Annotated in this window: 53 protein-coding genes and 1 pseudogene (1 of these 54 cut by a window edge); 38 read left to right on the forward strand and 16 right to left on the reverse strand. The window is 67.5% G+C overall.

All coding sequences use genetic code 11. The annotated features are described in order from the left end of the window. Window positions 1–123 precede the first annotated feature (123 nt). The 4 genes from VHAB30_RS15510 to VHAB30_RS15525 form a co-directional block, all read right to left on the reverse strand. Entirely contained in the window at window positions 124–1,308 is a 1,185-nt protein-coding gene (locus tag VHAB30_RS15510) for an ABC transporter substrate-binding protein (RefSeq protein WP_062470617.1), read from the reverse strand. Between the two features lie 155 nt (window positions 1,309–1,463). Continuing rightward, window positions 1,464–2,453 (reverse strand): PDR/VanB family oxidoreductase, encoded by a 990-nt coding sequence (locus VHAB30_RS15515; RefSeq protein WP_062470620.1) that lies wholly within the window; start codon window positions 2,451–2,453, stop codon window positions 1,464–1,466. A 43-nt stretch (window positions 2,454–2,496) separates the two neighbouring features. Then, entirely contained in the window at window positions 2,497–3,270 is a 774-nt protein-coding gene (locus VHAB30_RS15520) for a GntR family transcriptional regulator (protein ID WP_062470623.1), read from the reverse strand. After that, window positions 3,270–4,379 (reverse strand): aromatic ring-hydroxylating dioxygenase subunit alpha, encoded by a 1,110-nt coding sequence (locus tag VHAB30_RS15525; RefSeq protein WP_159277589.1) that lies wholly within the window; start codon window positions 4,377–4,379, stop codon window positions 3,270–3,272. The genes VHAB30_RS15520 and VHAB30_RS15525 overlap by 1 nt, the downstream gene beginning before the upstream one ends. A 145-nt stretch (window positions 4,380–4,524) precedes the next feature. Here VHAB30_RS15525 and VHAB30_RS15530 point away from each other — a divergent pair, with 145 nt between their 5' ends. From VHAB30_RS15530 to VHAB30_RS15545, 4 genes are all read left to right on the forward strand, one after another. Then, complete coding sequence (locus tag VHAB30_RS15530; RefSeq protein ID WP_062470629.1) at window positions 4,525–5,646, forward strand: 5-methyltetrahydropteroyltriglutamate--homocysteine S-methyltransferase; 1,122 nt, start codon at window positions 4,525–4,527, stop codon at window positions 5,644–5,646. A 27-nt stretch (window positions 5,647–5,673) separates the two neighbouring features. Continuing rightward, the gene (locus VHAB30_RS15535; RefSeq protein ID WP_159277590.1) at window positions 5,674–6,342 is read left to right on the forward strand and encodes a glutathione S-transferase family protein; all 669 of its coding nucleotides are present in this window, start codon (window positions 5,674–5,676) and stop codon (window positions 6,340–6,342) included. A gap of 25 nt (window positions 6,343–6,367) precedes the next feature. After that, a complete protein-coding gene (locus tag VHAB30_RS15540) occupies window positions 6,368–7,747 on the forward strand; it encodes a phospholipase D-like domain-containing protein (RefSeq protein WP_095744593.1) in 1,380 nt (459 codons plus the stop codon). Between the two features lie 538 nt (window positions 7,748–8,285). Further along, complete coding sequence (locus VHAB30_RS15545) at window positions 8,286–10,049, forward strand: Ig-like domain-containing protein (protein ID WP_159277591.1); 1,764 nt, start codon at window positions 8,286–8,288, stop codon at window positions 10,047–10,049. 10 nt (window positions 10,050–10,059) lie between these two features. Here VHAB30_RS15545 and VHAB30_RS15550 read toward each other — a convergent pair whose 3' ends face one another. After that, window positions 10,060–11,118: an ROK family protein gene (locus VHAB30_RS15550; protein WP_159277592.1), complete on the reverse strand. Its 1,059-nt coding sequence runs from the start codon at window positions 11,116–11,118 to the stop codon at window positions 10,060–10,062. A 110-nt stretch (window positions 11,119–11,228) separates the two neighbouring features. Between VHAB30_RS15550 and VHAB30_RS15555 the strand changes: the two genes are divergently transcribed. After that, complete coding sequence (locus VHAB30_RS15555; protein ID WP_159277593.1) at window positions 11,229–12,770, forward strand: glycine betaine ABC transporter substrate-binding protein; 1,542 nt, start codon at window positions 11,229–11,231, stop codon at window positions 12,768–12,770. 319 nt (window positions 12,771–13,089) lie between these two features. Here the strand turns inward: VHAB30_RS15555 and VHAB30_RS15560 are convergent, their stop codons facing one another. The 8 genes from VHAB30_RS15560 to VHAB30_RS15595 all read right to left on the reverse strand — a co-directional run bounded on the left by VHAB30_RS15560 (window position 13,090) and on the right by VHAB30_RS15595 (window position 21,560). Continuing rightward, window positions 13,090–14,526, reverse strand: a complete 1,437-nt coding sequence (locus tag VHAB30_RS15560) for an aldehyde dehydrogenase family protein (protein ID WP_159277594.1) — start codon at window positions 14,524–14,526, stop codon at window positions 13,090–13,092. 53 nt (window positions 14,527–14,579) lie between these two features. Further along, window positions 14,580–15,677 carry an SMP-30/gluconolactonase/LRE family protein gene (locus VHAB30_RS15565; RefSeq protein ID WP_159277595.1) on the reverse strand — a complete coding sequence of 366 codons (1,098 nt, stop codon included), beginning with the start codon at window positions 15,675–15,677 and terminating at the stop codon, window positions 14,580–14,582. Between the two features lie 49 nt (window positions 15,678–15,726). Next, complete coding sequence (gene gudD, locus VHAB30_RS15570; protein WP_159277596.1) at window positions 15,727–17,088, reverse strand: glucarate dehydratase; 1,362 nt, start codon at window positions 17,086–17,088, stop codon at window positions 15,727–15,729. A 16-nt stretch (window positions 17,089–17,104) separates the two neighbouring features. Next, window positions 17,105–18,085 carry a Bug family tripartite tricarboxylate transporter substrate binding protein gene (locus VHAB30_RS15575; RefSeq protein ID WP_390903997.1) on the reverse strand — a complete coding sequence of 327 codons (981 nt, stop codon included), beginning with the start codon at window positions 18,083–18,085 and terminating at the stop codon, window positions 17,105–17,107. Between the two features lie 23 nt (window positions 18,086–18,108). Then, window positions 18,109–18,567: a nuclear transport factor 2 family protein gene (locus tag VHAB30_RS15580; protein ID WP_159277598.1), complete on the reverse strand. Its 459-nt coding sequence runs from the start codon at window positions 18,565–18,567 to the stop codon at window positions 18,109–18,111. Window positions 18,568–18,619: 52 nt separating this feature from the next. Continuing rightward, entirely contained in the window at window positions 18,620–19,531 is a 912-nt protein-coding gene (kdgD, locus tag VHAB30_RS15585; protein ID WP_159277599.1) for a 5-dehydro-4-deoxyglucarate dehydratase, read from the reverse strand. A 55-nt stretch (window positions 19,532–19,586) separates the two neighbouring features. After that, window positions 19,587–20,576, reverse strand: a complete 990-nt coding sequence (locus VHAB30_RS15590; RefSeq protein WP_159277600.1) for a Bug family tripartite tricarboxylate transporter substrate binding protein — start codon at window positions 20,574–20,576, stop codon at window positions 19,587–19,589. 123 nt (window positions 20,577–20,699) lie between these two features. Beyond that, complete coding sequence (locus VHAB30_RS15595; RefSeq protein ID WP_159277601.1) at window positions 20,700–21,560, reverse strand: FadR/GntR family transcriptional regulator; 861 nt, start codon at window positions 21,558–21,560, stop codon at window positions 20,700–20,702. A gap of 110 nt (window positions 21,561–21,670) precedes the next feature. Between VHAB30_RS15595 and VHAB30_RS15600 the strand changes: the two genes are divergently transcribed. From VHAB30_RS15600 to VHAB30_RS15685, 18 genes and pseudogenes are all read left to right on the forward strand, one after another. Further along, window positions 21,671–22,495 carry an NAD-dependent epimerase/dehydratase family protein gene (locus tag VHAB30_RS15600; protein WP_159277602.1) on the forward strand — a complete coding sequence of 275 codons (825 nt, stop codon included), beginning with the start codon at window positions 21,671–21,673 and terminating at the stop codon, window positions 22,493–22,495. Window positions 22,496–22,509: 14 nt separating this feature from the next. Beyond that, the gene (locus VHAB30_RS15605) at window positions 22,510–23,400 is read left to right on the forward strand and encodes an SMP-30/gluconolactonase/LRE family protein (protein WP_159277603.1); all 891 of its coding nucleotides are present in this window, start codon (window positions 22,510–22,512) and stop codon (window positions 23,398–23,400) included. 50 nt (window positions 23,401–23,450) lie between these two features. After that, the gene (locus VHAB30_RS15610) at window positions 23,451–24,428 is read left to right on the forward strand and encodes a TRAP transporter substrate-binding protein (RefSeq protein WP_070059672.1); all 978 of its coding nucleotides are present in this window, start codon (window positions 23,451–23,453) and stop codon (window positions 24,426–24,428) included. Window positions 24,429–24,524: 96 nt separating this feature from the next. Next, window positions 24,525–25,013: a TRAP transporter small permease gene (locus tag VHAB30_RS15615; RefSeq protein ID WP_062470671.1), complete on the forward strand. Its 489-nt coding sequence runs from the start codon at window positions 24,525–24,527 to the stop codon at window positions 25,011–25,013. Window positions 25,014–25,021: 8 nt separating this feature from the next. Then, on the forward strand, window positions 25,022–26,317 hold the full coding sequence (locus tag VHAB30_RS15620) for a TRAP transporter large permease (RefSeq protein ID WP_070059673.1): 1,296 nt from the start codon (window positions 25,022–25,024) through the stop codon (window positions 26,315–26,317). Window positions 26,318–26,339: 22 nt separating this feature from the next. Next, window positions 26,340–27,911: a galactarate dehydratase gene (garD, locus tag VHAB30_RS15625; protein ID WP_159277604.1), complete on the forward strand. Its 1,572-nt coding sequence runs from the start codon at window positions 26,340–26,342 to the stop codon at window positions 27,909–27,911. Between the two features lie 26 nt (window positions 27,912–27,937). Beyond that, window positions 27,938–28,699 carry an SDR family NAD(P)-dependent oxidoreductase gene (locus VHAB30_RS15630; RefSeq protein WP_159277605.1) on the forward strand — a complete coding sequence of 254 codons (762 nt, stop codon included), beginning with the start codon at window positions 27,938–27,940 and terminating at the stop codon, window positions 28,697–28,699. A 54-nt stretch (window positions 28,700–28,753) separates the two neighbouring features. Continuing rightward, a complete protein-coding gene (locus VHAB30_RS15635; protein WP_159277606.1) occupies window positions 28,754–29,734 on the forward strand; it encodes a tripartite tricarboxylate transporter substrate binding protein in 981 nt (326 codons plus the stop codon). 26 nt (window positions 29,735–29,760) lie between these two features. Then, a complete protein-coding gene (locus tag VHAB30_RS15640) occupies window positions 29,761–30,753 on the forward strand; it encodes a Bug family tripartite tricarboxylate transporter substrate binding protein (protein WP_159277607.1) in 993 nt (330 codons plus the stop codon). A 337-nt stretch (window positions 30,754–31,090) separates the two neighbouring features. Continuing rightward, window positions 31,091–31,936: an archaetidylserine decarboxylase gene (gene asd, locus VHAB30_RS15645; protein WP_159277608.1), complete on the forward strand. Its 846-nt coding sequence runs from the start codon at window positions 31,091–31,093 to the stop codon at window positions 31,934–31,936. 189 nt (window positions 31,937–32,125) lie between these two features. Next, a pseudogene (locus tag VHAB30_RS15650) lies at window positions 32,126–32,428 on the forward strand (winged helix-turn-helix transcriptional regulator); the annotation flags it as partial. A gap of 213 nt (window positions 32,429–32,641) precedes the next feature. After that, a complete protein-coding gene (locus VHAB30_RS15655; protein ID WP_159277610.1) occupies window positions 32,642–32,992 on the forward strand; it encodes an FKBP-type peptidyl-prolyl cis-trans isomerase in 351 nt (116 codons plus the stop codon). 224 nt (window positions 32,993–33,216) lie between these two features. Further along, the gene (grpE, locus tag VHAB30_RS15660) at window positions 33,217–33,789 is read left to right on the forward strand and encodes a nucleotide exchange factor GrpE (protein ID WP_082817966.1); all 573 of its coding nucleotides are present in this window, start codon (window positions 33,217–33,219) and stop codon (window positions 33,787–33,789) included. A gap of 114 nt (window positions 33,790–33,903) precedes the next feature. Then, window positions 33,904–35,841 (forward strand): molecular chaperone DnaK, encoded by a 1,938-nt coding sequence (gene dnaK / locus VHAB30_RS15665; protein WP_159272623.1) that lies wholly within the window; start codon window positions 33,904–33,906, stop codon window positions 35,839–35,841. Between the two features lie 103 nt (window positions 35,842–35,944). Then, a complete protein-coding gene (gene dnaJ / locus VHAB30_RS15670; RefSeq protein WP_062470698.1) occupies window positions 35,945–37,081 on the forward strand; it encodes a molecular chaperone DnaJ in 1,137 nt (378 codons plus the stop codon). Window positions 37,082–37,737: 656 nt separating this feature from the next. Then, window positions 37,738–39,660, forward strand: coding sequence for a PrkA family serine protein kinase (locus tag VHAB30_RS15675; RefSeq protein WP_062470701.1), 1,923 nt, complete (start codon window positions 37,738–37,740; stop codon window positions 39,658–39,660). Between the two features lie 81 nt (window positions 39,661–39,741). After that, on the forward strand, window positions 39,742–41,034 hold the full coding sequence (locus VHAB30_RS15680; protein WP_095744575.1) for a YeaH/YhbH family protein: 1,293 nt from the start codon (window positions 39,742–39,744) through the stop codon (window positions 41,032–41,034). Continuing rightward, entirely contained in the window at window positions 41,031–42,605 is a 1,575-nt protein-coding gene (locus VHAB30_RS15685) for a SpoVR family protein (RefSeq protein ID WP_235926671.1), read from the forward strand. Before VHAB30_RS15680 ends, VHAB30_RS15685 begins: the two co-directional genes overlap by 4 nt. A 162-nt stretch (window positions 42,606–42,767) precedes the next feature. Here VHAB30_RS15685 and aroQ read toward each other — a convergent pair whose 3' ends face one another. After that, entirely contained in the window at window positions 42,768–43,208 is a 441-nt protein-coding gene (aroQ, locus tag VHAB30_RS15690; RefSeq protein ID WP_062470706.1) for a type II 3-dehydroquinate dehydratase, read from the reverse strand. 47 nt (window positions 43,209–43,255) lie between these two features. Continuing rightward, window positions 43,256–44,251: a LysR family transcriptional regulator gene (locus VHAB30_RS15695; protein ID WP_159277611.1), complete on the reverse strand. Its 996-nt coding sequence runs from the start codon at window positions 44,249–44,251 to the stop codon at window positions 43,256–43,258. Between the two features lie 171 nt (window positions 44,252–44,422). On the opposite strand from VHAB30_RS15695, the gene VHAB30_RS15700 reads away from it, so the two are divergent. The 10 genes from VHAB30_RS15700 to VHAB30_RS15745 all read left to right on the forward strand — a co-directional run bounded on the left by VHAB30_RS15700 (window position 44,423) and on the right by VHAB30_RS15745 (window position 51,670). Then, the gene (locus tag VHAB30_RS15700; protein ID WP_159277612.1) at window positions 44,423–45,097 is read left to right on the forward strand and encodes a Rieske (2Fe-2S) protein; all 675 of its coding nucleotides are present in this window, start codon (window positions 44,423–44,425) and stop codon (window positions 45,095–45,097) included. A 19-nt stretch (window positions 45,098–45,116) separates the two neighbouring features. Further along, entirely contained in the window at window positions 45,117–45,962 is an 846-nt protein-coding gene (locus VHAB30_RS15705; RefSeq protein WP_159277613.1) for an aromatic ring-hydroxylating oxygenase subunit alpha, read from the forward strand. Then, on the forward strand, window positions 45,959–46,609 hold the full coding sequence (locus VHAB30_RS15710; RefSeq protein ID WP_159277614.1) for a glutathione S-transferase family protein: 651 nt from the start codon (window positions 45,959–45,961) through the stop codon (window positions 46,607–46,609). Before VHAB30_RS15705 ends, VHAB30_RS15710 begins: the two co-directional genes overlap by 4 nt. Window positions 46,610–46,661: 52 nt before the next feature. Beyond that, on the forward strand, window positions 46,662–47,768 hold the full coding sequence (locus tag VHAB30_RS15715) for an S-(hydroxymethyl)glutathione dehydrogenase/class III alcohol dehydrogenase (protein WP_070059685.1): 1,107 nt from the start codon (window positions 46,662–46,664) through the stop codon (window positions 47,766–47,768). Between the two features lie 131 nt (window positions 47,769–47,899). After that, complete coding sequence (locus tag VHAB30_RS15720) at window positions 47,900–48,829, forward strand: alpha/beta fold hydrolase (RefSeq protein WP_159277615.1); 930 nt, start codon at window positions 47,900–47,902, stop codon at window positions 48,827–48,829. After that, window positions 48,826–49,704, forward strand: coding sequence for an S-formylglutathione hydrolase (gene fghA / locus VHAB30_RS15725; protein ID WP_159277616.1), 879 nt, complete (start codon window positions 48,826–48,828; stop codon window positions 49,702–49,704). The genes VHAB30_RS15720 and fghA overlap by 4 nt, the downstream gene beginning before the upstream one ends. Before the next feature lie 46 nt (window positions 49,705–49,750). Next, window positions 49,751–50,245 carry a GNAT family N-acetyltransferase gene (locus tag VHAB30_RS15730; protein ID WP_235926674.1) on the forward strand — a complete coding sequence of 165 codons (495 nt, stop codon included), beginning with the start codon at window positions 49,751–49,753 and terminating at the stop codon, window positions 50,243–50,245. A gap of 26 nt (window positions 50,246–50,271) precedes the next feature. Next, on the forward strand, window positions 50,272–50,667 hold the full coding sequence (locus VHAB30_RS15735) for a VOC family protein (protein ID WP_235926677.1): 396 nt from the start codon (window positions 50,272–50,274) through the stop codon (window positions 50,665–50,667). Further along, window positions 50,664–51,050: a TfoX/Sxy family protein gene (locus VHAB30_RS15740; RefSeq protein WP_159277618.1), complete on the forward strand. Its 387-nt coding sequence runs from the start codon at window positions 50,664–50,666 to the stop codon at window positions 51,048–51,050. The genes VHAB30_RS15735 and VHAB30_RS15740 overlap by 4 nt, the downstream gene beginning before the upstream one ends. Then, window positions 51,047–51,670, forward strand: coding sequence for a 3'-5' exonuclease (locus tag VHAB30_RS15745; protein WP_159277619.1), 624 nt, complete (start codon window positions 51,047–51,049; stop codon window positions 51,668–51,670). The genes VHAB30_RS15740 and VHAB30_RS15745 overlap by 4 nt, the downstream gene beginning before the upstream one ends. Window positions 51,671–51,680: 10 nt before the next feature. On the opposite strand, the gene VHAB30_RS15750 is transcribed toward VHAB30_RS15745, so the two are convergent. Beyond that, window positions 51,681–52,409 (reverse strand): alpha/beta fold hydrolase, encoded by a 729-nt coding sequence (locus VHAB30_RS15750; protein ID WP_159277620.1) that lies wholly within the window; start codon window positions 52,407–52,409, stop codon window positions 51,681–51,683. A 168-nt stretch (window positions 52,410–52,577) separates the two neighbouring features. Between VHAB30_RS15750 and VHAB30_RS15755 the strand changes: the two genes are divergently transcribed. The 5 genes from VHAB30_RS15755 to VHAB30_RS15775 all read left to right on the forward strand — a co-directional run. Continuing rightward, entirely contained in the window at window positions 52,578–52,895 is a 318-nt protein-coding gene (locus VHAB30_RS15755) for an ArsR/SmtB family transcription factor (protein WP_159277621.1), read from the forward strand. Window positions 52,896–53,198: 303 nt separating this feature from the next. Then, window positions 53,199–54,485, forward strand: a complete 1,287-nt coding sequence (locus VHAB30_RS15760; RefSeq protein ID WP_159277622.1) for an arsenic transporter — start codon at window positions 53,199–53,201, stop codon at window positions 54,483–54,485. Between the two features lie 30 nt (window positions 54,486–54,515). Continuing rightward, window positions 54,516–54,947 (forward strand): arsenate reductase (glutaredoxin), encoded by a 432-nt coding sequence (arsC, locus tag VHAB30_RS15765; RefSeq protein WP_159277623.1) that lies wholly within the window; start codon window positions 54,516–54,518, stop codon window positions 54,945–54,947. Continuing rightward, window positions 54,931–55,650 (forward strand): arsenical resistance protein ArsH, encoded by a 720-nt coding sequence (arsH, locus tag VHAB30_RS15770; protein WP_159277624.1) that lies wholly within the window; start codon window positions 54,931–54,933, stop codon window positions 55,648–55,650. Before arsC ends, arsH begins: the two co-directional genes overlap by 17 nt. Before the next feature lie 147 nt (window positions 55,651–55,797). Beyond that, a protein-coding gene (locus VHAB30_RS15775) for an AraC family transcriptional regulator (protein ID WP_159277625.1) crosses the window boundary here: on the forward strand, window positions 55,798–56,508 show its 5' portion. Its footprint extends 315 nt past the window's final position; the window shows 711 of its 1,026 coding nt (coding positions 1–711); the start codon lies at window positions 55,798–55,800; its stop codon lies beyond the right edge, outside the window.

Here is a 56,508-nt window from a genome sequence, read left to right on the forward strand (position 1 = left end):
TGCCTTGCGCAGCGAAATCAAGGAGGAGCCCGAAGGGCGGGGGACATTCGCGGAGCAAGGCACCCCGTCGGCGGGAGCGACGCCCTGAACAGCAGCGCCCCCACGCGACGAGTCGCCGAAAAATTACTTGGCCTTGCCCGGGTCCTTCACGCCCTTCAGAACGTCGAACTCGACGTTGTAGAGCTGCCCGTCCTTCTTTTCAACCTTGCGCAGGTACACGTCCTGCACGATGTCGCGCGTCTGCGCGTCGATCAGCACCTGGCCGCGCGGGCTCTCGAAGACCTGGCCCTTCATGGCCGCCAGCAGCGCTTCGCCGCCGCCCTGGCCCTTGGTGGTCTTGAGGGCTTCGTAGATCACGCGCATGCCGTCATAGCCGCCCACGGCCATGAAGTTGGGGCGCATCTTGGGGTTGGCTTTCTGGAATGCTTCGACGAACTTCTTGTTCAGCGCCGAGGGGTGCGCGGCCGAGTAGTGGTGCGAGGTGACCACGCCCAGCGCGCCGTCGCCCATGTCGTTCAGTTGATCGTCATCGGTCACGTCGCCGGTGGCGATCATCTTGATGCCGGCCTTGTCCATGCCGCGCTCCAGGAACTGCTTCATCACCGCCGCGCCCGCGCCCGAGGGCACGAAGACGAACAGCGCGTCGGGCTTGGCGTCGCGCACCTTCTGCAGGAACGGCGCGAAGTCGGGGTTGCGCAGCGGCACGCGCAGCTTCTCGAGCACCTTGCCGCCGTTGAGCTGGAAGCGGTCGCTGAAGAACTTCTCGGCGTCGTTGCCCGGGCCGTAGTCGGTGACCAGCGTGACCACCGACTTCACGCCGTTCTTGGGCGCCCAGTCGCCCATCACCACCGACACCTGCGGCAGCGTGAAGCTGCTGCGCACGATGTAGGGCGAGGCCTCGGTGATGCTTGAGGTGGCGGCGGCCATCACGACCTGCGGGGTCTTCGACTGCGTGGCCAGCGGCGCGGCGGCCAGCGCGGCGGGGGTGATGCCGAAGCCGGCGATCACGTTGACCTTGTCGTTGACGATGAGCTCCTGCGCCAGGCGCTTGGTCACGTCGGGCAGGCCGGTGTCGTCCTTCACGATCAGCTCGACCTTCTTGCCGGCCACGGTGTCGCCGTTCTGTGCCATGTACAGGCGCGCGGCGGCCTCGATCTGGCGGCCGGTGGAGGCCGACTGCCCCGTCATCGGCAGGATCAGGCCGATCTTGAACTTGTTGTCCTGGGCGCTGGCCACAGGCAGCGACAGCGCGGTGGCGAGCGCAATCGCCGAAAGGCCGGCGGTCTGGATGAGATGGCGTCTTTGCATGGAATTTTTCCTTTGAGGGACGGAACGCGAAACCGGGCGTATTTTGAACAATTCGCAACAATTGGCGGAGCAGGCAACCACCTACCCACCCACCGCACGGGTCTTTGTTGCGCGATCAGTCGAATGGTTGCGCGATGATCGCGCAACCGATGTTTTCAACGGTCCGGGCGGTACGCGGAATCGAGCGTGAGCGTACCCACCGCGCGTGACACGCAGGCGCAGATGCGCGTGGTCGCCTGCTTCTCGTGCGGGCTCAGGAACACGTCGCGGTGATCGACTTCGCCGTCCACGGCCAGCACGTCCATGGCGCACAGGCCGCACTCGCCGCGCTTGCAATCCGACAGGGTCTGCACGCCGGCCGCATCGAGCGCGTCGAGCAACGTGCAGTCGGCCGGCACGGTGATCGACAGGTCGTGGCGCGGAATGCGCACGGTGAAGGCCTGCGTGGCAAGGCGGCCGCTGCTGCCGAAGGTTTCGAAGCGCAGGTCGGCGAGCGGCCGGCCGGCCGCGGCCCAGGCGCGCTTGACGGCCTCGAGCATCGGCACCGGGCCGCAGGTGTAGAGCTGGCCGCCGGGCGGCAGCGCGGCGATGGCGGCGTCGAAGTCGATGGGCGCGGCGCCTTCGTGCGCCTGCACGCCGGCCTCGCCCAACGCGTCGCGCAGGGTGTCGAGGTAGCCGAACTCGCCTGCGTGGCGCGCGCCGTACAGCATGGCCACCGGCACGCCGCGGCGTCGGGCCAGCGCGCCCAGGCGCTGCGCCATCAGCACCAGCGGCGTGATGCCGATGCCGCCCGCCACCAGCAGGTAGCCGGGCGCCGCGAGGTCGAGCGGAAAGTGGTTCTGCGGCGCGCTCACCTGCAGCCGGTCGCCCTCGGCCAGGCGCCACATCGCGCGCGAGCCGCCCCGGCCGTCGTCCAGCCGCTTGACGGCGATGCGCCAGCAACTGCCGTCGCCCTCGCCCACCAGCGAGTACGAGCGCGTCTGCACGCGGCCCTGCTCGGTCATCACCTGCACCTGCAGGTGGGCACCGGGCTCATGCGCGGCAACGAAGTCGGTGTCGGGGCGCAGCGTGAACTCGCGCACGGTGGGCGTGACGTCGCGCAGCGCCACCACCTGCGCCTGCATCCATTGAAGATCGCTTTTCATCGGGGAACACCAGCGGGGAAGGAGAAGAAAAAGAAATCGTCGATCAGCCGCGACGGCGGATCAGTTGCACGCCCGGCAGCGGACGCTGTTCGGCGCTCGGCGTGCCGTGCAGCGCCTCGCGCAGGTTGCGCCGCGCGATGCGGCTGTGCTCGCGCATCAGCGCCTCGGCGCGCGAGCCCTCGCCGGACTCGATGGCGTCGAGCACCTGCAGGTGCTGGTCCTGCGCGATCACCAGCATGTCGCGCGCGGCCGGCGAATTGGCCTGCACGATGACGAAGCCCGAGGGCGAGGCGAACGGCAGGTTGACCACGCGCTCCAGCTGCTGCGCGATGACGGGGCTGCCCGCCATCTCGCACAGCAGCGCATGGAATTTCTCGTTGTGCGTCACGTAGCGCGAGAAGGCCGCGTCGTCGAGCGCAGGCTCGCGCAGCAGCTCGTCGATGCGGGTCAGGCAGGCGCGCGCCTCGCGCAGCACCACGGGCGCCGCGCCGCGCTCGGCCGCCAGCCGAGCCACCAGCCCTTCGAGCGTGCCGCGCAGCTCGATGGCGTCGGCCACGTCGCGTTCGGAAAAGGTGCGCACCGCATAGCCGCCGTTGGGCAGGGCTTCGAGCAGACCTTCTTGCTCAAGGCGCATCAACGCGCTGCGCACCGGGGTGCGCGACACGCCAAGCTGTTCGGAAATGGCGACCTCGGCAATGCGCGCGCCGCCGGGCAACTCGCCCGCGAGGATCATTTCGCGCAGCCGCAGCTGCGCCTTCACGGCCTGCGAGCTGCCGCTGTCGCCGGGCTCGGCGGGGGAGACGGTGGCGACCTTCATCACGCGGCCTGGCTCTCTGGGGCGGGACGGATCGGGATCGCGGCGCGCGCGGGCCGCTCCTTCTCGATCATGCGGTCGATGAGGCGGCGCGCCCACATCGAGCCGGCGTCGATGTTGAGGTTGTAGAACTGGTGGTCGGGGTGCTCGTCGATGGCTTTCTGCTGCGCCTCGAGCACGATCTCGTCCTCGCGGAAGATGCCCGAGACGCCCTCGCGCAGCTCGTGCGTGAGGCGCTGTTCGCCCAGGCAGTAGTTGCGCGCGAAGGCCCAGAAGTACAGGCAGGTCTTGTCGGTCTCGGGCGTGATGGTGTTGAGCACATAACCGTTGACGCCCTTGCTGCGGTCGCCTGCGTTGTCGTTCGACGGCACCGCGCCGCTGCCCGCCTCGGCCACGCCGACGTCGATGTTCACCGTGCACGGGCCTTCGAAACGGATGATCTGCCAGCGGTCGACCTTGCCCGTGTAGCCGCGCGCGTGGCGGATCTGGTTGCCCCAGAACGGCGGCGCGTCGATGTTCTCCATCCAGCGCGTGACGGTGGCCGAGCGGTCGCCGTGCGTGGCCACGAAGGGCGCCTCGGCCACCTCGCGGTTGCCGATGGACGAGCCGTGCACGAAGGTCTCGTGCGTGAGGTCCATGAGGTTGTCGACCACGAGGCGGTAGTCGCAGTTGACGCGGATCATCTTGCCGTCGCCGGCCCAGGCCGGGTCGTCGTTCCAGTGCATGTCGGGCACCAGCGCGGGGTCGGCCTTGGCCGGGTCGCCGGGCCAGATCCACACGAAGCGGTGCTTCTCGACCACCGGAAAGCTGCGCACGCAGGCCGAGGGGTTGAGCGTCTCCTGGCTCGGCATGTGGGTGCAGCGGCCCTGGCTGTTGTAGACCAGGCCGTGGTAGCCGCAGACCAGCTCGTCGCCCTCGAGGCGGCCCAGCGACAGCGGCATCAGCCGGTGCCAGCAGGCGTCTTCGAGCGCGGCCACCTGGCCGTCGGTGCGGCGGAACAGCACCACTTTCTGGTTGCAGATGGTGCGTGGCAGCAGCGCGTGACGCACTTCGACGTCGTAGGCGGCGGCATACCAGGCGTTGAGCGGAAAGGCGGTCGTGGGCGTCTTCATGAATACACAATGTATACAAAACAGAGAGAAATTCCAGAGTTGAACCCCTTATTCGAGGGTAAATACTGACGTCTACGTATACAAACAGGCTTTTCACGAAGGCGCTAGGATTCCGCTCGTTCACAGTCACGACGGAGTTCATTCCATGTCCCAGCATGCCGCCCTGCCCGCCCGCTACGACCACGTGGGCAGCTTCCTGCGCCCGCAATACCTGCTCGAAGCCCGCGAACAGAAAGCCAAGGGCCAGATCACGCCCGAGCAACTGCGCGAGGTCGAAGACAAGGCCATCACCGAGATCGTCCGCTTCCAGGAAGACATCGGCCTCAAGAGCATCACCGACGGCGAGTTCCGCCGCACCTACTTCCACATCGACTTCCTCGACCAGCTCGGCGGCGTGAAGACCGACATCCCGGTCACCATCCGCCGCCCCGATGGCACCGAGGAACTGGCGCCGCCCGCGATGCGCGTGATCGATAAGGTGCGCCACGTGAAGGACATCCAGCTCGCCGACTTCCAGTACCTGAAAAGCCAGGTCTCGGCCGGCCGCACGCCGAAGGTGACGATCCCGTCGCCGACGATGCTGCACTTCCGCGGCGGACGCGCGGGCATCAGCAAGGACGCGTACCCCGAGCTCGACCCCGTGTTCTACGACGACGTGGCCAAGGCCTATGGCGACGAGCTGCGCTCGCTGGCCGCGGCCGGCTGCACCTACGTGCAGATGGACGACACCAACCTCGCCTACCTGTGCGACGAGCACATGCGCGAAGCCGCCCGCAAGCGCGGGGACGATCCGAACGAGCTGCCGCACCGCTATGCGGCCTTCATCAACAAGGTGGTGGCGCAGAAGCCGCCGGGCATGCTGCTGGCCATGCACCTGTGCCGCGGCAACTTCAAGAGCACGCACGCCGCGGCCGGCAACTACGAGCCGGTGGCCGAGGCGCTGCTCAAGGAGATGGACCTGGACGCCTACTTCATGGAGTACGACGACGCCCGCTCGGGCGACTTCAAGCCACTGCGCTACCTGCCCAAGGGCAAGACCGTGGTGCTCGGCCTGGTGACCACCAAGTTCGGCGAGATGGAAGACAAGGACGAGCTCAAGCGCCGCATCGAAGATGCCAGCAAGTACGCCTCGCTCGACCAGCTCGCGCTGTCACCGCAGTGCGGCTTCTCCAGCACGGTGCACGGCAACAACATCGCGGTGGAAGCACAGCGCAACAAGCTGCGGCTCGTGGTCGAGACGGCGCAGGAAGTCTGGGGCTCGACCTGACGCGCGCTTTCTGTTGAAGTCGGGGGCATGACGACGACGCAGATTTACTCCGGCCCCCTCAGCATGTTCGGCGCGAAGGTGCAGATCGCCGCGTACGAAAAAGGCATCACTTTCGAGCTCATCATGGTGCCGTTCACCACCGACGACGCCTACGAGCCCAAGCACCCCGAGGTGCTGCGCGTGAACCCGGTGAAGCAGCAGGTGCCGGTGCTGGTCGACGACGAGGTGGCGCTGTTCGACTCGACGCAGATCTTCGAGTACCTCGAAGACCGCTACCCGCAGCCCGCGCTGTGGCCCGAAGGCATCGCCGACCGGGCCCGCGCGCGGCAGCTGGAGCAGAAGTCGGACGAGGTGTTCTTCCCGAACGTCATCAAGCTCTTCGGCTTGCAGGACGCCATGCAGAGCGCCCCCGCAGTCGCGGCCTGCGCCGCCTGCGCGCGCTTCTACGAAGAGATGGAAGGCCTGCTCGCCACGCGCGAACACCTGGCCGGCCCTTATTCCTTCGCCGACATCGCCTTCTACATGGCGCATGTGTTCGCCGACCGCAAGGGCGCCGGCATGACCGGGGCCACGCCGCGCCTCGTGGCCTGGCGCGAGCGCGTGGGCGCGCGGCCCGCGGTGCGCGCGGTGGTCGATCCGATGATGCGGTTCCTGGCTTCGCAAGGGCGCGGCGTGCCGGCCTTCCTGCAGCGCTGAGCGGGCACCGAGGCATCACCCGCCCATGCCGGACACCCTCTTCGACTGGCTGCCCTCCCCTTCGCAGCATTTTCTTGTCGTCACTTTCGCGTTGCTGGTCTATGTGCTGACCACGCGCACGCGCCGCGAGCAGCGCGCCCCCACCACCGCCATCGCGTGGGTCATGGGGCTGGTGCTCATGCCGTACGTGATCCTGCCGATGTACCTGCTGTTCGGCCAGCGCAAGCTGCGCCCGGCCGGCGCGCCCCGGCCGCCGCGTTCGCTGCCGCCGGGCCACTGGGCGGCCGACCTGATCGAGAGCTTCGGCCTGGCGCCGCCCGGGCGCTGCGCGATCCGCATGCACGCCGACGGCGAGGCCGCGCGCGAGGCGCTGTTCGAGGTGATCGACGGCGCGCGCCAGCGCCTGGACGTGTGCACCTTCATCATCGGCGACGACGCGCTCGGCCACGCCGTGCTGGCGCGGCTCGCGCAACGCGCGCGCGAGGGCGTCAAGGTGCGCGTGCTGCTCGACGGCTTCGGCGCACTCTCGCTGCCGCGCCATCACTTCGACCGGCTGCGCGCGGCCGGCGGCGAGGTGGCGGTGTTCCGCCCCTTCTTCAGCCTGCGCCGCATCGGGCCGCGCAACCTGCGCAACCACCGCAAGCTCACCATCGCCGACGACCGCTGGTTGTGGTCGGGCGGGCGCAACCTCGCGGGCGAGTACTTCTCCGGCAACGACAAGCACCCCGAAGCCTGGCACGACCTGTCCTTCGACCTGCAGGGCAGCGTGGCCGCCGCCGCGGCGCGCCAGTTCGACCACGACTGGAGCTCGGTGCGCGGGCGCAAGGCACGCGCCATCACCGCCGCCGACGTGCCCGCGGGCCCCGGCTGCGCGATGGCCCAGTTCCTGCCGAGCGGCCCCGACCAGACCGAGGACACGGCGCACGCGCTGCTCATCGATGCCTGCTTTCGCGCCGAGCACCGCATCCTTGCGATCACGCCCTACTTCGTGCCCGGCGACGGCCTGCGCGATGCGCTGCGCCTCGCCGCGCGGCGCGGCGTGCAGGTGACCATCGCGATGCCCGCGCAGTCGAACCACCGGCTGGCCGACTTCGTGCGCGCACGCGCCATGCGCGACCTCGCGCGCGCCGGCGTGAGCTTTCGCATGCTGCCCTTCATGGCCCACGCCAAGGCCGTGGTGGTCGACGACGAACTGGCGATGTGCGGCTCGATCAACCTCGACCTGCGCAGCCTGCTGCTGAACCACGAGGCGGCGGTGGTGTTCTACGGCCACGACGACATCGAATGGCTGGCCGAATGGATCGAGACCACCGCCTCGGCCGGCGAGCCCTACCGCGCGCGGCGCCCGGGGCTGCTGCGCGACGTGGCCGAAGGGCTGCTGCTGACCGTCGCCTTCCAGCTGTAGACGGGCGGTGCATCGCCCAAGATGCACGAATGCAACACAATTGCAACTAATTGAAAATTCACACTAGAATCGCCACCGGTTCCGGTGGATGACCGTTCTTCCGGAGCCCCCTGCATCGCGGGGCAGCCCGCTCCGGCCTGGCCTCATGGGGCCCACCGAAGCGCCATTCGTACCGCCGTTGTCGTGAGAAAGTGCCCAAATAACAGGCACCACTACAGCGAGGCCAGTTCCCTTCCTACGAGCCCAGAAATTAAGATAAAGGTTCACTGATTGTTGCCACATCGTGGGGAGGAATGAGCGGGCCGCCCGCCCTCCGCACTGAATGAGCAACCAGTAGTCCCCCGCACTTCAGAAGCACCGGCGCCCGTCAGGGCGTATCGCCTTCGGCGACCTCGATGCGATGCAGGAGCGTGACCGGCAAAGGCGGTCGCCGCGGGGTTTGAGCGCTGGGCGCCGGGCGACACCTTCGCGCGGCCCCAAGCGATCCCCTTTGTTGTCGATCACTGCCGGATTCCCCTGAGCACGGGGAGAAAAATCGATGCCTTTCATTGATTCGCTGCTGGCGCTCGCGCGCCGGCTGGGCGCAGCCTTGCCTGTCGTTTGGGCCCTGCTGCTGCCGTTGTCCGCCGCCCCGACCTGGGCGGCCCTGAACGAAGTCGGCCGCGCCACGCCGAGCGTGCACCGCCTGCGCTTCTTCATCGACCCGCAACTGGCGGCCGACATCGGCGCGCCCGAGGCTGGCCGCCGGCTCGCGCAGTACGTGGCCGACCTCAACACCGTGTTCCAGCGCGAGACCGTGCGCAGCTTCACCTTCGACCCCGCGAAAGACCTGCAGATCGTTGCACCCGGCGCGGCGCCGCCCTGCGGCTTCAGCGGCGTGGCGGGCGGCGAGATCGTGCTGTGCGTCGGCCCCTCGAAGCGCGGCTACAGCCACGGCGGCCTGACCACCAGCACCACCTTCCCGCCGACCGGTGTGACCTGGAACCTGAACTGGACCGCCATCCACGACCCGCTGCGCCTGTCGCGCGCCATCACGCCGGCCGCACCCGAGTCCACCGAGAAGGACTACCTCGGTCGCCAGCTCAAGACCCTGCTGCACGAGCTGGAGCATGTGTTCGGCGCCGGCTCGGGCGAGTACTACAACGCCATCGCCATCGCCGACACCACCGAGACTGCGCCCGCCAGCGACCTCGCCCTCGTGAAGCACACCGACCGCTACTGGTGGACGCGCCAGCACTGGCGCCTCGACCCACTGCTGGGCACCGTGTTCGAGCAGCGCTACGACCCGGCCGCCAACCGCGTCGCCACGCTCGGCCTGATCCGCTTCACCGAAGGCACCAAGGCGCAGATCAACACCGACTGGCGCGACTGGCCCAAGCTCGGCAGCTCGAAGTTCATGGCCGCGACCACCGCCACCCAGGTGCGCGTGACCGAGCGCGAGAGCGGCGCCGCGCTGGCCGGCGCGCCCGTCTCGGTGTGGCGCGACCCGGGCGCCGGCAAGCCGCTGGAGCCGATCGCGCAGGGCACGACGAATGCCGAAGGCCGCTTCGTCTTCGACTGGCGCTGCGGCTTCAGCTGCTTCGCCGTCGGCAAGACCACGCTGCTCGTGAAGGCCCAGGCCCCGGGCCGCGCGCCGGGCGCCACCTGGTTCACCATCTTCGACGCCTTCGAGCAGAAGGCGGTGCAGGGGCAAGCCGCCTTCACCATCGACCTGCCGCTGGGCGCGCCCGACAGCCAGAAGCCGGCCGTGTCCCTGGCCGCGCCCGCGATGGCGACCGTGGGCCAGCCCGTGGCGCTCGCGCCCGTGGCGGTCGACAACGTCGGCGTCTTCGGCGTGAAGGTGATCGGCACCGACAGCCTGCCGATCTGCACCTTCACCGCCCCGCCCTACACCTGCCACTGGACGCCGACCGCGCCGGGCGTGCAGGTCGTCCGCGTGATCGCCATCGACGCGGCGGGCAATGCCGAGGTCGCGTCGGCGCAGGTGATCGTGCGTGCGCCCGCCGACACCACGGCACCGACCGTCACGCTGAACGTGCCGCCCATGGCCTCGTCGGCCGCCGGTCTGCCGGTGCGGCTGTCGGCCAGCGCGACCGACGATGTCGGCGTGGCCGAGCTGGCCTTCATCGTCGACGGCAAGACCGTCTGCGCGCTGCGCGCCGCGCCCTACGCCTGCAGCTGGACGCCCGCGCGCGCCGGCCTGGCGAACATCGAGTTGCGCGCCACCGATGCGGCGGGCAACCTCGCCACCACCTCAGCCACTGCGCGCGTCGGCGCGGAGTTGCGGCCCGAAGACCTGTAAGAGGTAGCGCTCAACGCCGGTTGGTGAAGCTGGCATTGCCCAGCCCGGTGCCGATGGTCAGCACGCCCCAGTGGCGCACGTCGCGCATGAAGGGCAGCTCGCTCAGGCCCTGCACCACCGCGTCGTTGTGCATGAGCACCAGCGTCGCGCCCGAGCCGATGATCGGCAGGCGCCGCCACAGTGCGGCCGGCAGGTGGAAGGCGCGGCTCTCCCAATCGCCCGGCAGGTTCTGCGCCCCACGCGCAATCGAGCCGTCGGAGCGGATCAACCCCGGGCAGCCGATGCCGATGAAGGGCGCGAGCCGGATCTTGCGGCGCTCGGCGTAGATCACCATGTCCTCGAGCATGTCGGCGATGCGCTCGACCATGTGGCTGCGGTTCGGGCCGTCGTCGGCGTGGCGCCACTTTTCTCGCTTGACCACTTTCGCGCGCGAGAAGTCGGGCGCCTTGCGGTGGCGCGTCTTCACGATGCCGCAGCGCACGTTGGTACCGCCGATGTCCACGGCCAGGATGGCGTCGTGCCCCTTCAGCAGGGGCGGCGGCGTCAGGTGCGCCCAGCCGATCAACCCGCCGTCGTCCACGTTGTGCGACAGCCGGCCCAGCTGAACGTGCACGCCCAGGTCTTCGAGCATCGCGCCCGCCTCCAGGATCGCGCGCTCGCCCACGTCGCTCTCGGGAAAGCCGCCGCCGACCACGATGCGCTGCACCTTGCGCCACGAGGGCTGGCGCACGAAGCGCTGGACCACGAAGGCCAGCTCTTCCGCGAACTCTTCGATGGCGCCGTGCATCACGTCGCCGGCGGCCGTGGCGGTCTTTCCCTGCAGCGCGCGGTCGAGCTGCTTCTTGCTCAGGTCGCGCGAATGGGCCGTGCCCAGCGGGTCGCGGCCGGTCTTGCGGCGCCGCTTGCGCCAGCGCTCGAGCAGTTCGCGAAACGCCGTCTGGCTGGCCTGGTCGCCGACGAAGCCGTCCTTGTCGCGCAGCTGCAGGCTGTAGCCGTCCACGCGCAGGCCGGGCAGCTCACGCAGGCCGTGGATGTCGGGACCGGGGGGCGCGTGCCTGGTTTTTTTCATGACGGCCACTATGGGCCGCCGCACGACCCGAGCGCATCGGCTTCGCGCACCACGGCGTGTAGGAGACGGACGGGTACGGCTGGCGCGGCGATGCCGATACACTGACCCGGATGCACCTGCCTCGCAGCTTCTGGCACCCCGCCCTGTGGCTTTTCGCGATGCTCTGGCTGGCCGCCGCCGCGCCCCGCGCGCAGGCCGCCGACGAGACGCTGCGCGTCGGCTCCAAGCGCTTCACCGAGTCGTACATCCTGGCCGAGGTGCTGGCGCAGACCGCCGCGCCGCACACCGCCTCGCCGCCCGTCGTGCGGCAGGGGCTGGGCAACACGGCCATCGTCTACGAAGCGCTGCGCTCCGGCGCCATCGACCTGTACGCCGAATACACCGGCACCATCGCACTCGAGATCCTCAAGGGTTCGCCCGCCGACACGCGCGAGGCCATGAATGCGGCGCTCGCACCGCTCGGGCTGGGCGTGGCGATTCCGCTGGGCTTCAACGACGGCTACGCGCTGGCCGTGCGCGCCGCCGACGCCGACAAGCTCGGGCTGCGCACGCTGAGCGACCTGGCCAAACACCCCGAACTGCGCATCGGGTTGTCGAACGAATTCATCGGCCGCGCCGACGGCTGGAAGGGCCTGGCCGCGCGCTACGGTTTCACTCAGACGCCGACCGGGCTCGACCACGGTCTGGCCTACGAGGCGATGACGGCCAAGCAGATCGACGCCATCGACATCTACACCACCGACGCCAAGATCGATCACCTCGGCCTGCGCGTGCTGGTGGACGACAAGCAGTACTTTCCGCGCTACGACGCGGTGGTGCTCTACAAGCTCGACCTGCCCGCGCGGCTGCCGAAGGCCTGGGCCGCATTGCAGGCGCTCGAAGGCAGGATCGACGAGCACGCGATGATCGCGATGAACGCGCGCGCCGAGCTGCAGGGCGTGCGCTTCGACACCATCGCGCGCGACTTCCTCGCGGGCGCCACCAAGGACGGCAAGACGCCGCCGAGCGCCGCGCGCGGCTTCACGGCCAAGCTCTTCGGCCCCGACCTCTGGCCGCTGGCGCGCCAGCATCTGCTGCTGGTGGCGGTGTCCGTCGGCGTGGCCATCCTCATCGGCGTGCCGCTCGCGATCCTCGTGTTTCCGCACCTGCGGCTGCGTGCCGTGGTGCTGGGCTTCGCGAGCGTGATGCAGACCGTGCCGTCGCTGGCGCTGCTCGCGGTGCTGATCTCTTTGCTTGGCGCCATCGGCGCCCTGCCCGCGCTGATCGCGCTCACGCTGTATTCGCTGCTGCCGATCATGCGCAACACCGTGACCGGGCTGGCCGAAGTGCCGAATGGACTTCGACTGGCCGGCACTGCACTGGGCATGACGCCGCCGCAGAGCCTTCAGCTGGTGCTGCTGCCTCTCGCGTTGCCCACGCTGCTGGCGGGCGTTCGCACCGCGACAGCCATTGCCATCGGCACGGCCACCATCGCGGCTTTCATCGGCGCGGGTGGTTTCGGTGAGCGCATCGTGACAGGACTCGCGCTCAACGATCGCGAGCTGTTGATGGCCGGAGCGTTGCCGGCTGCGGCCATGGCGTTGATCAGCGAAGGCATCTTCGAACTGATCGAGTTTCTGATGCGCCGCAGCCGCAGGGCACCATTGGCCTGAGCTGTTCAGGGCGACGCTCACGCCGACGCGGTACCTTGCTCCGCGAATGTCCCCCGGCCTTCGGCCTCCTCCTTGATTTCGCTGCGCAAGGCACCGCATCGACGTGAGCGTGTTCAGTGCGGTCGTTGATGGGCTGCGCACCACCGCCGCTTCCCGTGCGCAGGACACTGGGTGCTTCCCGCAGCGAAATCAAGGAGGAGGCCGCAGGCCGGGGGACATTCGCGGAGGGAAGTACCCGGTGGCCTGCGCACGCGCCCCGAACCAAGCGGACATAAAAAAGCCCCCAAACAGGGGGCTTTCAACGAGACAAGAAGAAGCGTCAGGCCAACGTGTAAGCCGTCTTCACCGTCGTGAAGAACTCCTGCGCGTACTTGCCCTGCTCACGCGGCCCGTAGCTCGAGCCCTTGCGACCACCGAAGGGCACGTGATAGTCCACCCCCGCCGTCGGCAGGTTCACCATCACCATCCCCGCCTGGCTGTGGCGCTTGAAGTGCGTCGCGTACTTCAGCGAGGTCGTCGCGATGCCGGCCGACAAACCGAACTCGGTGTCGTTCGCCGTCGCCAGCGCCTCTTCGTAGTTCTTCACGCGGATCACGCTCGCCACCGGCCCGAACACCTCCTCGCGGTTGATGCGCATGTTCGCCGCGGACTCGCTGAACAGCGCCGGCGACATGTAGTAGCCGTCCGTCTCCAGCTTCAGCAGCTCACCGCCGGCCGCCAGCGTGGCGCCCTCGCCCTTGCCGATGGCGACGTATTCCATGTCCTGGTCGAGCTGCGACTTCGACGAGACCGGCCCCACGTCGGTGCCCTGCGCGAGCGCATCGCCGACCTTGATCTTCGCCATGCGCGCCTTCATCGCCTCGATGAACTTCGGGTAGATGCCCTCGGTCACGATGAGGCGACTCGACGCCGTGCAGCGCTGGCCGGTCGAGTAGAACGCGCTCTGCACGCTCAGCTCCACAGCCTGCGCGAGGTCGGCGTCGTCGAGCACCACCTGCGGGTTCTTGCCGCCCATTTCGAGCTGCACCTTCTTGTGGTTGGTGACGCACTGGATCGCGATGTTGCGGCCCACGCCCACCGAGCCCGTGAAGCTGATCGCATGGATGCCGGGGTGGTTCACCAGCGCATCGCCGATCACACTGCCGCGCCCCATCACCAGGTTGAACACGCCGGCCGGAATGCCCGAGCGGCTGATGATCTCGGCCAGCGCCCAGGCGCAGCCCGGCACGAGGTCGGCGGGCTTGAGCACCACGCAGTTGCCGAAAGCCAATGCGGGCGCGATCTTCCAGGCGGGAATCGCGATGGGAAAGTTCCACGGCGTGATGAGCCCGACCACACCCACCGGCTCGCGCGTGATCTCCACGCCGATGTTCGGCCGCACCGAAGGCAGCACCTCGCCCGACAGGCGCAGGCACTCACCCGCAAAGAACTTGAAGATCTGCCCCGCGCGCGTGGCCTCGCCGATGCCTTCGGCCTTGGTCTTGCCTTCTTCGCGCGCCAGCAGCGTGCCGAGCTCTTCCTTGCGCGCCAGGATCTCCGTGCCGATCTTGTCGAGCGCATCGGAGCGCGCCTGGATGCTGCCCGTCGCCCAGGCGGGGAAAGCGGCCGTGGCGGCGGCCACGGCGGCGTCGACCTGGCCCTTGTCGCCCTGCGTGTACTGGCCCAGCACGTCGGCCAGGTTGCTGGGGTTGATGTTGGGGCTGTAGCTGTGGCCGGCCAGCCATTCGCCGTTGATGAGGTTGTTGAATTCAGTCATCGTCGATGTCCTTGTGTGCGTGTTGCGGTGAGGAGGTTGGAAAAGTCCCAAGGCTAGGTGGCGCCTTCGGACTCCACGTAGAGGGCGTACAGCGAATGGCTGGCCGCCATGTAGAGGCGGTTGTTCTTGGGGCCGCCGAACGTCAGGTTGGCACAACGTTCGGGCAGGCGGATGAAACCGATGGGCTTGCCTTGCGCATTGAAGATTTTGACGCCATCGAGGTCTTCGGATTTCGCCTGCGGCTGATAGACCTTCATGCCGTTGCCAGCATCGACGGGTTCGGGAGCGACGGCGCCGTTCCAGCCCCAGCCCATCCAGAGATTGCCGTCGCGGTCGACGCGAAAGCCATCGAGCGCCGCGGCGCCCGTGCCGTCGATGAGCTTCAGCTTGTTCGACACGCTGCCGTCGGCCGCCACGTCGTAGCTCCAGAGGCTGCGGTTGGGCGTTCCCTTCCATTCGACGACGTAGAGCTTCTTCTCGTCCGGCGAGAAGGCCAGGCCGTTCGGGTTCACGAGGTCGGTGATCACCGCCGAGAGCTGGCCGTCGGGCGTGAGGCGGTACACGTTGGTCGTCGCCTGCTCGGACGCGGCCTTCTCGCCTTCCCACGTGCCCGAGATGCCGAAGAGCGGGTCGGTGAACCACACGGTGTCGTCCGACTTCACAACCACGTCGTTCGGCGAATTCAGCCGCTTGCCCTGGTAGCGGTCGGCCAGCACGGTCATGCGCCCATCGGCCTCGGTGCGCACCACGCGCCGCGTCACCGAGTGCTCGCAGCTGATGAGGCGGCCCTGCCGGTCGCGCGTGTTGCCGTTGCAGTAGCCGGCGTTCGCCTTGTGGACCTTGAATTCGCCGGTCTTCTCCTCGTAGCGCATCAGCCTGTTGTTCGGGATGTCGCTGCACACGAGGTAGCCCTCGCGCGGCAGGTACACCGGGCCCTCGGCCCAGCGCATGCCGGTGCCGACCTGCTCGAGCGTGCTGCTGTAGATGCGGTACTTCGCAAAGCTAGGGTCGAGGATCAGCACTGACGGGTCGGGATACCGCTGCTGCGGCTTGTAGGGAAACGACTGGGCGCCCGCGGCGGCGGCCACGGCGCCGAGTGCCGAGCCGGCAGCCGCTTGCAGCAGGCGACGGCGATCCATGTGCTTGTTCATTCGGTCTCCTGGGATGTTTCAGCCGTCAGCGCACGAAGGCACCGGGCGCTCAGCGGACCATGCAGGGGCGCTTGTTGTCGAAGGTCCAGTTCGGAATGAGGAACTGCATTGCCTGCGCATCGTTGCGCGCGCCGAGACCATGCTTCAGGTACAGCTGGTGCGCCTTCTCGACCTCGGCCATGTCGAGCTCGATGCCCAGGCCGCCGCGCGTGGGCACCTGCACGAGGCCGCCCTCGATCTGCAGCGGCGCCTTCGTGAGGCGCTGGCCGTCCTGCCAGATCCAGTGCGTGTCGATGGCCGTGACCTTGCCGGGTGCCGCCGCGGCCACGTGCGTGAACATCGCGAGCGATACGTCGAAGTGGTTGTTCGAATGCGAGCCCCAGGTCAGGCCCCAGGCCTGGCACAGCTGCGCCACGCGCACCGAGCCCTGCATGGTCCAGAAATGCGGGTCGGCCAGCGGAATGTCGACCGACTGCAGCGACAGGCTGTGCACCATCTCGCGCCAGTCGGTGGCGACCATGTTGGTGGCGGTGGGCAGGCCGGTGGCGCGGCGGAACTCGGCCATCACCTCGCGGCCCGAGAACACGCCTTCGGCGCCGCACGGGTCTTCGGCATAGGCCATCACGCCGTGCAGGTCGCGGCACAGGCGGATGGCGTCGGCCAGCAGCCAGCCGCCGTTGGGGTCGAGCGTGACGCGCGCCTGCGGAAAGCGCGCGTGCAGCGCGCGGATGGCTTCGACCTCTTCCTCGCCGCGCAGCACGCCGCCCTTGAGCTTGAAGTCGATGAAACCGTAGCGCGCATGCGTGGCCTCGGCCAGGCGCACGATGGCCTCGGGGGTCATGGCTTCTTCGTGGCGCAGGCGGAACCAGTCGTTGTCGGCGCCGGGGTCGGTCTCGTACGGCAGGTCGGTCTTGGTGCGGTCGCCCACGTAGAACAGGTAGCCGAGCATCTGCACCGCATCGCGCTGCTGGCCTTCGCCGAGCAGCGCGGCCACGGGCACGCCCAGGTGCTGGCCCAGCAGGTCGAGCAGCGCGGCTTCGGCGGCCGTCACGGCGTGGATGGTCACGCGCAGGTCGAAGGTCTGCAGGCCGCGCCCGCCGCTGTCGCGCGCGGCAAAGGCGCTGCGCATGCGGTTGAGCACGGCGTTGTGGTTGCCGATGGGCTGGCCCACGATGAGGTCGCGCGCGTCTTCAAGCGTCTGGCGGATCTTCTCGCCGCCCGGCACCTCGCCCACGCCGGTGTGGCCGGCGCTGTCGGTGAGGATCAGCAGGTTGCGCGTGAAGAACGGGCCGTGCGCGCCGCTGAGGTTCATCAGCATGCTGTCGTGGCCGGCCACGGGCACGACGCGCATGGCGGTGACGACGGGCGCGCCCGACACGACGGAGGAAGCAGCGGATTCAGGAGAGGTCATCTTCGGGCTCGGTGGCTCAGTCTGCGGTGATGTGGCGGGTGTCGATCAATGTCTTCCATCGCGCCCACTCGCGCAACTGGAAGGCGGTGAAGTCTTCGGGCGTGCTGGCGACGATTTCCAGGCCCTGGTCGAGCATGCGCTTCTTGGTCTCGGGGTCCTGCATGGCGGCGATGACCGCGTCGCTCAGCTTCTTCTTCGTGGCGGGCGGCAGGCCCTTGGGCGCGGCCATGCCCTGCCACGAATAGACCTCGGCGCCCTTCACGCCGGCCTCGGCGAGCGTGGGCACGTCGGGCAGCACGGGCGAGCGCTTGTCGCCGGTGACGGCCAGCGCGCGCAGCTTGCCGGCGCGGATGTGCGGCAGCACGGCGTTCACGTTCTGGAACGAGAAATCGACCTGGTTGCCCAGCAGGTCGTTCACCGCCGGCGCGCCGCCCTTGTAGGGAACGTGCACGCCTTCGGTCTTCGATTGCTGCCAGAAGAGCTCGGCCGAGAGGTGGTCGGACGAGCCGTTACCAGAGCTCGCGAACGAGACCTTGCCGGGCGTCTTGCGCAGGAGCGCGAGCAGGTCGGCCACGCTGCGCTCGGGCCGCGCGACATTCGCCACGAGCACGTTGGGCGCCTGCACGGGCACGCTGATGTAGTCGAAGTCCTTGGTGGCGTCGTAGGGCACGCTCTTTTGCAGGTGCGGCGTGACGACGAAGGCGCCCAGCGACGACACCAGCAGCGTGTAGCCGTCGGGCAGTGCGCGCCGCACGAAGCCGGTGCCGATGGTGCCGGTGGCACCGGGCCGGTTGTCGACGACGAAGCTGCCGCCGAGCTTGGCCTGCAGCTGCTGCGCCAGCGCGCGCGCCACCATGTCGGTGGAGCCACCGGCGGGGAACGGCACGATGATCGTCACGGGTTTCTGCTGCGGCCATGCCTCGGCCTGCGCCGAGGCGTGCAGCGGCGACAGCAGCGCGGCGGCGGCGAGCGCGAGGCCCGTCGCCAGGAATTGCATTCTCTTCATGCGCGGTGGTCCGATCAGGAAGGAAGGCGCACAGCCTGGCGCGCGAGCAGCTTCCACTCGCCGCCCTGCTTCTGCCAGACGCCAAGGATCTTCAGCGCGACCTTGCCGGGCTTGCCTGAGTCGTTGGTGTCGGCCGTGAGCGTGTGGCGCACGATGGCGGTGTTTCCGTCGACGACCTTGATGGTCTGGTCGGTGATCGCGATGGTCACGAAGTCCGACTTGCGGTCGAGCAGGTCGGCGATGAAGCTGGCCTGCGTGTCGACCTTGCCGCCCGAATGGCCGTAGCTCAGGTCGTCGGCCACCAGCGCGCGCAGCGCGGCCGGCGTCGGGTCGACCATGGCGACGCGCAGCCGCTCGGCGGCCGCGGCCACTGCCGGTTCGGCCGATGCGCCGCTGTTGCGGCCTCCGCTGGCGGCGCAGCCCGCGAACACGGCGGTCGCTGCGGCGGCGAGCAGGAATTTTCTGATGAGCATGTCGTTGTCTCCTGTTTGTTTTGTGGTGCGGTCGACTGCGATCAGTGCCTGCTTACTGCGGGCCGAGCGTGTCGATGAGCGCCTTCAGTGCGTCCATCTCGTCGGGCTTCAGGTCGGTCAGCGGCGCGCGCACGGGGCCGGCGTCGTGGCCGACCAACTTGGCGCCCGCCTTCACGATGCTCACGGCGTAGCCGGGCACGCGGTTGCGCAGCTCCAGGTAGGGCATGAAGAAGTTCTTCAGCAGACGGTGCTGCGTGGCCATGTCGTCGTTGGCAACCGCGTGATAGAAATCCATCGCCGTCTTCGGAATGAAGTTGAAGACCGCCGACGAATACACGGGCGTGCCCATCGCCTTGTAGGCCGCGGCATACACCTCTGCGGTCGGCAGGCCGCCCAGGTAGGCGAAGCGGTCGCCCATCTTCTGGAAGATCGCGACCATCGCTTCGATGTCGCCCACGCCGTCCTTGAAGCCGACGAGGTTCGGGTTGCGCTCGGCCAGGCGGGCCAGCGTGTCGGGCTTGAGGCGGCTCGAGGCGCGGTTGTAGACGATCACGCCGAACTTCACGCTCTTGCACACGGCTTCGACGTGCGCGGCCAGGCCTTCCTGGCCGGCTTCGGTGAGGTAGTGCGGCAGCAGCAGGATGCCGTGCGCGCCGGCCTTCTCTGCCGCTTGCGCGCATTGAATGGCGAAGCGCGTCGGGCCGCCGGCGCCGGCAATGATCGGCACCACGCCGCGGCAGGTGTCGACGGCGGTCTGGATGATTTCGGGGTACTCCTCACCCGTCAGCGAGAAGAACTCGCCCGTGCCGCCCGCGGCAAACAGCGCGCTCGCGCCGTAGGGCGCCAGCCATTCGAGGCGCTCGACGTAGCCCTTCTTGTGGAAGTCGCCGTTGCTGTCGAAGTCGGTCAGCGGGAACGAGAGCAGGCCGGAGCCCATGATGGTCTTGAGTTCTTGCGGGTTCATCGGAAGTCGTCCAGTGAAAAATGAAAAAGAGAAATGAGGAAGAAAGAGGGGCCGCTCAATCGAGCTTCAGGTTGGCCTGCTGGATGACCTGCGCCCAGCGCGCGCGCTCCTTGGCGAAGAACTGGTCCTGCTCGGGCGCGGTCATGGTCACGACCTCGGCGCCCTGCCCCGCAAGGCGCGCCCGGATGTCGGGCGTGCGGATGATGCGGACCAGTTCCCTGTTGAGCCGGGCGATCACCGCGTCAGGGGTGCCGCGCGCTGCGACCACGCCCTGCCATGTGCCCGACTCGTAGCCGGGAACGCCCTGCTCCGCGATGGTCGGCACGTTGCCGATCAGCGGCATGCGCGTCGACTTCGACACGGCGATGAGCTTGAGCTTGCCGCTCTGCACATGCGGATAGGTGGCCAGCATGCCGTTCATGAGCACCTGCGTCTGGCCCGCGACGGTGTCGAGCACGGCCTGCACGCCGCCCTTGTAAGGCACGTATTCCCACTTGGCGCCGCTCTTGCGCTGCAGCTCGACGCCCGCGAGGTGCGCGGTGCTGCCGCTGGCGGTGACGGCGAAGTTGAGGTCGCTCTTCTTCGACAGCTCGACCAGTTCCTTCAGCGTGTTGGCCTGCACCGACGGGTGCACCACCAGCAAGTGCGGCGAGTACGCCAGCATGGCCACGCTGCGCAGGTCTTTCGTCGGATCGAACGGCAGCTTGGGGTACAGCGACGGGCTGATGGCCAGCGCGCCGAGGTCGCACAGCATGAGCGTGTGGCCGTCGCCCGGCGCCTTGGCGAGCATGTCGGCGCCGAGGTTGCCGTTGGCGCCCGCGCGGTTCTCGATGACCACGGGCTGGCCCAGCGCTTCGGACAGCGGCTGGCCGATGGCGCGCGCAATGATGTCCGACGAGCCGCCCGGCGGGTACGGCACGATGAGACGAATGGGCTTGGAAGGCCAGGTGCCGCCCGCCCCTTGCGCAAACGCGTGCAAGGGCAGGCTGGCGGCCAGTGTGGTGGCGAGGGCGGCGCCGAGCGCGCCGCGTCGGTTGACGGTCATGGGGGCTGTCTCCTGAAGTTCGATGCAGGCATGCGGGGCCGCGATGGCCCAGCATGTTATCAGTCATCGTACAACTAGAAAATCAGCTTGTCCAGACTTGAGCCCCGAAAACCCGGGGAGAACTCAGCGCGAAGGGGTGTTGTCGGACGAGGCGCCGCCGTTTCCGGCCGCCTCCGCCCTGGCTTTCTGTTGTTGCGCAGCTTCCTGCGCCATGCGCAGCCGCTCGCGGCTGTTGGTCAGGTGGATGCGCATCGCGGCGCGTGCCGACTCGGGGTCGCGGCGCGCGATGGCCGCGTAGATTTCCTCGTGCTCGCGGTTCACGCGGCTCAGGTAGCTGCCGTCCTGCACGCGGATCGCGCTGATGCGCGTGCGCGGGATGATCGTCGTGCCCAGGTGCCGCATGATGTCGGCGAAGTAGGGGTTGCCGGTCGACTGCGCGATCTCCAGGTGGAAGGCGAAGTCGGGTCCCACGGTGTCGCCGCCCACCTTGACGTTCTGCTCGAACGCATCGAGCGCCTGGCGCATCGCGACCAGCTGCTCGTCGGTGCGCCGGCTCGCGGCCAGCCCGGCGGATTCGGTCTCCAGGCTGATGCGCAGCTCGAGCACGGCGAGCACGTCGACCGAGGTCGCGATCTCGCCAGGATCGAGGCGGAACACCCCGCCCATGCCGCCCGGACGCGGCTGCAGCACGAAGGTGCCCACGCCGTGCAGCGTCTCGACCAGCCCGCCCGCCTGCAGCTTGGACAGCGCCTCGCGCACCACGGTGCGGCTCACGCCGTAGGCCTGCATGATGGCCGACTCGGTCGGCAGCTTGTCGCCGGGGCGCAGCGACTGGCTGCGGATCTTCTCGCCCAGGTCTTCCACCAGCCCGTTCGCCAGGCCGCGCGCGCGCTGGCGCGGCCGCCCCACGAAAGCGGCGTTGCCCGCCGGGTTGTCAGCGGTCGTTGTCTGAACTTCGGGATTACCCGCAGTCGTTGAGGCCATGACGACGATCATAATCCCCTCACAGTTGTACGACAACAGATAACTTATCACCTAAAAAACGGTGACGACGTTGTCCACCTCCTCCGCTTCCCCTCACACATCCCGAAGACATGTCGACGCCTGAAGCCCCCTCCCCCCAGCTCGGCCGCCTGCTGCTGACCGGCGCCGCCGGCGGCCTGGGCCGCGTGCTGCGCGAACGGCTCGCGCCTTTTGCGAACGTGATCCGCCTCTCCGACATCGCCGACATCGCGCCGGCCACGGGCGCGCATGAAGAAATCGTGCCCTGCGACCTGTCCGACAAGGCCGCGGTCGATGCGCTGGTGGCCGGCTGCGATGCCATCGCCCATTTCGGCGGCGTGTCGGTCGAGCGCCCGTTCGAGGAGGTGCTCGAAGCCAACATCAAGGGCGTGTTCAATTTGTACGAAGCCACGCGCCGCCACGGCGTGAAGCGCGTGGTGTTCGCCAGCTCGAACCACGTGATCGGCTTCTACAAGCAGGACGAACACATCGACGCGCACGCCGCGCGCCGGCCCGACGGCTACTACGGCCTGTCGAAGTCCTTCGGCGAGGACATGGCGCAGTTCTACTTCGACCGCTGGGGCATCGAGACGGTGAGCATCCGCATCGGCTCGTCGTTCCCCGAGCCGCTCAACCGCCGCATGATGAGCACGTGGCTCAGCTACCGCGACCTCACGGCGCTGATCCAGAAGTCGCTCTTCACGCCCGGCGTGAAGCACACGGTGGTCTACGGCATGTCGGCCAACCGCGACCTGTGGTGGGACAACGCCGCCGCCGCGCACCTGGGCTTCGTGCCACAGGACAGCTCCGAGGTGTTCCGCGACAAGGTCGAGGCACAGCCGCCGGTGGCCTCCACCGACCCGAACGCCATCTACCAGGGCGGCGCCTTCACCGCGCAAGGCCCGTTCGGCGACTGAACGGGCCGCACCGCATGCAAGCCGAACTCGTTCTCGACGCGCGCAACGGCACGGGCGAAAGCCCGGTGTGGCTGGCCGCGCAGCAGGCGCTGTACTGGGTCGACATTCCCGCGCGCACGCTCAACCGCTTGCACGCCAGCGAAGGCCATGTGAAGTGGCAGGCCGATGAAATGATCGCCTGCATCGCACCGCGTGCCGACCGGCCCGGCGAGTGGATCGCCGGCATGGAAAGCGGCCTGTTCGCGCTGCGCGAGCGCACCGACGGCACGCTCGCGGCGACGCCGCTCGCCCCGGTGGCGCACGCCGCGCCGGGCATGCGCTTCAACGACGGTCGCTGCGACCGGCAAGGCCGCTTCTGGGCCGGCACGATGCTGCTGGACATGGCCGCGGGCGCGCGCGTCGGCCGCCTGTACCGCCACAGCCCCGGCGACAACGGCGCAACGCTGCAGCTGGACGACCTGATCGTGCCCAACGGCCTGGCCTTCAGCCCCGACGGCCGCACGATGTACCTGTCGGACTCGCACCCGAGCGTGCAGGCCGTCTGGGCCTTCGACTACGACACCGACACCGGCACGCCGAGCAACCGCCGTCTCTTCGTCGACATGAATCCCCTGCCCGGCCGCCCCGACGGCGCGGCGATGGACATCGACGGCTGCTACTGGATCTGCGGCAACGACGCCGGCCTGGTGCACCGCTTCACGCCCGACGGCCGGCTCGACCGCTCGCTCGCCGTGCCGGTGAAGAAGCCCGCCATGTGCGCCTTCGGCGGCCCGACGCTCGACACGCTGTTCGTTACCTCGATCCGCCCCGGCGGCATCGACCTGTCGGACCAGCCGCTGGCTGGCGGCGTGTTCGCACTGCGCCCCGGCGTGGCGGGCGTGCCCGAGCCGGCCTTCGGCGGCTGACCCCTTTCTTTTTCCTTTCATTCACGACAACCACCAAGAGGACGAGACAAATGAAGCTCTACAAGACACTCATCGCACTTGCTGCCGGCGCGGCGGCCGCGTTGACCACGCTGGCTGCCGGCGCCACCGAGTTCCGCTCGGCCGACATCCACCCCGACGACTACCCCACGGTGACTGCCGTGAAGTTCATGAGCGAACGGCTCAAGGCGCTGTCCGGGGGCAAGCACAGCATCAAGGTCTTCAACAACAGCGCGCTCGGCAACGAGAAAGACACGATCGAGCAGACCAAGATCGGCGCGCTGCAGATGGTGCGCGTGAACATCGCGCCCATGAACAACATCTGCCCCGAGACGCAGGTGCCGACCATGCCCTTCCTGTTCCGTTCGGTGGAGCACCTGCACAAGGTGCTCGACGGCCCGGTCGGCGAAGAAATCCTGAAGTCGTGCGAGAAGCAGGGCTTCGTGGGCCTGGCCTACTACGACAGCGGCGCGCGCTCGATGTTCACGGCCAAGAAGCCGGTGCGCAACTTCGCCGACATGAAGGGCCTGAAGGTCCGCGTGCAGCAGTCCGACCTGTGGGTGTCGATGCTCGAGGCCATGGGCGCCAACGCCACGCCGATGCCGATGGGCGAGGTCTACACGGGCCTGAAGACCGGTCTCATCGACGCCGCCGAAAACAACTACCCCACCTACGAAAGCGCGCGCGCCTTCGAGGTCGCCAAGTACTACAGCAAGACCGAGCACTCGATGGCGCCCGAGATGCTGCTGTTCTCAAAGCGCGCGTGGGACAAGCTCTCCGCCGAAGAGCAGGGCTGGCTGCGCCAGGCCGCCAAGGAATCGGTGCCCTACATGCGCAAGCAGTGGCAGGAGCGTGAAGTGAAGTCGCTGGCCACGGTGAAGGCCGGCGGCGCCGAGATCATCGACGTCGACAAGGCCCCGTTCCAGGCCGCGATGAAGCCGGTGTACGACAAGTTCATCACGGACGCGAAGCTCAAGGACCTGGTCAAGCGCGTCCAGGACACGAAGTAAACAGGGCTCGCCCACAGGCTTCGCGCACTTCGTGACCCTGCACCCCTGCTGGGGGCCACGAAGGGGCGGAGCCTCTCCATTTTTCGCGCTGGAAATATGTACACCAAACTTTGCCGCACGCTCGCCCGTGCCTGCATGTGGTTGGGCATCCTCGGTCTCGTCGCGGTGATCTGCGCCGTGAGCTGGCAGGTGTTCGGCCGCTACGTGCTCAACAACACCCCCACCTGGGCCGAGAGCCTCGCGCTGCTGCTGGTGCTCTACGTGACCATGCTGGGCGTGGCCGTGGGCGTGCGCGACGCGGGCCACATCGGACTTGAATCGTTCCTCGTGCTCGCACCCGACTGGCTGCGCCTGAAGATGGAATACCTCATCCACGCGCTGATCCTGCTGTTCGGCCTGGCCATGGCCTGGAACTGCGCCTCGCTCGCCGAATCGGTGTGGGACTACCGCCTGCCCACGCTGTGGATTTCCGAAGGCTGGAAGTACGTGCCCGCCGCCGTGTCGGGCGTCCTCATCGTGATGTTCTCGATCGAACACATCATCGCGCTCGCTCAAGGCCGCGAAGTCGAACCCGCCTGGGGCTGAACCTCATCATGACGACCCCTCTTCTCATTCTTTGCCTCTCGTTCACGCTGTTCCTGCTGCTCGGCGTGCCAGTGGCGTTCTCGATCGGCCTGTCGGCCCTGGCCACGTTGCTGTACGAAGGCCTGCCGCTTGCGGTGGGCTTCCAGCAGATGACCTCGGGCATGGGCATCTTCTCGTTCCTGGCCATTCCCTTCTTCATCTTCGCCGGCGAGCTGATGCTCTACGGCGGCATCGCGGACCGCATCGTCAACTTTGCGCGCAACCTCGTGGGCCACGTGCGCGGCGGCCTGGGCATGTCGAACGTGGTGGCCTGCACCTTGTTCGGCGGCGTCTCGGGCTCGCCCGTGGCGGACGTCTCGGCCATGGGCGCCGTGATGATCCCGATGATGAAGAAAGAGGGCTACCACGCCGACTACGCGGTCAACGTGACGACGCACGCGGCCCTGGTCGGCGCGCTGATGCCGACCAGCCACAACCTCATCATTTACTCGCTCGCGGCAGGCGGCAAGGTGTCGATCGCGGCGCTGATCCTGGCGGCGCTGCTGCCGGCAGCCGTGCTCACGCTGAGCAACCTCGCGGCCGCCTACCTCGTGGCCGTGAAGCGCGGCTACCCGGCCGGCAGCTTCCCCGGCTGGGCCATCGTGGCGCGCTCGTTCGCGGCGGCGCTGCCGGGCCTGTTCATCGTGGTGCTGATCCTCGGCGGCATCCTGTCGGGCATCTTCACGGCGACCGAATCGGCGGCGGTGGCTGTGCTCTATGCGCTGGCGCTCACGATCTTCGTGTACCGCACGCTGAAGTGGGAGCACTTCATCAAGGCCGCCTCGAAGGCCGTGCGCACCACGGGCGTGATCCTGCTGCTCATCGGCATCTCGAGCACCTTCGGCTACCTCATCAGCCTGTACGGCGTGGCCGAGCTCACGGGCCAGATGCTGTCGCAGGTGACGACCACGCCGTGGATGATCTTCCTGCTCATCAACATCATCCTGTTCGTGCTGGGCACCTTCCTGGACATGGCCGCGACGATCCTGCTGTGCACGCCGATCTTCCTGCCGATTGCACAGCAGTACGGCATGACCTCGGTGCAATTCGGCGTGGTGATGCTCATCAACTGCGCGCTCGGCCTGAACACGCCGCCCGTGGGCACCACCCAGTTCGTCGGCTGCGCCATCGGCGGGGTGTCGGTGGGCACGGTGATGCGCACGATCTGGCCCTTCTACGGCGCGTTGATCTTCGCGCTCGGGGTCGTGACCTTCGTGCCGGCGTTTTCCACCTGGTTGCCCAGCCTCTTCATGGTGGTGAAGTAAAGAAAAGAGAAGGGGCCTCCCGATGGCCGATGCGAACACCCGACCGCCGCTGTACATCCGCATCCACGCGGCCGACAACGTCGCCATCGTCGCGAACGACGGCGGCCTGAAGGCCGGCACGGCCTTCGACGACGGCCTGGTGCTGGTCGACACCGTGCCCCAGGGCCACAAGGTGGCGCTCGTCGACCTGGCCGAGGGCGACGCCATCCGCCGCTACAACGTGGTGATCGGCTACGCGCTCAAGGCGCTGCCGCGCGGCAGCTGGGTGCACGAGCGCGTGATGCGCATGCCGGTCGCACCCGAACTCGACGGCCTGCCCATCGCCACGGTCAAGCCCCCTGCCCTGCCACCGCTCGAGGGCTACACCTTCGAGGGCTACCGCAACGCCGACGGTTCGGTGGGCACGCGCAACATCCTCGCAATCACGCAGACCGTGCAATGCGTGGCGGGCGTCACCGAGTTCGCCGTGCAGCGCATCAAGGCCGAGCTGCTGCCGAAGTACCCGAATGTCGATGACGTGGTGGCGCTCGAACACAGCTACGGCTGCGGCGTCGCCATCGACGCGCCGGACGCCATCGTGCCGATCCGCACGCTGCGCAACATCAGCCTCAACCCCAACTTCGGCGGCGAGGTGATGGTCGTGAGCCTGGGCTGCGAGAAGCTGCAGCCCGAGCGGCTGCTGCCGCCCGGCACCATTCCCATCACCGACCAGCGCGGTGCGCCCGCCGAAGATCTCGACGTGGTCTGCCTGCAAGACGACGTGCACGTCGGCTTCATGTCGATGATCGATTCGGTGATGCGACAAGCCGATGTGCACCTCGCGCGCCTGAACAAACGCCAGCGCGAGACCGTGCCCGCGAGCGAGCTCGTCGTGGGCGTGCAGTGCGGCGGCAGCGATGCCTTCTCGGGCGTCACCGCCAACCCGGCCGTGGGCTTTTGCACCGACCTGCTGGTGCGCGCGGGCGCCACCGTGATGTTCTCGGAAGTCACCGAGGTGCGCGACGGCATCGACCAGCTCACCTCGCGCGCGGCCACGCCCGAAGTGGCCGACGCCATGATCCGCGAGATGGCCTGGTACGACGCCTACCTCGACAAGGGCCGCGTCGACCGCAGCGCCAACACCACGCCGGGTAACAAGAAAGGCGGGCTGTCGAACATCGTCGAGAAGGCGATGGGCTCGATCGTCAAGTCGGGCTCGGCGCCGATCACCGGCGTGCTCGCGCCCGGCGAGAAGGTAAAGCAGAAGGGCCTGATCTACGCCGCCACGCCGGCCAGCGACTTCATCTGCGGCACGCTGCAGCTGGCGGCCGGCATGAACCTGCACGTGTTCACCACCGGCCGCGGCACGCCCTACGGGCTGGCCGAGGTGCCGGTGATCAAGGTCGCCACGCGCAGCGACCTCGCGCGCCGCTGGCACGACCTGATGGACGTGAACGCGGGCCGCATCGCCGACGGCGAGGCCAGCATCGAGGACATCGGCTGGGAGATGTTCCGCCTGATGCTCGACGTGGCCAGCGGCCGCAAGAAGACCTGGGCCGAGCACTGGAAGCTGCACAACGCGCTGGTGCTGTTCAACCCGGCACCGGTCACCTGATCGAACCACCCTCACGGAGCACAGCCATGGAAGACCTCAAGGACAAGACCGCCCTCGTCACCGGTGCCAGCACCGGCATCGGCGCCGCGGTGGCCATCGCGTTCGCCGCGCGCGGCATGCGCGTGGCCGTGCACTACAACAGCTCGGCCGATGCGGCGACCCGCGTGGTCGACACCATCCGCGCCGCCGGCGGCACGGCCTTCGCGCTGCAGGCCGACGTGCGCGACACGGCCGCGATCCGCGCCTGCGTGCAGGAAACGACGGCGCAGTTCGGCCGCATCGACGTGCTGGTGAACAACGCCGGCAGCCTGGTCAAACGCATGCCCATCGCCGAGTTCGACGATGCGCTGTTCGACGAAGTGATGCACATCAACGCGCGCTCCGTGCTGGCCTTCTGCCGCGAAGCCGTGCCGCAGATGCGCAAGCAAGGCGGCGGCGCCATCATCAACGTGACCTCGGTGGCCGCGCGCACCGGCGGCGGCCCCGGCGCCTACCTGTATGCGGGCGCCAAGGGCTTCGTGAGCACCGCCACGCACGGCCTGGCGCGGGAACTCGTGGGCGACCGCATCCGCGTGAACGCGGTGGCGCCGGGCGTGATCCAAACGCCGTTCCAGGACCGCTTCTCGACGCCCGCGATGCTCGAAACCTTCAGGACTGGCATCCCGATGGGGCGCCTGGGCACGGCCGACGAATGCGTGGGCGCGTTCCTGTACCTCGCGTCCGAACAGCTCTCGGGCTACGTGACGGGGCAGGTGCTCGAGGTGAACGGCGGGCAGTACATGCCCTGAGCCTGCGCCCTCCCCTGCGCCACACAACAGATCAACAACGGAGACAGAGACACCATGCAAAGAAGCCAGTTCGTCCGCGGCATTGCCGCCCTTTCGGCCACCGCCGCCCTCTCGCTCGGCCTGGCCGCGCCCGCCGCGGCGCAAGCCAACGACTTCCCGAACCGCACCATCGAGCTGCTCGTGCCCTACCAGCCCGGCGGCGGCACCGACGGGCTGGCGCGCGCGTTTTCCGAAGCGAGCCGCAAGCACATTTCGCAGAGCATCGTGATCGTCAACCGTCCCGGCGCGGGCGGCGCCATCGGCTGGACCGAGGTGATCAACGCCAAGCCCAACGGCTACAAGCTCGCGGTGCTCACGGTGGAGCTGCTCACGCTGCCGCACCTGGGCCTGGCCAAGTTCAACTACGACGACTTCCAGCCCATTGCGCAGCTCAACGCCGACCCGGCCGCAATCACCGTGAAGGCCGATGCGCCGTGGAACACCATCGAAGAGTTCCTCGCCGCCGCGAAGAAGTCGCCCGAGAGCATCCGCGTGGGCAACTCGGGCAACGGCTCGATCTGGCACCTGGCCGCCGCCGCGCTCGAAGACAAGACCGGCACCAAGTTCGGCCACATCCCGTTCCAGGGCGCCGCGCCCGCCGTGCTGGCGCTGCTGGGCGGCCACATCGAGGCCGTGGCCGTGAGCCCCGCGGAAGTCACGACGCACGTGCAGGGCGGCAAGCTCAAGGTGCTGATGGTGATGGCCGACAAGCGCGTGAAGGGCTTCGAGAAGATCCCGACCGCCAAGGAGCGCGGCATCGACCTGTCGATCGGCACGTGGCGCGGCCTGGGCGCGCCGAAGAACACGCCGCCCGAAGTGATGGCCAAGCTGCGCGAGATCACCGCCAAGACCGCCGCCGAGCCACTCATGCACGAGGTGATGGACAAGCAGAACCTGGGCTACGTCTACACCGACGGCGCGGTGTTCAAGGAAACGCTGGCCAAGGACAACGCCTACTTCAAGGCGCTGATCACCAAGCTGAACATCAAGCCGTGAACGCGACACGACAAGGAGACACAGCCATGCAACGTCGCACACTCATCCAGTCCGCCCTCGCCGCCTCGCTGGCGGCGGCCCTGCCCGCCTTCGCGCAGGGCGGCAGCACCTGGCCCACGGGCAAGGCGATCACCTACCTCGTGCCCTTTCCCGCGGGCGGCACCACCGACGTGCTGGGCCGCCTCATCGGCCAGAAGCTCGGCACCGTGCTGGGCACGAGCGTGATCATCGACAACAAGGGCGGCGCCGGCGGCAGTGTCGGCTCGGAGATCGGCGCGCGCGCCGCGCCCGACGGCTTCACACTGGTGGGCGGCACGATCAGCTCGCACGCCATCAACGTGAGCCTGTACCCCAAGCTGGGCTACGACCCGCAGAAGTCGTTCGCGCCCGTGACGCTCATCGGCACCAACCCCGTGGTGCTGGTGGTGAACCAGGCCAGCCCCTACAAGACGCTGAAAGACGTGATCGCCGCGAGCAAGGCCAAGGCCGGCGGCCTCTCGTCGGCCTCGGCGGGCACGGGCACCTCGCAGCACCTGGCGCTGGAACTGCTGGGCTACAAGTCGGGCGTGAAGTTCACGCACATCCCGTACAAGGGCAGCGGCCCCGCGATCCAGGACGTGATCGGCGGACAGGTCGACATGATGTTCGACACCACCGTGGTGGCGGGCCCGCACATCCAGAGCGGCAAGCTGCGCGCCATCGCCGTCACCTCGGCCAAGCGACTGGCCTCGATGCCCGATGTGCCCACGGTGGCTGAGTCGGGCGTGCCCGGCCTGCAGGACTTCGAGGTGGTGTCGTGGCAGGCGATCTTCGTGCCCGCGGGCACGCCGCCCCCCGTCGTCGATCGCCTGCACACTGAGATCCGCAAGATCCTCGCGACGCCCGAGATGCAGGACAAGCTCAAGGGCTTCGGGATGGAGCCCGCCGACCTCACGACCGCGCAGATCGCCGCCTTCCAGAAGACGGAAGTGGAGAAGTGGGCGCAGGTGATCAAGGCAGCAGGCATCAAGGCCGACTGACCTCCCCGAATCCGGCAGCCACCACACCCCCACAAGCGCCTGGTGGGCGGTGTGGTGCGGGCGGCCCCTCTGTGCCGCCGAGGCGCGCAGCGTTTCGCGGATCAGGGCTCGCAGCTGTTTGAGCGAAGCGAGTTCTGCGAGACCCCGCGAAACGCGAGCACCGCAGGGCAGCCGCGAAGCGGCCGGCACAGTGGGGCCGACCGCGCCGCACCGCCCACCGGGCGCGCATCCACACAGGTAAAGAACAAGCAAGCAACCAAGGGAAGCTTCCTACGTCCCCAAGGAGAAGCGCTTTATAGAATGCCCGTCCGATTCCGCATTCCAGGCCTTCCACAACGTGTCCGATCGCTCCGCAGTTCTGCCCCAATACCTGTTCCCCAAGCAGGCCCTGACCAATTTCGCCGGCTGGGTCGCAGGCAAGGAACGAGGCGCGGTCACCACCTGGATCATTCGCCGCTTCGTTGCCAAGTACAACGTCGACATGGGCGAGGCGCTCGAGTCCGACATCCATCACTACAAGAGCTTCAACCAGTTCTTCACGCGCGCCCTCAAGCCCGGCATGCGCCCGCTCGCCCAGGCCGACCTCGTCTGCCCCGTGGACGGCGCCATCAGCCAGTTCGGTGCCATCGAGGGCGACCAGATCTTCCAGGCCAAGGGCCACAACTACACGACCACCGCGCTGGTCGGCGGCGATGCTGCGCTGGCCGCCAAGTTCGCGCACGGCAGCTTTGCCACGCTGTACCTGAGCCCCAAGGACTACCACCGCATCCACATGCCCTGCGACGGGCGGCTGGTGCGCATGATCCACGTGCCCGGCGACCTGTTCTCGGTCAACCCGACCACCGCGCGCGGCGTGCCCGGCCTGTTCGCGCGCAACGAGCGCGTGGTGTGCGTCTTCGAATCGGCCCACGGCCCGTTCGTGCTCGTGCTCGTGGGCGCCACCATCGTGGGCAGCATGGCCACCGTGTGGCACGGCGTGGTCAACCCACCGCGCGTGGGCGAGCTGCGCGAGTGGCACTACAACGACCAGCAGATCGACATCAAGAAAGGCGACGAGATGGGCCGGTTCTTGCTGGGCTCGACCGTCGTCATGCTGTTTCCGGCGCCTGCGCTGGCCTTCAACCCGGACTGGTCGCCCACCCGCGCGATCCGCCTGGGCGAAGCCATGGCCGACTACGCCTGATTTGTGAAGCTTTGTCTCGAAACCCGCATGCTGCATGCCTGTACAGCTATAAAACCAGTAGCATCCTGATCCTTCGCGCTATAGTCGTCGGCCAGCCAGACGGTCCATGACGACCAATCACAAACAAGAGTACGCCGCCCCGGCCTGCCCCCGGCCGACGGTCCGCCCAGCTTCGAGGAGATGATGTCGATGAGTACCAAGGAAAACGCAGCCATCAGCCAGTTGCTCGCCCTGCTCGAAGCCCGCTATGCGCTGCGTGTGCTGTGGGCCCTGCGCGACGGCCATGCCCAGACCTTCCGGCTGCTGCAGGACAGCGTCGGCGGCATCACTCCCAACACCCTCAACACCCGCATCAAGGAATTGCGCGAAGCCGGCGTCGTGAGCCACGGCAGCGACGGCTACTGCCTCACGCTGAGCGGGCAGGACCTGCTCAAGCGCCTGTCCGACCTGCAGGCCTTCGCCGCCAAATGGCAGCTCGGGCAGAGCAAGAAGGCCGCGGGGCCGGCCGCCGCCCAGCCCGCATCGGCCGAGGCATCCTCGCCCGTAGCGCCTGCTGCGCCGGCGTCTTCCGCCCCCGACGCAGCACCTCCCGCAACCACCCCGCCCGGCTCCGACAGCCAGGGCTGAAGCGGAGGCCCGCCGGGCCTCGGTAAACTCCGCGCCTCCGATTCCTCTCCCATTTCATCGACGCAAGGAGCGTTTCCCATGCCCACCACCCCCTCCGGCCTGCAATACGAAGACACCGAAGTCGGCACCGGCGCTGAAGCCAAGGCCGGCCACCACGTGCACGTGCACTACACGGGCTGGCTCTTCAACGACGGCGTGCAAGGCGCCAAGTTCGACTCCAGCCGCGACCGCAACGACCCCTTCGCGTTCTCGCTGGGCGCCGGCCAGGTCATCAAGGGCTGGGACGAAGGCGTCGCCGGCATGAAGATCGGCGGCAAGCGCACGCTGATCATCCCCGCCTCGCTGGGCTACGGTGCCCGCGGCGCCGGCGGCGTGATCCCCCCGAACGCCACCCTGAAGTTCGACGTCGAACTCCTCGACGCGCATTAAGGACTCGCCCCCAGGCTGCGCGGCACTTCGTGTCCGCTTCGCCAACCCCCTACCGGGGGCGACACCTGCGGCCCGGCGAAGCCGGTTCCGCGGTGTCTCTCGCGAAAGCCACTTCGCACCCCTCTTGCGGCCGCTTTGGCCGCATTTTTACGCTTGAAAAGCCCTGGAGCAGCCCCAAGTGGCTGGCTGTGTTTGTTTTCCGGCGCACGCCGGTTCTTTGAAAAATGTCTGACCCGCAACAATCCGCACAGAATTCTCAAATGCTGCAAGGCGAGCCCAGTCCCGAAGAACTGGAGGCCGCGCAAGCCGCCAACGAAGCCGAGGCGCTCGACGCCCTGGCCGTGGCGCAAGGCGAACTGGCTGCCCTTCAGACCAAGAATGCCGAGCTGGCCGACCAGTACCTGCGCGCCCAGGCCGACGTGCAGAACGCCCGCCGCCGCGCCGACGACGAGATCACCAAGGCCCGCAAGTTCGCGGTCGAAGCCTTTGCCGAGAGCCTGCTGCCGGTGACCGACAGCCTCGAAGCCGGCCTGGCCGTCAAGGACGCCACGCCCGAGCAGATCCGCGAAGGCGCCGAAGCCACGCTGCGCCAACTCAAGAGCGCGCTCGAACGCAACAAGGTGATCGAAGTGGCCCCCGCTGCCGGCGACAAGTTCGACCCGCACCTGCACCAGGCCATCTCGATGGTGCCCGCCGACCAGGACGCCAACACCGTGGTCGGCCTGCTGCAAAAGGGCTACACGATCAACGAGCGCGTGCTGCGCCCGGCGCTGGTCACCGTGGCCGCCCCGAAGTAAATCGGCACTGCCCCACAAGATTCCCACAGGAAATCCCCGCGTCGTCCCTTGAATCGCACCGGGTTATCCACAAGTTCATAACAACATATTTTTCCGAATTTCAGGAGTAAGAACATGGCAAAGATCATCGGCATCGACCTCGGCACCACCAACTCGTGCGTGTCGATCATGGAAGGCAACACCACGCGTGTGATCGAGAACTCGGAAGGTGCGCGCACCACGCCGTCGATCGTCGCGTACCAGGAAGACGGTGAAGTCTTGGTCGGTGCCTCGGCCAAGCGCCAGGCCGTCACCAACCCCAAGAACACGCTGTACGCGATCAAGCGCCTGATCGGCCGCAAGTTCGAGGAAAAAGAAGTCCAGAAGGACATCGACCTGATGCCCTACACCATCGCCAAGGCCGACAACGGCGACGCATGGGTGGAAGTGCGCGGCAAGAAGATGGCCCCGCAGCAGGTCAGCGCCGACATCCTGCGCAAGATGAAGAAGACCGCCGAAGACTACCTCGGCGAAGCCGTGACCGAAGCCGTGATCACGGTGCCGGCCTACTTCAACGACGCCCAGCGCCAGGCCACCAAGGACGCAGGCCGCATCGCGGGCCTGGACGTCAAGCGCATCATCAACGAACCCACCGCTGCTGCCCTGGCCTTCGGCCTGGACAAGCAGGACAAGGCCGACCGCAAGATCGCCGTGTATGACCTGGGCGGCGGCACCTTCGACGTGTCGATCATCGAGATCGCGGACGTCGACGGCGAGAAGCAGTTCGAAGTGCTGTCGACCAACGGCGACACCTTCCTGGGCGGCGAAGACTTCGACCAGCGCATCATCGACTACATCATCGGCGAGTTCAAAAAGGAACAGGGCGTCGACCTGAGCAAGGACGTTCTGGCCCTGCAGCGCCTGAAGGAAGCCGCTGAAAAGGCCAAGATCGAGCTGTCGAACAGCGCGCAGACCGACATCAACCTGCCGTACATCACGGCCGATGCCACCGGTCCGAAGCACCTGAACATCAAGCTCACCCGCGCCAAGCTGGAAAGCCTGGTCGACGAGCTGGTCGAGCGCACCATCGCGCCCTGCCGCCTGGCCATCAAGGACGCCGGCATCAGCGTGAGCGACATCAACGACGTGATCCTGGTCGGCGGCATGACCCGCATGCCCAAGGTGCAGGAAAAGGTGAAGGCCTTCTTCGGCAAGGAACCGCGCAAGGACGTGAACCCCGACGAAGCCGTGGCTGTCGGCGCCGCCATCCAGGGCCAGGTGCTCTCGGGCGACCGCAAGGACGTGCTGCTGCTCGACGTGACCCCGCTGTCGCTGGGCATCGAGACCATGGGTGGCGTGATGACCAAGATGATCACGAAGAACACCACGATCCCGACGAAGTTCGCACAGACCTTCTCGACCGCCGAAGACAACCAGCCGGCCGTGACCATCAAGGTGTTCCAGGGCGAGCGCGAGATCGCCTCGGGCAACAAGCTGCTGGGCGAGTTCAACCTGGAAGGCATTCCGCCGGCATCGCGCGGCACGCCGCAGATCGAGGTGAGCTTCGACATCGACGCCAACGGCATCCTGCACGTGGGCGCCAAGGACAAGGGCACCGGCAAGGAAAACAAGATCACCATCAAGGCGAACTCGGGCTTGAGCGAAGACGAGATCCAGAAGATGGTCAAGGACGCCGAGCTCAACGCCGACGAAGACAAGAAGAAGCTCGAAATCGTGCAGGCGCGCAACCAGGGCGAAGCCATGGTGCACAGCGTGAAGAAGTCGCTCGGCGAGCATGGCGCCAGCCTCGAAGCTGCCGAGAAGGACGCGATCGAAGCCGCGATCAAGGACCTGGAAGAAGCCCTCAAGGGTGAAGACAAGGCCGTGATCGAGGAAAAGACCAACACGCTGATGACCGCGAGCCAGAAGCTCGGCGAGAAGATGTATGCCGAATCGCAGGCTGCGGCCAACGCCTCGGCCGCCAGCGGCCCGGCAGGCGCGGAAGCTTCCGCCAGCGCGCAGGCCGACGACAACGTGGTCGACGCCGAAGTCAAGGAAGTGAAGAAGGGCTGATCCCCTGCCCTTCTAACAAGGCTGGAACACCTGAACAGGTGCTCCAGCCTTTCTCGCTTCCAGTTCCCCGACGAGTTCCCGCCGCCCGACCGAATCTGCTGCCATGGCCACCAAACGCGACTACTACGAAACCCTCGGCGTTCCCAAGAACGCGAGCGAGGAAGAAATCAAGAAGGCTTATCGCAAGCTTGCGATGAAGCACCACCCCGACCGCAACCACGGCGACACCAGCAAGGACGCCGAGGCCAAGTTCAAGGAGGTGAAGGAGGCCTACGAGATGCTGTCGGACGGCCAGAAGCGCGCGGCCTACGACCAGTACGGCCATGCCGGCGTCGATCCCAACATGCGCGGCGGCCCCGGCGCGGAAGGCTTCGGCGGCTTCGCGGAGGCCTTCGGCGACATCTTCGGCGACGTGTTCGGCGGCGGCCGCGGCCGCACCAGCGGCGGGCGCCAGGTGTTCCGCGGCAGCGACCTGAGCTACGCGATGGAAGTCACGCTCGAGGAAGCCGCCGACGGCAAGGACGCGCAGATCCGCATCCCGAGCTGGGACGACTGCGGCACCTGCCACGGCTCCGGCGCCAAGCCCGGCACCAAGCCCATCACCTGCACCACCTGCCACGGCGCGGGCGCCGTGCAGATGCGCCAGGGCTTCTTCAGCGTGCAGCAGACCTGCCCGACCTGCCACGGCAGCGGCAAGATCGTTCCCGAGCCCTGCACCGTGTGCCACGGCCAGGGCAAGATCAAGAACAACAAGACCCTCGAAGTGAAGATTCCGGCGGGCATCGACGACGGCATGCGCATCCGCAGCACCGGCAACGGCGAGCCCGGCACCAACGGCGGGCCGCCCGGCGACCTGTACATCGAGATCCGCCTCAAGAAGCACGACCTGTTCGAGCGCGACGGCGACGACCTGCACTGCGTGGTGCCGGTGAGCGTCACCACCGCGGCGCTGGGCGGCGAGATCAACGTGCCCACGCTCAAGGGCGCGGCCGCCATCGACATTCCCGACGGCACCCAGAGCGGCAAGCAGTTCCGCCTGCGCGGCAAAGGCATCAAGGGCGTGCGTTCGAGCTACCCGGGTGACCTGTACTGCCACGTGCGCGTGGAAACGCCCGTGAAGCTCACCGAGCACCAGCGCAAGCTGCTCAAGGAGCTCGACGAATCGCTCAAGAAGGGTGGCGAGAAGCACAGCCCGACCGACAAGGGCTGGTTCGACAAGGCCAAGGAATTCTTCAGCTGATGATGATGCTGACGCGCTGACGGCTTTCGTCAGCGCCGGGCCGACGCCCTGTCGGCCCGAAGCGTGCCCTCTTTCGGCCGCTGCCGCCCTGTGGCGGCGCACCAGGCACGCGAACGGTGCTCCCCGCACCGTTGCGGAACGCCGCCGACCGGCGCCCGCGTTGTCTTCCCACGTTGCCATGCGCCAGCCACTCGCCACAGGAGTGGCGCGGGGATTGCTTTAATGTTTTTTTGGATATGCAATAAACCAAACGACAGGTCGCGCGTTATTGCTGAAAGGCATCGGCTTTATTGAACCCGGGTTCAATTAGGAAAGGTGTTCGCCACAGAATTTCAATGAGGACGATAGCCATTCGGCATAGTCATTTCATCCGGGGACAATTACGCGAACGCGAGCTTTTCAATTTAACAGAAACACGAATAGAAGTTCCTTGTTTTCCGAGGAACTTTACTCGGCAGAGGGGTTCAGAATAAATAAAACATTTGCCCGGTTCATTCTTTGCTTTATGCTGATTGAACCGATTGTGTAGATAGTGTGTAAGGGAGTTTTCCACGGCATACGGCCATGGGCGGGGCCCCTCTTCCAAGAGGAGCGACGCAGTCTCTGGCTGTAGGCATCGGGGTCAAAAGCCCCGCCGACCTGAAGGAGGCGCGACCATGGACGTGATCAGCAACTTTGCAGCCCGCTACGAACGCACCCGCGAGGAAGTTCTCTCGCTGCAGGAATATCTGGATATCTGCAAACGCGATCCGACGGCATATGCAACGGCCTCCGAACGAATGCTCCAGGCCATTGGCGAGCCGGAACTGGTAGATACCCGCAATGACCCCCGTCTTTCGCGGATCTTCGCGAACAAGGTCATCAAGATCTATCCGGCGTTCAAGGAGTTCTATGGCATGGAAGATGCCATCGAGCAGGTGGTGTCCTATTTCCGCCACGCCGCGCAGGGACTCGAAGAAAAGAAGCAAATCCTTTACCTGCTGGGGCCCGTCGGCGGCGGCAAGAGCTCGATCGCGGAGCGCCTGAAGCAGCTCATGGAGCACGTGCCCTTCTATGCGATCCACGGCTCCCCGGTGAACGAGTCGCCCCTCGGGCTCTTCGACACCCTCGAAGACGGCGAGATCCTCGAAAAAGAGTACGGCATCCCCGTGCGCTACCTGAACCGCATCCTGTCGCCCTGGGCCGTGAAGCGGCTCGAGGAGTACGGCGGCGACATCCGCCAGTTCAAGGTGGTCAAGCGCTACCCCTCGGTGCTGCGCCAGATCGCGGTCGCCAAGACCGAGCCCGGCGACGAGAACAACCAGGACATCTCTTCGCTGGTCGGCAAGGTCGACATCCGCAAGCTCGAGACCTACGCCCAGGACGACCCCGACGCGTACGCCTACTCCGGCGGCCTGTGCCTCGCGAACCAGGGCCTGCTCGAGTTCGTGGAAATGTTCAAGGCCCCCATCAAGGTGCTGCACCCGCTGCTCACGGCCACGCAGGAAAGCAACTTCAAGGGCACCGAAGGCTTCGGCGCCATTCCCTTCGACGGCATCGTGCTGGCCCACAGCAACGAGAGCGAGTGGAAGGCGTTCCGCAACAACAAGAACAACGAGGCTTTCCTCGACCGGATCTACATCGTGAAGGTGCCGTACTGCCTGCGTGCCTCCGAAGAGATCAAGATCTACGAGAAGCTGGTGCGCAACTCCTCGCTGGCCAAGGCGCCGTGCGCGCCCGGCACCTTGCGCATGATGGCGCAGCTGTCGGTGCTCACGCGCCTGAAGGAGCCCGAGAACTCCAGCACCTTCAGCAAGATGCAGGTGTACGACGGCGAGAACCTCAAGGACACCGACCCCAAGGCCAAGTCGATTCAGGAGTACCGCGACTACGCGGGCGTCGACGAGGGCATGAGCGGCGTCTCCACGCGCTTCGCCTTCAAGATCATCTCCAAGGTCTTCAACTTCGACAGCACCGAGGTGGCCGCCAACCCGGTGCACCTGATGTATGTGCTCGAACAGCAGATCGAGCGCGAGCAGTTTCCGCCGGAAACCGAGCAGAAGTACATCAGCTACATCAAGGAGCTGCTGGCGCCGCGCTATGCCGAGTTCATCGGCAAGGAAATCCAGACTGCTTACCTGGAGAGCTACAGCGAGTACGGCCAGAACATCTTCGACCGCTACGTGACCTACGCCGACTACTGGATCCAGGACCAGGAGTTCCGCGACGTGGACACCGGCGAAGTGTTCGACCGCGCCTCGCTCAACGGCGAGCTCGAGAAGATCGAGCGCCCCGCCGGCATCGGCAACCCGAAGGACTTCCGCAACGAGATCGTCAACTTCGTGCTGCGCGCGCGGGCCGGCAACGCGGGGCGCAACCCGGCGTGGACCAGCTACGAGAAGCTGCGCGCAGTCATCGAGAAGAAGATGTTCTCCAACACCGAAGAGCTGCTGCCGGTGATCAGTTTCAACACCAAGAGCAGCGCCGACGAGCAGAAGAAGCACGAAGACTTCGTGACCCGCATGGTCGAGAAGGGCTACACCGCCAAGCAGGTCCGGCTTCTGTGCGAGTGGTACCTGCGGGTGCGCAAGAGTTCATAGCGGACAGCGGGAACAACGGACGCGTGCGAAGGACCTAACCAGCGCACCGTCCACCGTTTTGCAAGGAGCTTTGAAAACATCGTGGCCATCCTGCAGCAGATCATCGATCGTCGGCTCTCGGGCAAGAACAAGTCCATCGGCAACCGCGAGCGCTTCCTTCGGCGCTACAAGGGGCAGATCCAGGAGGCGGTGCGGCGCGCGGTCAGCGGGCGCAACATCCGCGAGCTGGAGCAAGGCGAAGACGTGACCCTGCCGCGCCACGATGTCTCCGAGCCGGTGTTCGGCCATGCGCGCGGCGGCGACCGCGAGTACGTGCACCCCGGCAACCAGGAATACCTCAAGGGCGACCGCATCGCGCGCCCCGAGGGCCAGGGCGGCGGTGGCTCGGGCAGCGGCGAGGCCAGCGACAGCGGCGAAGGCGAAGACGACTTCGTCTTCCGCCTCACGCGCGAGGAGTTCATGCGCGTCTTCTTCGACGACCTTGCGCTGCCCCACCTCGTGCGCACCCAGATCGCCGAAGTGCCCGAGTGGAAGAGCCACCGCGCCGGCTTCACCAGCGACGGCTCGCCCAACAACCTGCACGTGGTGCGCTCCATGCGCGGCGCGCTGGCGCGGCGCATTGCATTGGGCGGCGAACCGCGCAAGGAGCTCAAGCGCCTGGAGGCGCACCTCCTGGTCCTGAAAGCGCATCCACAGGTCGAGACCGCACTGATCCAGAAGGAAATCCGCGAGACCGAGGACCTCATCGCCGAGCTGCGCCGCACCATGCGGCATGTGCCCTACATCGACCCGATCGACCTGCGCTACCGCAACCGCGTGAAGACGCCCGTGCCCAGCGCCAAGGCCGTGATGTTCTGCCTCATGGACGTGTCGGGCTCGATGGACGAGGCGCGCAAGGACATGGCCAAGCGCTTCTTCATGCTGCTGTACCTGTTTCTCACGCGGCACTACGAGCGCATCGACCTCGTGTTCCTGCGCCACCACACGCAGGCACAGGAAGTGACCGAAGAAGAGTTCTTCCACGCCACAGAAACCGGCGGCACCGTGGTGTCGAGCGCACTGGTGCTCATGGACGAGATCATCAAGGCCCGCTACGCCAGCGGCGAATGGAACGTGTACGGCGCCCAGGCCAGTGACGGCGACAACTGGCACCAGGACAGCGGCCGCTGCCGCGAACTGCTGGTCGACAACATCCTGCCCGTGGTGCGCTACTACGCCTACGTGCAGGTGGCCGAGACCGAGCAGAACCTGTGGCAGGAATACCAGCAGCTCGAAGGCGTGGCGCCCAACTTCGCCATGCGCAAGGTATCGGACGCGCAGGACATCTACCCGGTGTTCCGCGACCTGTTCAAGAAGGAAGGGGTGCCCACATGATCACCACCGAACGCCCTCCCGGGGCCCCTTTCCTGCCGCGCAGCACCGACCTGCCCACCTCCCGCCTCGAGCGCCTGCCCAGCCCGTCCGACTGGACCTTCGAGCTCATCGAGACGTACCACACCGAAATCGCGAAGACCGCGAGGAGCTTCGGCCTGGACACCTACCCGAACCAGCTCGAGGTGATCACGGCCGAGCAGATGATGGACGCCTACGCCAGCGTGGGCATGCCCATGATCTACAGGCACTGGTCGTACGGCAAGCAGTTCATTTCCACCGAGAAGAACTACAAGCGCGGCCACATGGGGCTGGCCTACGAGATCGTCATCAACTCCGATCCGTGCATTGCCTACCTCATGGAAGAAAACACCATGGCCATGCAGGCCCTGGTGATCGCGCACGCGGCCTATGGGCACAACAGCTTCTTCAAGGGCAACTACCTGTTCCGCATGTGGACCGACGCGTCGTCGATCATCGACTACCTCGTCTACGCGCGGCACTACATCGCCGAGTGCGAGGAACGTCACGGCCTCGACGCGGTGGAAGACCTGCTCGACTCCTGCCACGCGCTCATGAACTACGGCGTCGACCGCTATCGCCGTCCGCAGAAGCGTTCGCTGGCGCAAGAGAGCGCGCAGCGCACCGACCGCGAGCGCCACATGCAGCAGCAGGTGAACGACCTGTGGCGCACGCTGCCGCGCAAGAGCGAACAAGCCGCCGAGTCGGAAGCCGCGCGCCGCTTTCCGCCCGAGCCGCAGGAGAACCTGCTCTATTTCATCGAGAAGAACGCCGCCCTGCTCGAGCCGTGGCAGCGCGAGGTGGTGCGCATCGTGCGCAAGATCGCGCAGTACTTCTACCCGCAGCGCCAGACCCAGGTCATGAACGAAGGCTGGGCCACCTTCTGGCACTACACGCTGCTCAACACCATGTACGACCGCGGCCAGCTGGACGACGGCTTCATGATGGAATGGCTCAGCTCGCACACCAGCGTGGTGTTCCAGCCGCCCGTGGGCCACCGCGCCTACAGCGGCATCAACCCCTATGCGCTGGGCTTCAAGATGTTCACCGACCTGCGCCGCGTCTGCGAAAAGCCGACCGACGAAGACCGCCGCTGGTTCCCCGACTTCGCGGGCACCGACTGGGTCAAGACGCTCGACTACGCGATGCGCAACTTCAAGGACGAGAGCTTCGTCGGCCAGTTCCTGAGCCCCAAGACGATGCGCGATTTCCGCCTGTTCTCGATCCGCGACTACCAGAGCGAATCGGAGCTCGAGGTGTCGGCCATCCACGACGACAGCGGCTACCAGGCGTTGCGCGAATCGCTGTCACGCCAGTACGACATCGGCAACCGCGAGCCCGACATCCAGGTCTGGAGCGTGGCCACGCGCGGCGACCGCTCGCTCACGCTGCGCCATACGCAGCGCAACAACCTGCCGCTGAACGACAACGCCGAAGAAGTGCTGAAGCACGTCGCAAGGCTCTGGGGCTTCGACGTGCACCTGGAAAGCGTCGACAGCGCAGGCCGGGTCAGCCGCAGCTGGAAGGCTGCCGCGCCCAAGCAGACCTACTGAGACGCTGCGATACAGAGCGGCTCTTGATCAGCCGTTCGCCCGAAGCGTGCCCCCGTGCGCAGGGCACTGGGTGCTTCCCGCAGCGAAATCAAGGAGGAGCCGAAGGCGGGGGACATTCGCGGAGGGAAGTACCCGGTGCCCTGCGCACGCCCCCCGAAAAACTCAGGGAACCAGCGCAGCAATCGCCAGCGTGTAGCCTTTCACCCCCAGCCCCACGATGATCCCGCGCGCCGCAGGCGAGATGTACGAGTGGTGGCGAAACTCTTCCCGTGCATGCACGTTCGAGATGTGCAGCTCGATCAGCGGCACGCTCGCCCCCTTGATGGCGTCGTGCAGCGCGATCGACGTGTGGGTGTAGGCGCCCGGGTTCATCACCACGCCCAGCATGTTCCCGGCCGCCACTTCGCGGCCCGCCTCCTGGACCCAGTCGATCAGCACGCCTTCGTGGTTCGACTGGCGGCACTCGATCTCGACGCCGAGTTTCGCGCCCGTCTCCTTGCACAGGCGTTCGACGTCGGCGAGCGTGTCGCGGCCGTACTGTTCGGGCTCGCGCGTGCCGAGCAGGTTGAGGTTGGGGCCGTTGAGGACGAGGATTTTCTTCATGATGGATCGGTGAAGGAATCTGGCGGATGCAGGAAGAAGAAAGCTGATTATGGTCGCGCCGCCGACCGCGCCCGCCGTGCAGGTGACACCGCCGCGGTCGACCCCACGTAGTGGTTGTACGAGCCGATGTCCGCCACGCAGCGCGCCATCAGGTCGACGAAGGCCCGCAGCTTCTGTCCCATGTAGCGCTGCCGCTGGTAGGCGCAGTACAGCCGCCGCGCCTCCGGCGGCCACTGCGGCAGCACCGGCACCAGCACGCCCTGCGCCACCTCGGGGCCGGCAAAGAACACCGGCAGCGGCGCAATGCCCAGGCCGTCGATGCAGAAAGTCTTCATCACCCAGTGGTCGTTGGTCTCGAAGGCCGGCTCCGTGCGCACCACATGGCGCCCCGAGGCCTGCAGCGACACCAGCCGCAGCGGCGACGGCGGCCCCGACGGCTCGCGCATCGCGATCATCCGGTGCTGCGCCAGCGCCTCGGGCGTCTGCGGCGTGCCGTGCCGCGCCAGGTACTGCGGGCTGGCATACAGGCCGTAGGCCAGCCGGCCCAGCAGCTTGGCGACCAGGTCCGGCAGGTCGGGCGGCGCCGAGCCCACATAGCAGTCGACCTCGCCGATCTGCGGGGCCTGCGCGCCGTTCGCCACGTCGAGCTGACAGCGCACGTTCGGGTGCGATTCGAGAAAGATCCGCACCACATGGCAGACGAAGGAGGTGCTGAACTGCGTGTCGGACAGCAGCGTGAGCCGCCCCGACACCCCGCCCGTGAGCTCCTGCACCTCGGTGCGCGCCGTTTCCAGCCGGCCGCTCACCTCGCCGAGCAGCCCCTCGCAGCGTGCGAAGAACGCACGCCCGGCCTCCGTGGGCGCAATGCGGCGCGAGCTGCGCAGCAGCAGCTGGGCGCCCAGCAGTTCCTCCAGCCGCGTGAGCTGCCGGCTCAGCGTGGCCTTCGACACGCCCGACAGGCTCTCGGCCTTGGTGAGGCTGCCGCTCTTCATCACGAGCACGAAGGCCTCGACCAGCGCAAGGTCGATGCGCCCGGCGGTCATGGACGCCACCGCCGCGCGGGCCGTCGTTGCAGGAATGAAAAGGAGCGTCTTGGCATGGGGCTTTCATCGGTGCGGCGGACACGCTACGGTAGGCGGCACCGCCGACAAGGGCATGGTCGATGCTATGCCGATTTGTGGCGCCCTTTCCCGCTGCCCCCACGATCAAGACCCATGAATCCCTCAGCCACCTGGCATCCCGTCACGCCCTCCGCCGAGGTGCGCGCCGGCGCCAACATCGTCGCCGGCTTTGCACAAGGCCAGGAGCTCGCGCTGTGGCGCGCGGCCGATGGCTCGCCGCAGGCCTGGGAGAACCGCTGCCCGCACCGCAGCGTGCGCTTCACCCTCGGCCAGGTGACCGGCGGCGACCGCCTGGCCTGCGCCTACCACGGCTGGCAGTACGAGGCCGGCAGCGGCGCCTGCGTGCGCATCCCGGCGCACCCGGCCATGCAGGCGCCGCGCAACGTCTGCGCCAAGACGTTCGCCACGGCGGATGCCGCGGGCATGCTGTGGGTGCGCCTCGCGGCCGACGGCGCAGAGGCGCCGCCCGAGCTGGCCGACGCCGTGCCCGCCGGCTGGCACCTCGCCCGCACGCTGACCCTGCGCGTGGCCGCCTCCGAGGTGCGCGCTGCGCTGGCGCCGCATGGCTTCGCGTCGACAGGAACGCCCGACGCATGGCAAGGCACGCTGGGCGAATCGCCCGTCGCCGCGCTGCTGCTCGACGCCCAGCCGCAGCTGAGCTTCCTGCACCTGTGGACCGACGCAGCCCCCGGCTCCGACGCGATGGCCCGGGTGCATCGCGCGGCGCGCCAGTTGCGCAGCGACATCGAAGCCGCTGCATCGCACTGAACAAGAAGAAAGAAGCAACATGCCCTTCGTCACCGACGATCCCAACATGCTCGACGACTGGCTCGTCGTCGGCCCCGCCAGCGGCTTGCCGCGCACGGCGCGGCTGCTCGGCGAAACCCTGCACCTGCACACCGACGCCGACGGCACGCCGCACGCCCGGCTCGGCGCCGACACGCTGACCGTGCAGTCGCGCTACGGCTTCCTCTGGGTCTGCCCCAGCGGCCGCCCGGCGCGCCCGCTGTTCGCCTTCCCCGAGTACGACGAACCCGGCCGCCGCATCGTCGACTGCGGTGGGCTCGGCGTGGCCGTGTCGGGCTTGCGCGTGATCGAGAACTTCCTGGACATGGCGCACTTTCCCTTCGTGCACCCCGACTACCTCGGCAAGGTGCCGCACACCGAAGTGGCCAAGTACAACGTCGAGGTCGATGCCGCCACCGACGAGATCTGGGCCACCGACTGCCGCTTCTGGCAGCCGCGCGCCTCGGCCGCCCACGACACCGGCAGCGAGGTGTTCTACAAGTACCGCGTGATGCAGCCCTTCTCGGCCATGCTCTACAAGTCGAGCCACCGGCCCGACAAGCTCGACGCCATCGGCCTCTTCCTGCAACCGGTGGACGACGAGCACGTCATCGCCCACACGCTGCTGGCCTACTTCGACGACGTGTCGAGCGACGCCGAGCTCATCGCCTTCCAGCACACGATCTTCGGACAGGACAAGCCGATCCTGGAGAACCACGCCTTCAAGCGCATGCCGCTCGAAGGCCGCGCCGAGACACCCACGCGCGGCGACACCACCTCCGTCACCTACCGCCGCTGGCTGCGCGAGCGCGGCATGCGCTTCGGCACCGCGAGGGCCGCCGCATGACCGTCAGGCTCTACGACTACCCGCTCTCGGGCAACTGCTTCAAGGTGCGGCAGATGCTGCTGTGGCTCGGCGTGGACCATGCGAGCGTGCCGGTCGATTTCCATCCAGGCCGCGAACACAAGTCCGCAAGATTCCTCGAGCAGGTCAACCCGCTCGGCCAGCTCCCCGTGATCGACGACGAGGGCTTCATGCTGCGCGACGCGCAGGCCATCCTCGTCTACCTCGCGAGCCGCTACGACGATGCGCAGTGCCGCTGGTACCCCGCCGACCCGAAGCTGCGCGGCCAGGTCGCGATGTGGCTCGCCATGGCCGACGAGATCACGCGCACCGCCTCGGCCGCCCGGCTGCACGACGCGCTGGGCTACACGCACCTGGACATCGAGGCCTGCCGGCGCGGTGCGCGCGCGGCCTTCCGTGTGCTCGACGACCACCTGGCCGAGCAGCACGCCGCCACCGGCCTGCGCTGGCTCGTGGCCGCGCCCGAGCCGACCATTGCCGACCTCGCCTGCTTCCCGTACGTGGCGCTGGCGGGCGAAGGCGGCATCTCGCTCGACGAGTTTCCCGCGCTGCGCCGCTGGGTCTGGGACTTTCGTCACCTGCCGGGCTTTGTGGGCATGTCGGGTATCTTCCCGGCTGGCCCCGCCTGAAGGCTCGCCTGAGTATCCTTGTCCCCCTCCGCTCTCTGAAGAACCGAATCCCATGAAAACCAAAGCCGCCGTCGCCTGGCAAGCAGGCCAACCCCTGACCATCGAAACCGTGGACCTCCAAGGCCCGAAGTTCGGTGAAGTGCTGGTCGAGATCAAGGCCACCGGCATCTGCCACACCGACTACTACACGCTCTCGGGCGCCGACCCCGAAGGCATCTTCCCCGCCATCCTGGGCCATGAAGGCGCGGGCATCGTGGTCGATGTCGGCCCCGGCGTCACCACGCTGAAAAAGGGCGACCACGTCATTCCGCTGTACACGCCCGAATGCCGCCAGTGCAAGTTCTGCCTGAGCCGCAAGACCAACCTGTGCCAGCTGATCCGCGGCACGCAGGGCAAGGGCCTCATGCCCGACGCCACCAGCCGCTTCAGCCTCGACGGCAAGCCCATCTTCCACTACATGGGCACGAGCACCTTCAGCAACTACACGGTCGCGCCCGAGATCTCGCTGGCCAAGATCCGCGAAGACGCGCCCTTCGACAAGGTCTGCTACATCGGCTGCGGCGTCACCACCGGCATCGGTGCGGTGATCTTCACGGCCAAGGTCGAAGCCGGCGCGAACGTCGTGGTGTTCGGCCTGGGCGGCATCGGCCTGAACGTGATCCAGGGCGCCAAGATGGTGGGCGCCGACAAGATCATCGGCGTCGACCTGAACCCCGAGCGCGAAGCCATGGCCCGCCAGTTCGGCATGACGCACTTCATCAACCCCAAGACCACCGAGAACGTGGTCGATGCCATCGTGCAGCTGACCGACGGTGGCGCCGACTACAGCTTCGAGTGCATCGGCAACACGCAGGTGATGCGCCAGGCGCTCGAGTGCACGCACAAGGGCTGGGGCCGCAGCATCATCATCGGCGTGGCCGAGGCCGGCGCCGAGATCAGCACCCGCCCGTTCCAGCTGGTCACGGGCCGCAAGTGGGAAGGCTCTGCTTTCGGCGGCGCGCGCGGACGCACTGATGTGCCGAAGATCGTCGACTGGTACATGGAAGGCAAGATCAACATCGACGACCTGATCACGCACACCATGCCGCTGGAAGACATCAACAAGGGCTTCGACCTGATGAAGCGCGGCGAGTCGATCCGCGGCGTGGTGCTTTACTAACCCCCAGTCTTCGCGCACTTCGTGTCGCTTCGCCAACCCCCTTGCAGGGGGCAACACCAGCGGCCCGGCAAAGCCGGTTCCGCGGTGTTCCTGGAAAAGACATCGACTCCCCCTTTGGAGGTGATCTCGTGATGGAAAGAATGGAACCCCTGCGCACCATCGAAGCGGGCGTCCTCGAAGTCGCCTACTACGAAGCCGGCCCCGCCGACGGCCCGCCCGTGCTGCTGATGCACGGCTTTCCATACGACATTCACACTTACGCCGAAGTCGCGCCGATGCTGGCCGCCCAAGGCTGCCGCGTGATCGTGCCGTACATGCGCGGCTACGGCGCCACGCGCTTCCTGAGTGAGGCCACGCCGCGCTCGGGCGAACAGGCGGCGTTCGGCGCCGACCTGCTCGCGCTGCTCGACGCCCTGAAGATCGACCGCGCCGTGCTGGCCGGCTACGACTGGGGCGGCCGCGCCGCCTGCGTGGTGGCGGCGCTGTGGCCCGAACGCTGCGCGGGGCTGGTCTCGCTCAACAGCTACAACATCCAGAACATCGCCAAGGCGATGGAACCCGACACGGCTGAGAACGAGCACAGCCTCTGGTACCAGTACTACTTCCACAGCGAACGCGGCCGCGCCGGCCTCGCGAAGGACCGCAAGGCCCTCACGAAGCTGTTGTGGCAGCTGTGGTCGCCGACGTGGCGCTTCGACGACGCCACCTTCGAACGCAGCGCCGCCGCCTTCGACCACCCCGACTTCGTGGACGTGGTGATCCATTCGTACCGCCACCGCTTCGGCCTCGTGCCCGGCGACCCGGCCTATGCCGACATCGAACGCCGCCTCGCCGCGCAGCCGACGATCACCGTGCCCGCCATCACCTTTGACGGCATCGACGACGGCGTGCGTCCGCCCGCCGATGCCTCGGCCCACGCGCACCGCTTCAGCGGACCGCGTTCGCACCGCCTCGTGCCCGGCGCGGGCCACAACCTGCCGCAGGAAGCGCCGCGCACCTTCGCCGATGCCGTGCTCGAACTCGTGCCCGCGCTGCGAAGCCAGACGACTTCTTCTTCATGACCGACACCGCCCCCACCCTTCTTTCCGAACACCATGCCTTCGGCGGCGTGCAGCGCTTCGTCGAGCACCGCTCGCACGAGATCGGCCTGCCGATGCGCTTCTCGCTCTACCTGCCGCCGCAGGCTGCGCACACGCGCGTGCCCGCCCTGCTCTATCTTGCCGGCCTGACCTGCAACGAAGAGACCTTCGCGGTGAAGGCCGGCGCGCAACGCATGGCCGCGAGCCTGGGCGTTGCGCTCATCGCGCCCGACACCAGCCCACGCGGCGCCGGGCCCGAAGGCCTGCCGGGCGCGAAAGACAGCTGGGACTTCGGCATCGGCGCCGGCTTCTACCTCGACGCCACCGCCGAGCCCTGGGCCACGCACTGGCGCATGGAAAGCTGGATCGTGCACGAGCTGCTGCCGTTGGTGGCCCGTCACTTTCCGGTCGACGGCGAGCGCATCGGCATCTTCGGCCACTCGATGGGCGGCCACGGCGCGCTCACGCTGGCGCTGCGGCACCCGGGGCGCTTCAAGTCGCTCTCGGCCTTCGCGCCGATCTGTGCGCCCACCCAGTGCCCGTGGGGCCAGAAGGCCTTCGCCGGCTACCTGGGCGAACCGGGCGACGACCGCGCGCAGTGGCTCGCGCACGACGCCAGCGCGCTGATGCAGTCGCAGACCGTGGCGCCCTATCCGCAGGGCATCCTCCTCGACCAGGGCCTGGCCGACAAATTCCTCGCCGAGCAGCTGTACCCCGAGGCCTTCGAGGCCGCCTGCTTCGCCGCCGGCCAGCCGCTCACGCTGCGCCGCCATGCGGGCTACGACCACGGCTACTACTTCATCCAGAGCTTCATGGCGGACCACATCGCGCACCATGCGCAGACGCTGAACGGCTGAGCACAAAGGGGTGCGGTCCGCACCCGGCGTGGCTATCATGGTCCGCATGTCCGCTGCCCAGATTCCTGCCTTCGAGTTGCGCTCGCGCGATGGCGGCGCCGAGGAGAACATGGTGCTCGCGGGCATCTGGCGCCGCGCCTGGGTGTCGGCCAACCGCAGCGCCGTCCACGTCGAGCCCATCGGCCACTGGCTGCGGCGCGTGCAGACCGAATTCATCCCGCCCGCCGACGTGGTGCTGGCCGAGCGCGATGGCCAGGTGCTGGCCTTCATGGTGCTGCTCACGGCGCGCGAGTACGTCGCCCAGCTGTTCGTCGAACCGCACCTGCGCAGCCAGGGCCTGGGCAAGGCGCTGCTCGACGAGGCCTGCGTGCGCATGCCGCACGGCTGGCGGCTGCACGTGGCCGTCACCAACACCGAGGCGCAGCGCTTCTACGAACGCTACGGCCTCGTGCGCGGCGTGGTCGACCGCCACCCCGGCAGCGGACGCGAACGCATCGCCTACCATTGGTCGCCCAGCCGCGCGCCCTGGCGCACGGGCTGACACCCTCCGCACTTCCTTCCTGCCCCATGCGCATCCGCATCGACCACATCGCCCTCTGGACCACCGACCTCGAACGCTGCAAGCGCTTCTACGTCGACTACTTCGGCGCCACCGCCGGCGCCGGCTACGTCAATCCGGCCAAGGGCTTCGCCTCGTGCTTCCTGAGCCTGGGCGACGGCGCGCGCATCGAGGCCATGACCACGAGCACGCTGTCGCCCGTGGTCGCCGAGGCCGGCGCGCAGCGCATGGGCTGGACGCACCTGGCGATCTCGGTCGGCTCCGACGCCGAGGTCGATGCGCTCACGCAGCGGCTGAAGGCCGACGGCTACCCGCTGCTCGACGGCCCGCGCCGCACCGGCGACGGCTACTACGAGAGCGTCGTGCTCGATCCGGACGGCAACCGCATCGAGATCACGTCATGAGCGTTTTTGTTCAAAGCCTGCACGAGACCTTCGAGCGCCTCGGCCGCATCGAGACCCGCCGCATGTTCGGCGGCCACGGCGTGTGGCACGAAGGCCGCATGATCGCGCTCGTCGCCAAGGACACGCTGTACCTCAAGTCCGACGCCGGCAGCGCCTCGCACTTCGACGCGCTGAACCTGCCGCCCTTCACCTACGTGCGCGAAGGCAAGGAGATGCCGATGTCGTACCGTCTGGCGCCGGCCGACCTGTTCGAAGACCGCGAGGAAGCGGCGCGCTGGGGCCGCCTGGCCTACGAGGCCGCGCTGCGTTCGGGCCAGCCGCCGAAGCCGAAGAAGCCCAAACCCAAGACAACCCCCAAGGCCGCGAAAGCGAAGACCCGGTGAACGAACAGAACAACAACCACGGCCACCGGCTCCCTCCGCTTCCCGAGCGCGAACAGATCGCGCTGCTCGACCCCTTCGACAGCCTCGACCTGAAAGACATCGTGGTCGTCACCTCGCTCGCCGAAGCCGAGCGCGCCGCGGACGAATTGCTCGACGCCGGCGTGGCGGGCTTCGACACCGAGTCGCGCCCCACCTTCGCGAAGAACGAAGTGTCGACCGGCCCGCACGTGGTGCAGTTCGCCACGCGCGACACAGCCTGGCTGTTCCAGCTGCACCGCGACGAATGCAACCCCGTGGTGGCTGGCCTGCTCGCGTCCACCGAACTGCGCAAGGTCGGCTTCGGCCTTTCGAGCGACCTGTCGCTGATCCGCCTGCGGCTGGCGATTGCGCCGCAGGCCGTGTTCGACATCGACGACGAATTCCGCCGGCGCGGCTACCGCCGCTCGGTGGGCGTGAAGACGGCGGTGGCGCTGATGTTCAACCGCCGCTTCGCCAAGTCGCGCAAGGCGACCACCTCGAACTGGGCGCACAAGCAGCTCACCGAATCGCAGATCCGCTACGCGGCCAACGATGCCTATGCGTCGCTGCGCGTGTTCGACGCGCTCTTTCCGAACGGCTGAACCTCCGCCCTCAGTCGCGCCCCGCTTCGAGGATCGCCTGCGCCAGCCGCTGCGGGTTCGAGAAGAACATCTCGTGGCTGCCCGGGCACTCCACGAGCCGGAACAACCCCAGCCGCTCCGACAGCCGCGGATGCCACGGCAGGCTGTGCGGCAGCGCCGTGTCCTGCTGGCAGTTGACGTACGACTTGCCCAGCGCCAGCGCCGCCAGCGGCTGCTTCAGCTGGATCTTGTCGGTGAAGGTGCGGTACGGGTGCGGGTTGAGCTTGTCGTAGGCGGACTGCGCCAGCGCCAGGTCGGCGTCGTTGATGAAGGCCTCGCGCCAGATCTCGAAGGGCAACGTCACGGCATTGTTGTTGGCCGCAGCCACCGCGTCGAACATGGTCACGTAATGCGGCGGGACCATGTCGTTGAGCGCTTCGCCATCGAGCGGCACGAAGGCGTTGATGTAGACCAGCCGCCGCAGCCGCGCCGCGATGCGGTCGGCCACGCCCGAGATCACCATGCCGCCGTAGCTGTGGCCCACGAGCCGCACCTGCGTGAGGTCCTTGCCCTCGATGAAGCGGACCACCGAGGCGATGGCGTCGGCCAGGCCGGTGCCCGCGCGGTCGTCGCCGGGGTTGTTGCCTGCCACGGTGGGGCAATGCACGGTGTGGCCGGCCGCGCGCAGGCCGTCGGCCACGGCCTCCATTTCGGCGCCAGTGTGCCAGGCGCCGTGAACCAGAACATAGGTGTCGGACATGGGTGTCTCCTTCGTTGAATGCGTCGTTGGGGAATGGACCGAGGGCGACTGTAGAAAAAGCGGTGCATCGCAGATGGCCGCTGCCTGCCAAGGCGATGGCCGATTCGCGCCACCGGTCTTTCTGTGCCGTGGGTTGCCTCGCTTCAATAATTCAAAGATACTTGAATAATGGAAGAAAACGATGTGGTCCGCGCCTTGGGCGCACTCGCGCAACCCGTGCGCCTGCGGGTGTTCCGCGCCTTGGTGGTGGCGGGGCCCGACGGGCTGACGCCGGGTGCGCTGACCGAAGCGCTGGCGGTACCGGCGACGGGGCTGTCCTTTCACCTCAAGGAGCTGGTGAACGCGAGCCTCGTCTCGCAGGAGCGCCAGGGGCGCAACCTCATCTACCGCGCGTCGTTCGAGCGGATGAACGGCCTGCTCGGCTACCTCACCGAGAACTGCTGCCAGGGGGAAGCCTGCCTTCCCGCGACCACCTGCGACTGCTGACCATGAAGGCTTGTGCTGTTGCACGCAGCGTGCGTGCGCTCTGGCGTGCTCCCGCCGACGGGGCACCTTGCTCCGCGAATGTCCTCCGGCCTGCGGCCTCCCCCTTGATTTCGCTGCGCAAGGCACCCCATCGACGTGAGCATGGGGCAGTGCAGTCGTTGATCGGCGCACACCAACAGCGCGTCCCCGTGCGCAGGACACCGGGTGCTTCCCGCAGCGAAATCAAGGAGGAGCCCGAAGGGCGGGGGACATTCGCGGAGGGAAGTACCCGGTGGCCTGTGCACACCCCCTGAACAGAAGAACATGACCACCGCCCTCCTCATCTTCGCCGGCACATTGCTGCTCGTCATCTGGCAACCACGCGGCCTCGGCATCGGCTGGAGCGCCTCGCTGGGCGCCGTCATCGCCCTGCTTTTCGGCGTGGTGCAGCTCACCGACATCCCCGTCGTCTGGGCCATCGTCTGGAACGCCACCGCGACCTTCATCGCCGTCATCCTCATCAGCCTCCTGCTCGACGAAGCCGGCTTCTTCGAGTGGGCCGCGCTGCACGTGGCCCGCTGGGGACGCGGCAACGGCCGGCGGCTGTTCGCCTTCATCGTGCTGCTGGGCGCCGCGGTCTCGGCCCTCTTTGCCAACGACGGCGCGGCGCTGATCCTCACGCCCATCGTGATGGCGATGCTCGTGGCGCTCGGCTTCACGCCGGCGACCACCCTGGCCTTCGTCATGGCGGCGGGCTTCATTGCCGACACGGCCAGCCTGCCGCTCATCGTGTCGAACCTCGTGAACATCGTGTCGGCCGACTTCTTCGGCATCGGCTTCAACGCGTACGCCTCGGTGATGGTGCCGGTCAACGTCGCGGCCGTGCTCGCGAGCCTGGGCGTGCTGCTGTGGTGCTTCCGGCGCGACATTCCCGCGCACTACGACATGGCCCGCCTCAAGCAACCCGCCGATGCGATCCGCGACCGCGACACCTTCCGCGCCGGCTGGGTCGTGCTCGCGCTGCTGCTCGTGGGCTTCTTCGGCCTGGAGCCGCTGGGCGTGCCGGTGAGCGCCGTGGCCGCCTTCGGCGCCGTGATCCTGCTCGCGGTGGCGGCGCGCGGCCCGGTGATCGGCACGCGCCAGGTGTTGCGCGGCGCGCCCTGGCAGATCGTGGTCTTCTCGCTGGGCATGTACCTCGTGGTCTACGGGCTGCGCAACGCCGGGCTCACCGGCCAGATCGCCACGCTGCTGAACCTGTTCGCGCAAGGCGGCGTCTGGGGCGCGGCCATGGGCACCGGTTTTCTCGCGGCGGTGCTCTCCTCGGTCATGAACAACATGCCGACCGTGCTGGTCGGCGCGCTGTCGATCGAGGCCTCGGGCGCGGTCGGCCTCGTGAAGGAGGCCATGGTCTATGCCAACGTGATCGGCTGCGACCTCGGCCCGAAGATCACGCCCATCGGCAGCCTCGCCACGCTGCTGTGGCTGCACGTGCTCGCCAGGAAGGGCATGACCATCACCTGGGGCCACTACTTCCGCATCGGCATCGTGCTGACCCTGCCCGTGCTGGCCGCGACGCTCGCCGCGCTGGCGCTGCGCCTCAGCCTGGGCTGATCCATTTTTTCTTCTCTCAACGAGCCTGCCATGAGCGACATCACCATCTATCACAACCCCGCCTGCGGCACCTCGCGCAACGTGCTCGCGCTGATCCGCAACACGGGCGACGAACCCACCGTCATCGAGTACCTGAAGACCCCGCCCGACCGCGCCACGCTCACGCAGCTGATCGCGGCGATGGGCGTGCCCGTGCGCGACGTACTGCGCCAGAAGGGCACGCCGTACGACGAGCTGGGCCTGGGCGATCCGAAGTGGAGCGACGAACAGCTCCTCGACTTCATGCTGCAGCACCCGATCCTCATCAACCGCCCCATCGTCGTCACGCCGCTGGGCACGCGCCTGTGCCGCCCTTCGGAAGCCGTGCTCGACATCCTGCCGAAGCCGCAGCAAGGCGCGTTCGCCAAGGAAGACGGCGAAGCCGTGATCGACGCGAAAGGCCAGCGTGTCGCCAAGCCCTGATCTCCCGCAGCTCGACGCCGATGCGTTCCGTGTTCCCCGCCTGCAGGAGCTGCTTCCCACCGCACGCGCCACGCACGCACCGCGCATCCTGCTGCTGTACGGATCGCTGCGCGAGCGCTCCTACAGCCGCCTGCTGACCGAAGAGGCCGCGCGCCTGCTGCGCGCCATGGGCGCCGAGCCCCGCATCTACGACCCGCGCGGCCTGCCCCTGCCCGACGGCGCGCCCGAAGACCATCCGAAGGTGCAGGAGCTGCGCGATCTTGCGCAGTGGGCCGAGGGCATGGTGTGGACCTCGCCCGAGCGCCACGGCGCGATGACCGGGATCATGAAGGCGCAGATCGACTGGATTCCGCTGGCCGTCGGCTCGGTGCGGCCCACGCAGGGCAAGACGCTCGCGGTGATGGAAGTGTCGGGCGGCTCGCAGTCGTTCAACGCGGTGAACCAGCTGCGCGTGCTGGGCCGCTGGATGCGCATGATCACCATCCCCAACCAGTCGTCGGTGGCCAAGGCGTTCCTCGAGTTCGACGACGCGGGCCGCATGAAGCCCTCGCCCTACTACGAGCGCGTGGTCGACGTGATGGAAGAGCTGGTCAAGTTCACGCTGCTCACGCGCGATTGCGCGGACCACCTGGTCGACCGCTACAGCGAGCGGCGCGAGAGTGCGGAGGCGCTGTCCAAGCGCGTCAACCTGCGCAGCATTTAGACACAGGACCGGCAAGCTTCTTGCAACGGGGACGCCCGTTGCCCGGGCAACTCCCATGGCGGCGCGCGGCGCACCCACGTAGATTCCAGCGTAGAAAAAAGCGTCCGTTTCCGTCGCTTTCCCCACTTTGGCCCCGCAGGAGTGTCCATGGACGCATGGTCGAGTCAGCAACTGTCCCCGCTGTACAGGCGCGAGGTCTTCCGCTCGCGCGAGGCCGAAGAGACGCACGCGCGCGTGGCGCATGAGCTGAAGCCGCACCGCAGCGTGTGGCGCTCGGGCGATGTCGACGCGATCTTCTGCCGCGCCGAGATGAGCGCACTGTCGCTGTGCATCCTGCGCTATGGCTGCGATGTCGACATCGAGCCCGACGCGCTCGGCAACTTCGTGCTGGTGCAGATGCCGCTGCGCGGCCGCGCCGACATCCACACCGGCGGGGAGACGCTGCAGATCCACCCCGGCCAGGGCGCCATCATTTCGGCCCACAAGCCGGTGCGCCTGCGCTGGCATGCCGACTGCGAACAGCTGATGCTGAAGATCGAGCTCAGCCGCCTGCAGGAGGTGGCGCGCCATGCCTTCGCGCTGCGCGGTGGCGACACCGTCGGGGAGATCGATTTCGACATGCCCCTTCAGCTCGACGATGCAGCGGGCACACAGTGGTGCCGCATGGTCGCAAGCCTGGCCTCGCTGCTGCCGCCCACCGAGTTCGAGCGTTACGACCCGCGCTGGCTCGCGCACTGCGAAGACAACCTCATGCTCTACCTGCTGTGCCACCGGCCGAACTCGGTGCTGCAACGGCATGCCGACGCGCAACGCGGCACCGAGGAAACCAGCCTGCGGCAGCTGCGGCGGGCCGAAGAG

Origin of the sequence: Variovorax boronicumulans (genome assembly GCF_009811375.1) — a bacterium.
GTDB lineage: Bacteria > Pseudomonadota > Gammaproteobacteria > Burkholderiales > Burkholderiaceae_C > Variovorax > Variovorax boronicumulans.

Coding starts and splice junctions, on each gene's coding strand:
- VHAB30_RS15510 (WP_062470617.1), bottom strand. CDS start 1,308: ATGCAAAGACGCCATCTCATCCAGACCGCCGGCCTTTCGGCGATTGCG.
- VHAB30_RS15515 (WP_062470620.1), bottom strand. CDS start 2,453: ATGAAAAGCGATCTTCAATGGATGCAGGCGCAGGTGGTGGCGCTGCGC.
- VHAB30_RS15520 (WP_062470623.1), bottom strand. CDS start 3,270: ATGAAGGTCGCCACCGTCTCCCCCGCCGAGCCCGGCGACAGCGGCAGC.
- VHAB30_RS15525 (WP_159277589.1), bottom strand. CDS start 4,379: ATGAAGACGCCCACGACCGCCTTTCCGCTCAACGCCTGGTATGCCGCC.
- VHAB30_RS15530 (WP_062470629.1), top strand. CDS start 4,525: ATGTCCCAGCATGCCGCCCTGCCCGCCCGCTACGACCACGTGGGCAGC.
- VHAB30_RS15535 (WP_159277590.1), top strand. CDS start 5,674: ATGACGACGACGCAGATTTACTCCGGCCCCCTCAGCATGTTCGGCGCG.
- VHAB30_RS15540 (WP_095744593.1), top strand. CDS start 6,368: ATGCCGGACACCCTCTTCGACTGGCTGCCCTCCCCTTCGCAGCATTTT.
- VHAB30_RS15545 (WP_159277591.1), top strand. CDS start 8,286: ATGCCTTTCATTGATTCGCTGCTGGCGCTCGCGCGCCGGCTGGGCGCA.
- VHAB30_RS15550 (WP_159277592.1), bottom strand. CDS start 11,118: ATGAAAAAAACCAGGCACGCGCCCCCCGGTCCCGACATCCACGGCCTG.
- VHAB30_RS15555 (WP_159277593.1), top strand. CDS start 11,229: ATGCACCTGCCTCGCAGCTTCTGGCACCCCGCCCTGTGGCTTTTCGCG.
- VHAB30_RS15560 (WP_159277594.1), bottom strand. CDS start 14,526: ATGACTGAATTCAACAACCTCATCAACGGCGAATGGCTGGCCGGCCAC.
- VHAB30_RS15565 (WP_159277595.1), bottom strand. CDS start 15,677: ATGAACAAGCACATGGATCGCCGTCGCCTGCTGCAAGCGGCTGCCGGC.
- gudD (WP_159277596.1), bottom strand. CDS start 17,088: ATGACCTCTCCTGAATCCGCTGCTTCCTCCGTCGTGTCGGGCGCGCCC.
- VHAB30_RS15575 (WP_390903997.1), bottom strand. CDS start 18,085: ATGCAATTCCTGGCGACGGGCCTCGCGCTCGCCGCCGCCGCGCTGCTG.
- VHAB30_RS15580 (WP_159277598.1), bottom strand. CDS start 18,567: ATGCTCATCAGAAAATTCCTGCTCGCCGCCGCAGCGACCGCCGTGTTC.
- kdgD (WP_159277599.1), bottom strand. CDS start 19,531: ATGAACCCGCAAGAACTCAAGACCATCATGGGCTCCGGCCTGCTCTCG.
- VHAB30_RS15590 (WP_159277600.1), bottom strand. CDS start 20,576: ATGACCGTCAACCGACGCGGCGCGCTCGGCGCCGCCCTCGCCACCACA.
- VHAB30_RS15595 (WP_159277601.1), bottom strand. CDS start 21,560: ATGGCCTCAACGACTGCGGGTAATCCCGAAGTTCAGACAACGACCGCT.
- VHAB30_RS15600 (WP_159277602.1), top strand. CDS start 21,671: ATGTCGACGCCTGAAGCCCCCTCCCCCCAGCTCGGCCGCCTGCTGCTG.
- VHAB30_RS15605 (WP_159277603.1), top strand. CDS start 22,510: ATGCAAGCCGAACTCGTTCTCGACGCGCGCAACGGCACGGGCGAAAGC.
- VHAB30_RS15610 (WP_070059672.1), top strand. CDS start 23,451: ATGAAGCTCTACAAGACACTCATCGCACTTGCTGCCGGCGCGGCGGCC.
- VHAB30_RS15615 (WP_062470671.1), top strand. CDS start 24,525: ATGTACACCAAACTTTGCCGCACGCTCGCCCGTGCCTGCATGTGGTTG.
- VHAB30_RS15620 (WP_070059673.1), top strand. CDS start 25,022: ATGACGACCCCTCTTCTCATTCTTTGCCTCTCGTTCACGCTGTTCCTG.
- garD (WP_159277604.1), top strand. CDS start 26,340: ATGGCCGATGCGAACACCCGACCGCCGCTGTACATCCGCATCCACGCG.
- VHAB30_RS15630 (WP_159277605.1), top strand. CDS start 27,938: ATGGAAGACCTCAAGGACAAGACCGCCCTCGTCACCGGTGCCAGCACC.
- VHAB30_RS15635 (WP_159277606.1), top strand. CDS start 28,754: ATGCAAAGAAGCCAGTTCGTCCGCGGCATTGCCGCCCTTTCGGCCACC.
- VHAB30_RS15640 (WP_159277607.1), top strand. CDS start 29,761: ATGCAACGTCGCACACTCATCCAGTCCGCCCTCGCCGCCTCGCTGGCG.
- VHAB30_RS15655 (WP_159277610.1), top strand. CDS start 32,642: ATGCCCACCACCCCCTCCGGCCTGCAATACGAAGACACCGAAGTCGGC.
- grpE (WP_082817966.1), top strand. CDS start 33,217: ATGTCTGACCCGCAACAATCCGCACAGAATTCTCAAATGCTGCAAGGC.
- dnaK (WP_159272623.1), top strand. CDS start 33,904: ATGGCAAAGATCATCGGCATCGACCTCGGCACCACCAACTCGTGCGTG.
- dnaJ (WP_062470698.1), top strand. CDS start 35,945: ATGGCCACCAAACGCGACTACTACGAAACCCTCGGCGTTCCCAAGAAC.
- VHAB30_RS15675 (WP_062470701.1), top strand. CDS start 37,738: ATGGACGTGATCAGCAACTTTGCAGCCCGCTACGAACGCACCCGCGAG.
- VHAB30_RS15685 (WP_235926671.1), top strand. CDS start 41,031: ATGATCACCACCGAACGCCCTCCCGGGGCCCCTTTCCTGCCGCGCAGC.
- aroQ (WP_062470706.1), bottom strand. CDS start 43,208: ATGAAGAAAATCCTCGTCCTCAACGGCCCCAACCTCAACCTGCTCGGC.
- VHAB30_RS15695 (WP_159277611.1), bottom strand. CDS start 44,251: ATGACCGCCGGGCGCATCGACCTTGCGCTGGTCGAGGCCTTCGTGCTC.
- VHAB30_RS15700 (WP_159277612.1), top strand. CDS start 44,423: ATGAATCCCTCAGCCACCTGGCATCCCGTCACGCCCTCCGCCGAGGTG.
- VHAB30_RS15705 (WP_159277613.1), top strand. CDS start 45,117: ATGCCCTTCGTCACCGACGATCCCAACATGCTCGACGACTGGCTCGTC.
- VHAB30_RS15710 (WP_159277614.1), top strand. CDS start 45,959: ATGACCGTCAGGCTCTACGACTACCCGCTCTCGGGCAACTGCTTCAAG.
- VHAB30_RS15715 (WP_070059685.1), top strand. CDS start 46,662: ATGAAAACCAAAGCCGCCGTCGCCTGGCAAGCAGGCCAACCCCTGACC.
- VHAB30_RS15720 (WP_159277615.1), top strand. CDS start 47,900: ATGGAAAGAATGGAACCCCTGCGCACCATCGAAGCGGGCGTCCTCGAA.
- fghA (WP_159277616.1), top strand. CDS start 48,826: ATGACCGACACCGCCCCCACCCTTCTTTCCGAACACCATGCCTTCGGC.
- VHAB30_RS15730 (WP_235926674.1), top strand. CDS start 49,751: ATGTCCGCTGCCCAGATTCCTGCCTTCGAGTTGCGCTCGCGCGATGGC.
- VHAB30_RS15735 (WP_235926677.1), top strand. CDS start 50,272: ATGCGCATCCGCATCGACCACATCGCCCTCTGGACCACCGACCTCGAA.
- VHAB30_RS15740 (WP_159277618.1), top strand. CDS start 50,664: ATGAGCGTTTTTGTTCAAAGCCTGCACGAGACCTTCGAGCGCCTCGGC.
- VHAB30_RS15750 (WP_159277620.1), bottom strand. CDS start 52,409: ATGTCCGACACCTATGTTCTGGTTCACGGCGCCTGGCACACTGGCGCC.
- VHAB30_RS15755 (WP_159277621.1), top strand. CDS start 52,578: ATGGAAGAAAACGATGTGGTCCGCGCCTTGGGCGCACTCGCGCAACCC.
- VHAB30_RS15760 (WP_159277622.1), top strand. CDS start 53,199: ATGACCACCGCCCTCCTCATCTTCGCCGGCACATTGCTGCTCGTCATC.
- arsC (WP_159277623.1), top strand. CDS start 54,516: ATGAGCGACATCACCATCTATCACAACCCCGCCTGCGGCACCTCGCGC.